Here is a 55,706-nt window from a genome sequence, read left to right as displayed (position 1 = left end):
GGTTTGGCACCTCGATGTCGGCTCATCGCATCCTGGGGCTGAAGTAGGTCCCAAGGGTTGGGCTGTTCGCCCATTAAAGCGGTACGCGAGCTGGGTTCAGAACGTCGTGAGACAGTTCGGTCCCTATCTGTCGTGGGCGTAGGAAATTTGAGAGGAGCTGTCCTTAGTACGAGAGGACCGGGATGGACGTACCGCTGGTGTACCAGTTGTTCCGCCAGGAGCACCGCTGGGTAGCTATGTACGGACGGGATAAACGCTGAAAGCATCTAAGCGTGAAGCCCCCCTCAAGATGAGATTTCCCAGTATGTAAGACCCCTTGAAGACGACGAGGTAGATAGGCTGGGGGTGGAAGTGCAGCAATGCATGGAGCTGACCAGTACTAATCGGTCGAGGGCTTATCCAATAGCAAGTGATAATTCGCGTGTTTCGTTTCGAATCTAGTTTTCAGAGAACAACACTCTGAAATGTAAGCTACGCGTTTGGTGGCGATGGCGGAGGGGTTCCACACGTACCCATCCCGAACACGACCGTTAAGCCCTCTAGCGCCGATGGTACTTGGATCGCAGGGTCCTGGGAGAGTAGGACGCCGCCAAGCGATTTCCCTTTGGGGTATTTTTTTTGCCCCCCTTGCCAAGGAATAAGGGATATATAAGGGCCCTTAGCTCAGTTGGTTAGAGCGCACCTCTGATAAGGGTGAGGCCGGTGGTTCGAGTCCACCAGGGCCCATAGCAAGACCACAACAAAGAAATACACAGTGTATGGGGCCATAGCTCAGCTGGGAGAGCGCCTGCCTTGCAAGCAGGAGGTCAGCGGTTCGATCCCGCTTGGCTCCACCATTCCCTGATAGCTCAGTTGGTAGAGCACTCGACTGTTAATCGAGTTGTCACAGGTTCGAGCCCTGTTCGGGGAGCCATATGGAGAGGTGTCCGAGCTGGCCGAAGGAGCACGATTGGAAATCGTGTAGGCGTCACAAGCGTCTCGAGGGTTCGAATCCCTCTCTCTCCGCCAGATAATTTTTTTAGCAAGGCCCGTTGGTCAAGGGGTTAAGACACCTCCCTTTCACGGAGGTAACAGGGGTTCGAATCCCCTACGGGTCATATTACGGAGGCTTAGCTCAGCTGGGAGAGCATCTGCCTTACAAGCAGAGGGTCGGGGGTTCGATCCCCTCAGCCTCCACCATATAACTTTATAACGACGCGGGGTGGAGCAGCCCGGTAGCTCGTCGGGCTCATAACCCGAAGGCCGCAGGTTCAAATCCTGCCCCCGCAATTAACTTTCCTTGAGAAAGTACTATGGAACCGTGGTGTAGTTGGCCTAACATGCCTGCCTGTCACGCAGGAGATCGCGGGTTCGAATCCCGTCGGTTCCGCCATTTTTAATTAAATATACACCGTGCCGGTGTAGCTCAACTGGTAGAGCAACTGACTTGTAATCAGTAGGTTGGGGGTTCAAGTCCTCTCGCCGGCACCATTTTTAGTATTTACATCTGAATTTGTGATAGAATGTATATTATAGATGCAGTTGCTAATACTAAGATACTCTTAGTGGATGAATGGCTTACTCTATGGCGATCGTGGCGAAGTGGTTAACGCACCGGTTTGTGGATCCGGCATTCGGGGGTTCAATTCCCCTCGATCGCCCCATGATTTTTTAATGGGGATTAGCCAAGCGGTAAGGCAACGGACTTTGACTCCGTCATGCATAGGTTCAAATCCTATATCCCCAGCCATTTCATTACGAGTCATTAGCTCAGTTGGTAGAGCACCTGACTTTTAATCAGGGTGTCGAAGGTTCGAGCCCTTCATGACTCACCATTATATTTTGCGGTCGTGGCGGAATTGGCAGACGCGCACGGTTCAGGTCCGTGTGGGCTAACCCCCCGTGGAGGTTCGAGTCCTCTCGACCGCACCATATGTTTTGCGGAAGTGGCTCAGCGGTAGAGCATCGCCTTGCCAAGGCGAGGGTCGCGGGTTCGATTCCCGTCTTCCGCTCCAATATTTGCGCCCTTAGCTCAGCTGGATAGAGCGTTTGACTACGAATCAAAAGGCCGGGAGTTCGAATCTCTCAGGGCGCGCCATTATTTTCATAAGTATCGGGATGTAGCTCAGCTTGGTAGAGCACCTGGTTTGGGACCAGGGGGTCGCATGTTCAAATCGTGTCATCCCGATTTTTTTTATTTTGCGGGTGTAGTTCAATGGTAGAACTTTAGCCTTCCAAGCTAATAGCGTGGGTTCGATTCCCATCACCCGCTTTATACTGTGCAACACCTAAAACCCTTGGGCCACAAGGGTTTTTTCTTTACCCTAAATTCGACAAATGACAGACTATTTTTGTTTATGGGGCAACTCATGGGGCAAATCGCAATCTTTTAGGATCAAACACCTCTAAACGGTCTGCTGCCTCTCTGGAGATCATGTCAGACGAATGGGTGTAAATATCCGCAGTTGTTCCGATCTTGGTATGCCTCAATCGCTCCTGCATAGTTTTAAGGTCGGCTCCGCTTTCTCTAAGCAGCATAGCTGCTGTGTGACGAAGTCCATGCAGTTTAACATGAGGAATACCTTTCTTCTGCAAAAACTTCCTCCAGGTGCTTGTGGGGGTCGTAGGGAAGTACATGACACCCTTACCGCTATGGAATACATATGACTTGTTCTCTCCAGCCCAATCTTTACATTGGAATTTCTCTTTCTTCCATATCCGTTCGTATTCTTTGAGCTGGGCCATGTACCACTTCGGCATGGCAACCCAGCCTTCGGATTCCTCTGTTTTGACTTCACCTTCAATCTTTTTACCGTCCTTATCGAACGTGATTTGCTTATCAATCCAGATAGCTCCTCGATCATAATCCACATCTGGCCATTCCACGGCCAAGTATTCGCCTCGTCTAAACCCTCCAAGAAGGGAACCGGTAAAATAGAGCCTCCATCTATCTGGAAGGTCGTATAGAGCCAGCAGGATCGTTTCTGTCTCCGAACTATTGAATGCCTTCTTCACACCGCGCATAACTTTCTTTTCCTTCTTGCTGGTTTGTGGTCTCTTAACGCCAGCCATTGGGTTCTTCGCAATCAGCTCCCAATCATGGGCAGCGTCAAAAACAGACTTCGCCGCTTTGTAGATATTCAATTTCGAATTGGTAGCGAACTCTTCTCCGTTCTCGCGCTTCAGTTCTCCAAAGAAGGTGACGAGCTGCAGGGTTGTTATTTTACTTATTTTCAGATGGCCAAACTCCGGAACTACATATTTGTTGAGATTATACAGATTCACGTTCTGCGTGTATTCGCCCATATTCCCGGCAGCGTAGCCTTTCTCCCATTTTTGAATAAAATCCTTGAAAGTGATGTCCTCCTGTTTGACTGCCTTTCCTGCAATTACTTGTTCACTCCATTTAGCTTCTTCAAGCGCAAGCCAGGATTCTCTTTTCTTGTCTGATTTTGAACGTGCGATCTCTTCTGGCATGTAGACAGTAACAGACCTTTTCGGTCTGGATGCCTTTGAGGGATCTCGCTCAACAATTTTATACTTGTTGCCTCCTAGATGTTCATTCCAAGCCATGTCATTCTTCCTTTCTAAGCATTGATAATGGATTTTTATATTTCCAATTACATGAAAAACACCTCCTTTAAAGAACGTATGTTCTGTTTTTGGGTATGAGAAGCCACTAGTAATAAGCGCATCTCGAAAGCTACGCAGTTGATTCAATGACTCCCAGTGGATCAAAAAATATGATATGTCGTTCATCCGCTCGGACAGATAGACCAAACTTCTCCGTGTAGCGGTCAATGGCTGACTGGAGAAATTGTTCTGTTACCCCTAGGTATTCGGCAAGATCATATCGGCCTGAGATTCGGGCATGATGGGCTTGGACGATCTGGTCTAAGGGCAGCATACACTGATATGCCCACTGCCTGGCGCGAAGCTCTTGCTTTCGTTTATGTATGTCGCTTTGGTCAAGAATATCGCCAAAGCTCGTGTGATGGTGCCCTAGTTCTTCAGCAAGTATGCAGGCTTTTTCAATGATAGTAGAGATTCGCTTATCTATAAGAATTAACCCATCTGCATAGAAGCCCTTGCTTCTGCCCCGTAAGGGCTTCTCGACGATATCGACGTCTGACACACAAGCCTCAGCGCATAGTTTTTCGTAGTTGTAGGCTACCATCACGTCACTCCTTGCTCTTTCTAAGCTGCCTTCTTAATTTTACTAACTCTTTGAATTCCTCGATATCCTGAAGTTCTTCTTCTGTCCAATCATCACCGTCATGGTGAGCTGCAATGGTTTGAGGCACATATTGTTGAGATTCACCTTCTATGTTGGCACTTAAGGGTTTTGAGGTCATTGTTTTATACCCTGCCGCTTCCATAAAGTCTTCTCGAAGGACTAAGATCTCATAAGGATTAAAAACAGCTAACCTTTCTACAAACTCAGGCTCCGGTTTTATTAGACAAATACCCATCAAATAATTATCTAGAGTTTCGGAGTCAACCCCGCTTAATTTTGCAACTTCCTCAACGGGTTTATTCCCTACTATAATCCGGAGCATTTGCTCAAATCTTGATAGTTCGAACCCGTAAAGAACTCGCTCAACAGATACATTAAATAAGTCGGCTACCTTTTGTAACTTGTCAATGGAAGGGGAGTTCTTATTCCAGTTGTATATAGCGCCATTCCCAAAACCTAACTCTTTCTCAAGTTTTGGGATAGAAGTGTTAAATTCCTTACAAAGTTCTCGTATATTATCGACAATATTCATATCGACTCTCCTAACAGAAAATATTCTAACTAAAATATTCGGTTATTTGTTGACTTAACTAAAATATTCGGTTATATTGGTTTCAACAGCTTAATTAATAGCGAAAAAGGCAATAAAAAACCAGAGGTCACTTGACCCCGTATCAAAAATCGTTCCCCAACGACGTTTATTTGGTTGTGTCTTCTTCACGATAATAGATTATTTTCGGTTCATTGTCAATAATTAAGCTGTTTATTTTACAAACTCTTACAAAGGAGGGGTGTTAAATGCCACATTATACTGAGTTTGGAGCTGAAGCGAGAAAGATCATGTTCCAACGCAATATTAAATTGAAGGACCTTGCTAGTGAACTTGGTGTCTCAGTTACTTATGTTTCCGAGATTCTTAAAGGAACACGTGAAGGAAAGAAGCAAAAACCTATGATCGCAAGGCTGTTAGGCATGGAGAGCGAGGTTTGCTAAATCCTATCCAAGTGTATCTCTAACACAATTTAAACATTTAATTAATTCATTTAACAATGAAAGAAAGTGGTCTTGTGACATCAACAGCAGGATTTATCGAAGCACTACGTGTGGAAATCAAGCATGAACTAAGAGCCGAGATCCTGGCCGAGCTTAAACCTACCATCGAACAACTTTTATACGCTAATGTGTTTGATTTTGCTGAGGCATGCAGATATCTGAAGGTTTCGGACTCCACGTTACGGCGGATGGTTAAAAACGGCGAGATTCCTTTCATTAGGAATCGGACACTAATTCACTTTCGTCAGATCGCATTAGATAAATGGCTAGAAGGAAAGGAGCAAACAAAGTGAGTAAAATGCCAAGCCTGGTGCTGCCAGAAGTGATGGATTACTGCGCTAATCCAGAATGTGCCTCTGAAATTGTAGAAGGCCAGATAGCTGTACGTCATGGCAAAGATCTGTATTGTAAGTTGAGTTGCATGGCAAAGTCCATCGGCGCTGTGACGATCTCAGCAGGGGATCAGGAAAGGAGGTGAGAATCTTGCCATTGATGACAGAACAGCATTTCAAAGCAGCCTGTGGATTTTACCTAGCTCTTGCAAGCCAGATGCGCCGCAGTGGCCATATCAAAGTCGCTACTCATGCGGACAAGCAGTACCGCACTTATCGTAATCGTCTGCACGCAAAAATGCAGCTGATCGGCTCCTACCCCGAAACAGCTGCACACAGCTAAAACACTCTACCGTCAGTTTACCACTGACAGAAAGGATTATGCAATGAGTATGAAATCCACAGGTATTGTCCGCCGCATTGATGACCTGGGCCGTGTCGTTATTCCGAAAGAGCTTCGACGCACTCACTTTATTGAGGAAGGGGATCCGCTGGAGTACTTCGTAGAAGGTGACAAGATCATCATTCGCAAGTATCAACCTGGCTGCATCCTCTGCGGCAACACTGAAAGTCTGCACTTATTCCATGGTAAACAGATCTGTACACCTTGCATTAATAAAGCTTCAGAGCTTACTAAATCAAACTAAAACCTATTAGGAGGACTCATCCATGCAAAATATCGTTCCGATCCAAATCACATTCCAAGCCGTAAACGCCACTGACATTAAAAACCTGGTGCACGATCTGGCAGGCACGTTGGGGAGTATGCCTTATGCTGATGTGCCGGCAGAAACAACTGTCTCCACTGTTCCTACACAACCTGCACCGACTCAGCCTTCTACCCAGGCACCAGTGCAACCGCCACAGCAGCCCCAGTATGGCCAACAGCCTCAATATGGGCAGCAACCCCACTACGGTCAACAGCCAGTCTATGGTCAGCCATCGCAGTATGGCCAACAACCAGAACAACCGCAATACGGCCAGCAGCTGCCAGTGCAGGGTCAACCAGGTCAACAAGATCAGCAGCAGTATGGGCAACAGCAGCCACCGCAACAAGGAGGCGTCCCAACTTCGACTCCTGGGTATACGCTGGATCAACTTGGCGTAGCAGCTCAGCCAGTTATGGATGCGGGCAAAGGTCCGGAGCTGATCGGATGGTTGCAGCAACAAGGGGTAGGCGGTCTGACGCAGCTTGATCCAAGCAAGTATGGCGAGTTTGCAACGTTCCTCCGTAGCCTTGGGGGCCGCATCTAATGACGGAAATTGCACATGCAGAGCGAGCACACGCGCTGCTGTCAGCCAGTGGGGCATCCCGCTGGTTGCAGTGCACGCCGAGTGCCAGGCTCGAAGCCACGTTACCTGATAGTGAGAGTGAGGCCGCCAAGCGTGGCACACTCGCCCATGAGATCGCTGAGCTGAAGCTGCAGAAACTGTTCTCGGGTCTGACGACTCGCAAGTATAACGCTGCACTGAAGAAGTACAAAGCGGATGAACTGTATGAGCCTATCATGGAGGACCACACCAATGCTTATCTGGATTACATTCAGTCCATTGTTCACCAATTCCCTTCGCCGCCGTTTGTTGCCATCGAACGCCGTGTGGATCTGACCGATTTTGTACCGGAAAGTTTCGGAACCTCGGACTGCATCATCATTGGTAGCGGAAGGCTCCATGTCATCGATTACAAGAACGGCCAAGGTGTACCGGTATCTGCTGAAAACAATTCACAAATGAAGCTGTATGCGCTGGGTGCTTACAAGGCTTTCAGTCTCCTGTTTCCGATTGAGTCTGTTCATGTGGCCATCGTTCAACCAAAAGTGTGGAATGAGCCTTCTGAATGGTCGTTATCCGCAGCCGAGCTGCTGTCCTGGGGTGAGTCAATCAAGCCGATTGCTCAGCAAGCATTCAACGGTGAAGGTGAGTATGTTCCAGGTGATCACTGTAAATTCTGCCGTGCGAGTGCAACCTGCAGGGCAAGGGTGGAACAGATCATGGAAGCTGGGTCACTGGCGCCCTTAAAACCGCCAATGCTCAGTTGGGATGAGGCTGCTGCTGTACTAAAGCAAGCTGAGGGTATTGTCAGCTGGTATAACGAGCTGAAGAAGCTTGCCCTGGCTGAGGTATTGAAAGGGGGGATCGTACCCGGCTGGAAAGCCGTTGAGGGTCGGGGCAGCCGTGAGTATGCGGACTTGGATACCGCATTTGCTTATTTGAAAAGAAAAGGCATTGAAGAGGCCGTCCTATATGATCGTAAACCGTTAACCCCTCCTCAACTCGAGAACGCGCTAACAAAGAAAGTGTACAAAGAGTTGCTTGCCGAATCGGGACACGTCATTACGAAATCAGGAGCACCGACATTAGCTCCTGAAGATGATAAGCGTCCAGGTATCACTAATCAGGTTAATCCTGAAGACGTATTTGGTCCTACACCAGAACAACCACAAAACTAATAATTGATAAGGGGATATGACAATATGACAACTGAAACAGCAATTACCACAGGTGAAGTAAGACTGAGCTTTGTAAACTTGTTCACACCACGTGCCAACAAACCAGGGCAGGAGCCGAAATACAGCACTACGATTCTGATTCCTAAATCCGATTTTGCCACAATGCAACGTATCAATGCAGCCATTGAAGCTGCTTCACAAAAAGGCGTAGCTGGCGTATGGGCAGGGGCTCGTCCGGCGCAACCTAGCAATCCTATACATGATGGGGACGGATTAAGACCAAACGGTGAAGTATTTGGTCCTGAATGCAAAGGGCATTGGGTTCTGACGGCCAGCAGCAAGCAGCAGCAGGCGGTTGTGGGTCCAGACATGGGACCGATCATTGACCAAACCCGTGTGTATTCTGGTGTGTATGGCCGGGTGAACATTAACTTCTTCCCCTATAGCAACAGCGGCAAAAAAGGGGTAGGTGCCGGACTTGGTCCGGTGCAGATCCTTCGTGATGGTGAAGCCTTGGGTGGACGGATCTCCGCAGAACAAGCTTTCGGTGGCAATGGTGGCGGTGTGGGCTTTGTTCCTCAGCCAGCTCCACAGGGCTATGATCAGATCCCGCCGCAGCAATACGGCCAACAACCACCACAGCAGCCGCAGTATGGCCAGCAACCTCCGACTCAACCGGGATATGGCCAAGCACCACAACAACCGCAATACGGCCAACAGCCGCCAGCACAACCAGGCTATGGTCAAGCTCCTCAGCAACCGCAGTACGGACAAGCTCCGCAACAAGGCTATGGACAGCAGCAACCGCCACAACAACAGATCGATCCGATCACCGGCAAACCTCTAGGCGGCGGGATCTACGGGATCTAATTCATAGACATTTCAGTAGAGGGGTTCTTCGGAACCCCTTCACTTTACCAGAAAGGAGGAAACCAACAACATGACATGGCACCTTTCAATCGATATTGAGACCTACAGCAGTATCGACATCAAGAAAGCAGGGTTATATCGATACGTTCAAAGTCCTGATTTTGAAATCCTTTTGTTCGCTTATTCCTGGAATAGCGGCCCGACGCGAATTATTGATCTAGCTCAGGGTGAAGTCATTCCGGAAGAAGTTATCCGCGCTTTAAATGATAAAGAAGTCATCAAACACGCATATAACGCGGCTTTTGAATGGTACTGTCTAAACAAATTCTGGCCATCGCCCATAGAGCATTGGCGTTGCACACAGATTCACGGCTTGTACTGTGGATACCCTGCAGGACTTGGCAAGGTAGGCGAAGCGCTAGGCATTCCCCAGGACAAGAAGAAAATGGGCGTCGGTGGCGCACTGATTCGGACGTTCTGCATTCCAATCAAGAAGCCTGCCAAGTCAACCGGCTTCCGGAAGCGCACCTTGCCCCATCATGAGCCTGAGAAGTGGGAGCTGTTCAAGCAGTACTGTGTGGGTGACGTTGTGGCAGAGGTAGAGATCCTTCGCCGGCTATCGGTCTTCCCGGTTCCGGATATGGAGTGGGAGCTTTGGTTCCTGGATCAACGGATCAATGCCCGAGGAATCGCCTGTGACCTGCAGCTGGTCAAGGGGGCTTTGGCCGTAGATCAGCAGATCACAGCAGAGCTGATGCAGGAAGCCATTCAGCTCAGTGGATTGGACAACCCCAAGTCCGTGCAGCAACTTAAAAAGTGGCTATCTAAGGAGATCGGGGAAGAGGTCGAGGATCTGCGGAAGGATACGGTATCCGGCCTGATCGACAACGTGGAAGATGGCAGAGCCAAGCGCGTCCTGGAGATCCGCAGAGAGCTGTCCAAGACCAGTACCAAGAAGTATGTGGCCATGGAGACGGTAGCTTGTGAAGACGGGCGGGTTCGAGGGCTCTTGCAGTTCTACGGTGCGAACCGGACAGGACGGTGGGCAGGGCGATTGGTCCAGGTCCACAACCTCCCCAGGAACAAGATGGACACGCTCGAATATGCGAGGCAGCTGGTTCACGGCCAGCAAGTCAATCTGTTGAAACTGATGTACGGAAACGTTCCTGATACGCTCAGTCAGTTGATCCGGACGGCCTTTGTGGCTCCGGACGGAAAGAAACTCCACATAGCCGACTTCTCAGCTATTGAGGCCCGGGTTATTGCCTGGCTTGCTGGAGAACAATGGCGGCTAGATGTGTTCGCTACTCACGGCAAAATCTATGAAGCTTCAGCATCGGCCATGTTTGGGATACCACTTGAACAGGTGGACAAGGATCTGCGTCAACGGGGCAAGGTGTCTGAACTAGCTTTGGGATATCAGGGTGCTTCTGGTGCACTTATCGCCATGGGTGCCTTGGATATGGGCCTAGAAGAGGACGAGCTGCCCGAGATCGTAACGCGGTGGCGTAACGCCAATCGGCGCATTGTGGATCTGTGGTTCAGCTTCGAGAAGGCAGCGCTGAGTGTGATGGAGACAGGTCAGCCTGCAGGTGTTCGAGGAATTATCTTTGCTCGGGAGAGCCATCACGGAAACGGCCTGGACTTCTTCACGGTTCAATTGCCTTCCGGAAGAAAGCTTTATTATGTGGAGCCCCGCTTGGCTCAGAACGACTTTGGTAAGCAGGCGCTTCATTACATGGGTCCAGATCAGAAGACAGGCAAGTGGTCGCTGATCAACACCTACGGCGGGAAACTGGTGGAGAACATTGTCCAGGCGATTGCTCGGGACTGTCTGGCAGTATCACTGGTACGAGTGGAGCAAGCTGGTTTTGATACCGTGCTGCACGTACATGATGAAATCGGGATTGAGTCGGATAAGTTGGAGGATTTGGAGAAGGTATTGGATTTGATGGCCGAGCCGGTACCGTGGGCACCTGGGCTGCCGCTCAAGGCAGCCGGGTTCACCACAGACTTTTACATGAAAGACTAGCTTAATTACTAAGGGGTATCAATAAAGTGATCTAATAATATTTTCTTAACATGATTTCCATTTACAGTGTTGAATCCTTTCATTCTTAAATCTGCTGTAACTACATCTGCAAGATTCTCGATTTCCTCTACAGTTAAGTTCTTTTGAAAAAATGTTTCTTGATCTATAAAGAAAGCTGCTGATTTTAACGCTATTGATTTTAAACGCGTGTATCCCTTACCTGTTTCTATTATAGCCATTTCTTGTACAGGATTTCTATTAGACTTCAACAAAGATATCTCATTTTGTATGTCTTGAAGTGAGTTGATGATGTATTGATCTGTAGAAACAATCTCTTCGTTCATTGAAGCTACTTGGATATTACCGAAACTTTTCAAGAAGGAAGATTTATTTCCATCCTGTTGAGTTTCCTCGTATGTAGCTTGTACTTTTTCAGCTAGGAGTTCTTTAAACTTTACAATTGATTTATATCGGAGATCTCTTGGATATTGAAGATGTTCAATTACTCCAGCATCAAATGTGTAGTCGGTTTTGTCATCTTTAATAATGATAGTGGGCTTGTCGAAAGCCAAGCGCATCCCGAGTTCAAACATCACATTGGGGTTCTTGCAACTTACATCACAAATGATGATGTCAGATTTGTATAACCCCTCAACTATACGTTTATGGATAAGACCAGAACTGTTTCCTTCACTGACAATCTTAGGTTCACTACTATAACCCTGCATAGAAGACACAGCTTCAGTAATTATGCGTTTAACATCTAGCCAATGATCAGTTGAACAGCCATCAATAGGCGCAATAGGCATAACTAGTCCAATGTTTAAGAATTTAATTTCTTCTGTCATATGATCCTCCTAGTAATTTTTTACTAGGAACATTATACCAGTTGAGGTTTTTAGTTAACAGTATGAATTGGAAAAGGACGGTGATCAGACATGAGAGCCTTAACTGCTCAGGAGAAGAAGCGAATCGCTCATGTGAAGAAACGTGCAAATACCGCGATATCCAAGAAACGAATCTTGCTCGGCGCACAGATCAGGGCGTGTACTGCTCCTGTGGAATTGAAACGGAAAAAAGAACTGCTCCGTCAGTTTGATGCTCTTTCACCAGTCAAAGGTTACCCAACAGTCATTGAGGACAAAGAGCGTTCTATGATCATTGACTATGAACTGCTCCGCAGGTTAACCCGATCACTGAAGCATCGACGTGTAGATGTTCGAATCGAACCAGGTGGCGTGCTCATGATACATCATGAAGACCCGTCCAATAGCCGCAACCACGGCGAGATTGAGCTTTACGAGATACCACCTTGGCAGCAGTATGCACTTTCGGATTTACCTGTTATAGAGATTGATTAAACCAGGAGGCAGGCGTCATGCATTTTGACAGACAACTAACTATATCAAGCGCCGGGACCAGACACAGCACAAACTGGCAGACGCAAACGGCCTATTGGTCGGAGATCGTCGAGCGTTTACGGACTGCTGTACGGGGTGCGGAAACGCTGGCGGAATACTTGCAGCTGCCTAAGAGCAAACAGGATGACCTGAAGGACGTTGGCGGCTTTGTCGGTGGCAGTCTGTCAGGCGGTCGCCGGAAAGCCAACGCGGTCATTGGCCGTGATCTGGTTACGCTTGACCTTGATAATATCCCAGCAGGCGCGACGGCGGATATCCTTCGCCGCCTGGATGGTCTGAGTTGCGGCTATGCCGTTTACAGTACGCGGAAGCATGAGGAGAACCGTCCACGGCTTCGGGTCGTTGCACCGCTGGACCGGATGGCCACAGCGGATGAGTATGAACCGATTGCCCGTAAGCTCGGGGAGATCATCGGCATTGGGCTATGTGATCCGACCACGTTCGAAGCTTCTCGCCTGATGTACTGGCCAAGCTGCAGCGCAGACAGTCAGTTCGTGTTCACGTTCGGGGATAAGCCGTTTCTTTCAGTAGATGGGCTGCTGGCCATGTATGCCGATTGGCGCAATGTGGCTTCATGGCCACAGGTGCCAGGTACTGGACAGACTCATGTACGTCTGGCGGCCAAGCAGGGAGATCCCACCGAGAAGCAGGGCATGGTGGGTGCTTTCTGTAAGGTCTATGATGTGCCGGCAGCCATTGATGCATTCTTACCAGGTGTCTATCTAAACACAGACGATGGCAGTGGCAGACTTACGTACGTAGGCGGTTCGACTACAGGCGGTGCGATTGTTTACGATGATGGCCAGTTTCTATTCTCTCATCATGCTACGGATCCGACAGGCGGACGGCTGGTAAACAGTTTTGACCTGGTACGGCTTCACAAGTTCGGAGATCAGGACGATGAGGCGAAGCCTGGGACTCCTACAAATAAGCTTCCTTCATACACAGCCATGATGGACTTCGCCATGCGCCAGGAACCTGTGGCCGGACTATTAATGCAGGAACGACACCAGAAGGCCACAGCGGCGTTTGCTGACTCTCCAGTGTTGCCGGCAGAGCCAGAGGATATGGATTGGATGCGGCGGCTGGAATTTAACAGTAACGGCGTGTACCTGAAGACGGTAGATAATGTGCTGATTGTGCTGGAATTCGATCCGGCTTTAAAGGATAAGATTGCGTTTGATGAATTCGCCAATCGGGGTCTGGTGCTTGGGGCGTTGCCTTGGGATGCCAGGGAAGATCGGCGGCCATGGGCCAGTTCAGACGATGCTGGGATCTATCATTACATCGAAAAGGTGTACGGCATCGCGGTGGACGCCAAGATCAACAATGCTTTAACGCTGATCACGCATAAGAAGCGGTTCAACGATGTGCGGAGGTACCTGGAAGGTCTGACGTGGGACGGTGTGCCGAGACTGGACACGCTTTTCACCGATTACCTGGGTGCAGAGGACAGCCTGTATACCCGTGCAGTGTCCAGAAAGTCTTTCACTGCTGCTGTGGCCAGAGCGATGGAGCCCGGCGTCAAATGGGACTATATGCCGATTCTGGCGGGGCCTCAGGGGCTTGGCAAATCGACTTTTCTACGGTACATGGGCAAGGATTGGTATTCCGACAGCTTAACCACCTTTGAGGGTAAGGATGCCATGGAGTTAATCCAGGGTGTTTGGCTCAATGAGGTGGGGGAGCTGACGGGGATGAGCAAGTCCGAGAGCAACGCCGTTAAGCAGTTTTTGAGCCGGACGGAAGACATTTACCGTGAGGCTTACGGCAAGCGGACAATGCCTTATCCACGGCGCTGCGTGTTCTTCGGAACAACGAATGACAGTGAGTTCCTTCGAGATCGTACAGGCAATCGGCGGTTCTGGCCAATCGATGTAGGCATTGTAAAGCCGACAAAGAGTGTGTTTCAGGATCTGAAGGGTGAAGTCGACCAGATTTATGCGGAAGCTTTTGTACGGTGGCAGCTGAGTGAGCCCCTGTATCTATCAGGAGATATCGAAGAGTTGGCCAAAGAGCGCCAGGAGGCCCACAGGGAGAGCAACGCAAAGGAAGGCATTATACAGGCATTCGTGGAGCGGCCAGTTCCGGAAGATTGGTTAAAACGTGATCTGGCCACAAGACGGATGTACTGGTCTGGTGAGTTTGGGAAGCCCCAGGAAGGTATGGGAGGCCCCCGGGACCGAATATGTGCCGCAGAGGTTTGGTGCGAGTGCTTCAATTCGGACATCAAGTTTATGAAGCAAGCGGACACAAGAGAAATTAATGGCATTTTATCCTGCATACCAGGGTGGGAGGAGTATCGCGGACGATTCGGCCCATACGAAACTCAGCGCGGATATCGTCGCAAAGATTGTTGACAATGTTGACAGATGAATTGTTGACACTCGCTTAACTGTCAACAAAGGAATGTGACAGATTTTCAAGTGTCAACATGAGTGTCAACACAACTGTCAACGTCCTAAACCCTTGCTATATATACTTTTATTATACTTTGTTGACACTGTTGACAGTTATCTAGTTAAAGATAAAAAACAAATAGAATATAGAGATTATAGAAAATATATAACGCCTAACACGCCTAATTATTAGAAAGTTACGTACGTACACCCGTGTACGCGTAACACAGCCTGAGGAGGGTTGTCAAGTGAAAGAGAGCCAAATTGAATCATATTTACGAGATAAGATAAGAGCCCTTGGCGGCATTGCCTATAAATTCGTATCGCCAGGTAACTCTGGAGTGCCTGACCGGATGGTCCTGCTTCCTGAAGGCCGAGCCGTATTCGTGGAACTGAAGGCACCCGGTAAGAAACCCACCAAGCTGCAGCAGGTGCAACATAAGCGGATGCAGGCTTTGGGCCATGAGGTACGGGTGATCGATAGCAGAGAGCAGGTGGATGCATGGCTGCAGGAGCTTTGAGCATCGAGCGTAAGAAGTTTGTCCCGCATGATTATCAGCGGTATTGCATTAACCGGCTTTTGACAGATGATGCCCTTGGCCTGTTTCTGGATCTGGGTCTAGGGAAAACCGTGATCACCTTGACCGCCGTTAACGACCTGAAGTACAACCGATTCGCGGTCAGCCGGACCTTGGTCATTGCCCCCAAGAAGGTGGCAGAGGCTACCTGGGGGAACGAGGCAGCCAAGTGGCAGCACCTGAAGCATATGCGGATCATTACCGTTTTGGGTACCGCACAGCAGCGGATCAAGTCTCTTAATTCGCCAGGAGACGTATGGGTCATCAATCGGGATAATGTGGCGTGGCTTGTGGAGTATTACCGAAACGCTTGGCCCTTTGACATGGTGGTGTTGGACGAGCTATCCAGCTTCAAGAATCACCAGGCGAAGCGATTCAAGGTACTGACGTGGGTACGGCCGCACATCAAACGGATCGTGGGTCTGACAGGTACACCAGCACCGAATGGATTGCTTGACCTATGGGCCCAGGTGAATCTTCTTGATCAAGGACACCGTCTGGAGAGGAACATTACGGGGTACCGCACGAAGTATTTTGAGAAGAATTACAATGGCCATGGATACACCGCAAAGCCTGGTGCGGATGAGGTGATTCAGCGGAAGATTGCTGATCTATGTATCAGCATGAAGGCTGAGGATTATATTGAGCTTCCGGATAGTATCATGAACGTCATTCCCGTTGTCCTGGATGCGAAAGCCCAGAAGCAATACAACCAACTGGAGAAGGAATTGCTGCTGGAGATCGATGACGGGACAGAGATCACGGCAACCAGTGCGGCGGTGTTATCAGGCAAACTACTGCAACTGTGTAACGGAGCCTTGTACGATGAGAATCGGCAGGTTTTCGAGATCCACGATAACAAGGTGGAGGCATTCATGGAGCTGGTGGAACAGCTTAATGGTAAATCGGCTTTGGTGTTCTACAGCTTCCAGCATGACCTGACTCGCATCAAGAAGGCACTGGAGAAAACCAGCTTACGGATCCGGGAGCTGAAGACGCCGCAGGACCAACTGGATTGGAATGCCGGTAAGGTGGATATCCTGCTTGCCCATCCGGCCAGCGCGGCTTACGGCCTTAACCTTCAGGACGGGGGAAACCACGTGGTGTGGTTCGGCCTGAACTGGAGCCTTGAGCTTTACCAGCAGGCCAATGGCCGTCTGCACCGGCAGGGTCAGAAACAGAAGGTTATCCTGCATCACCTGGTGGTTCAAGGTGGAGCTGATGAAGACGTGATGAAAGCCCTGGAAGGTAAGGCAGCCACACAGGACAAGCTTCTAGACGCATTGAAAGCAAGAATAGAGAGGGTGAGATAGATGACAACCACAACCAAAGCAACGTGGATTGAGACACTGATCAGTCAATACGCAACGGATTCCCGAGCCTTGGACAATTACCGAAAGAGTCTGGATCTGGACGATCCCCAAGAGAAAGAGGAGGCTGGCACGGTCTCTGAAATGCTGTCCGACATGAGATATGCCCTGACGTGGTTAAAACGTGGGAGACGGCCAGGTAGCCGCCGAGGTGTCGAGATTACCGACGTGTATCGGCAGCGGGAAATCTATATCAAGCTGTCCGGACAGGAGATCACCGATGCTGAAAGGCTGCGTCTAGTGGATTCGCTACTGGCCCTGAGCGATCGGGAGCGAACATGTTTTCTGCTTCATATGGCGCAGGGGTTGACGCTTTTAGAGATTTCGCATAAACTAAATCTATCAAGAGGTGCCATATACGAGTATGTAAAGCGGGCCAAAGCCAAGCTTAAACAAGATTTTATATGAGTCTTGTATTACGTAATGTATTACACCATGTATGCAAGTTACCCACTATAAGTTTGTATATCAACGAGCCCTCCAATACGGAGGGCTTCTTTTGAGAGGATGCAAGTAATTCTTAACGAAATGTCAAAAATCGCCCCATACTTCTTTTTTTCCGCGACCGATAGGATCAGGTGCGCGGTATAATACGACAAGTACAACTTTTCGATCATTCCACCGAATCCAGATTTCAAAGGTCAATCTGACTTGTACGATTGCATCAAACGTTTTTTCGTGCTTCGCATAACTAAAGCCTTCTGCGTTAGCTCCTGTTATTTGAAATACATCGCTAGCAATCTCTTGGCCAGCGAATAACAATGTAGCTTTGACTTGATCTCCATCAACCTCATACTTGACTTCAGGGCTAGGTAAATGCGAAATATCTAAACTGATTCCTGGCATTTTGCTTTCACTCCTTTTCAGTTAGTCACCATTAGGATGCCTTTGGTTGAAAAAAGATTTTTAGAACATTCACAACTTATCTATCATAAGTCTTTCTATAACAGGGCTCTCCATTGCTGAGGGCTCTTTTTGCGTTCTACAAAACTATTCAGGAGGTGATCTCAGATGAAATATCAGGTGATTTCACTAATCTTGAAAAAGAACAAAGATCCCGTTTTGAGACCTTTGTTCTTTTTTGATTAGTGTGGAATCAAGCTACTAAGAAACGATAAATCATCTGTGCTTACACAAGCTCTTTGACCAAATATTGTTGTACAAAATTCTGTTCTTGATGAACCGAACACGTCAAAATCAAGGGTAATACGAAATTTATCCGTTGTAGTAAACACTCCATTATCGTGTTTGTATCTTAATAAAACAGAAGCTGTGATACGAGTAACATCTAAAACAAAATTTTCGACTCGAACATAACCTTTGTTACCAAGAAATTTATCAAACTTTTCATCCAAATATTGTTCCAATCTTACTCTGACCTCTTCAGAGATTGCTGGAGATATAACTGGTGGCATATGCATGTCATCCTTTCATTTATTGTGTCAAGACGAGTGTATTATGGATGCAAACGTATGCTTTTATTAATCCTATATTTTACATACAAAACAAACTCAACTGTGGTGAGGATGATCGATACAAAGGAAGGCAGAGGCTAGAGTTCGATATGCGCATGATAAGTTCGAAAAAAAAGCAGCCTTTCGGCTGCCTCGCGTTACGGTCTGAATGTGGAATTATGGCATTTTGGACACGGTGGAAGCGTGTCTGTTGCGTCATCGAGATACAAGCTATTCCCGCATTTTTTGCAGGTATATGTACCTTTACCTGGTTTTTCGCCGGTAGTTGACATCGTATCACCTCCTGAAATAAAATTTAACGCTACTTACTTCTTGTGCTTCGTAGGATCGACCAGCTTATAGCCGTCACCCGGCTTTTGCGTAGGCGGGAGAGGGTTTCCTTTAGTCGAGGTAACTTCTCGTCCTTTATCACCGCCGCGAGGCCCTACTACAGCATACTGACCCGATTTCGGGGTCGAAGTACCTGGTTTCAAAGGCTTAGACATATCTATCACCTCCTTCTATATACCTATTACGGTAGATTGCTAGAAGTGTTTCATAAATTTAACAGTAAAGTTGAAAGGGGCCTAACCCTGATGAATCAAGTAAAAATTGGGCATCACGAATACGAGATTGAAGAGTCGGAAAGCGTGAATAAGTTTGAGCCCCGTAAAGGGGAAATCGACTTCTACAACCGGAAGATTCGAATCGACAAAGATATGACCGATGCAGATAAACGAGAGACTTTAATCCATGAGATCCTTCACGGTCTTGAGGACTTTATGGGGTTCGAGCTGGAAGAGTCAGAGATTCGTAAATTAGGTTGCGGACTTGCCATGGTATTCGTGGATAATCCGCAACTTTTTAGCTATTTAAACGAGAGGAGCTGATCGCGATGGCAGGAGGACGGAAAAGTAAATATCAGACACACGTAGAACCCAAACTCCTGCTTGTCGAGGCGTGGGCTCGCGATGGGATGATTCAGGAGGATATTGCCCGGAAGTTAGGCGTGGCGATGTCCTCTTTTTCTGATTACAAAAATAAGTTTCCGGAATTATCGGAAGCCCTAAAAAGGGGCCAAGAGGTTGTTGACGTTGAAGTCGAAAATGCCTTGTTTAAACGGGCTCTGGGCTATCGATACGATGAGGTAACCAAAGAGGCAGCCAGGGAGCTGGACGAAGAGACTGGCGAGTATAAGACAGTTATGGTGGAGACTAAGCGTGTCACGAAAGAGGTACAACCAGAGACGGCAGCCGCCATATTCTGGCTTAAGAATCGTCGTCCAGATAAATGGCGAGATAAACAAGAGATCGGCCACAGTGGCAGCGTAGACGTCAATAATCCATATAAGGATCTAACCACCGATGAGCTGAGGAAGTTGATTCGTGATGGTTAATCTTGAAGCGATAAAGCGGGGTGCCCGTGTAGAGCTGGCGAGACGTGAGTTCTTCTATTTCTGCCAAGCTATGGCACCAGACTTCTACCAGGAAAATCGTCAGTTCCTTGTTGATCTGTGTAATGAGATGCAGGACTTCTATGAGTCTGACGACGATATTCTGATCGTTAATGAGCCCCCGCGGCATGGTAAAAGCCGAACGGCATCGATGTTTGCACAGTGGGTATTCGGACAGGATCAGTCGGCCAAAATTATGACCGGCTCCTATAACGAGACACTTTCGACTACGTTCTCCAAAGCGGTGCGCAACGGGATCAGCACGGAGAAGGCAGATGAGAATATCATCGTGTACAGTGACATTTTCCCTCAAGTGCAGATCCGCCGAGGGGATGGAGCCATGAACCTTTGGAGCCTGGAAGGCGGATACAGTAACTATCTGGCTACGTCTCCTACAGGTACAGCAACCGGCTTCGGTGCTTCGATCCTCATGATTGATGACTTGATCAAGAATGCCGAGGAAGCGAGCAATGAGAGTGTTCTGGAGAAGCACTGGGATTGGTTCACGAATACGATGCTGAGCCGTTTAGAAGAGGGCGGCAAGATCATCATTATCATGACCCGATGGGCAACAGGAGACCTTGCAGGCAGGGCTCTGGAGCATTTTGCAGAGGAGAAGAAGAAGAAGGTGCGGCACCTGAGCATGAAGGCCCTGCAGGATGATGGTACGATGCTCTGCGAAGAGATCCTTTCCCGCGAGTCTTATAACATGAAGGTACGGGCCATGGGTGCGGATATTGCCAGCGCCAACTATCAGCAGATCCCGATTGATATCAAGGGTAAGCTGTACAGTAGCTTCAAGACATATGAGCATCTACCGCTGGACACTTCTGGAGAACCGCTGTTCACCGGCATTTACGCATATTGCGATTCAGCAGATGAGGGTGCGGATTATCTGTGCAATATCATATGGGGTGCGTACAACAAAGAAGCGTATGTGCTTGATATCATCTACACCAAAGAGCCTATGGAGATTACAGAGCCGGCAGTTGCTAAGGCTCTTTTTGCGTTTCAGGTGAACAGGGCACGGATTGAAAGTAATAACGGGGGGCGTTCATTCGCTCGGAGTGTCAAACGGATTCTGGAACAGGACCTGAGAAGTAATCGGACAGACGTGAGCTGGTTCCATCAAAGCAAGAACAAAGTAGCTCGTATTGTATCGAATGCAACATGGGTCATGCAGCATGTCTACTTCCCTGTGAACTGGCGGGACCGCTGGCCGGAGTATCACAAGGCTATGAACAATTATCAGCGCGAGGGTAAGAACACCCATGATGATGCGCCAGATGGTACGACAGGCATCGCAGAAACGATGTACATGTTAGGAGGCTGAGAAAGTGGGGTGGTTTCAGAATATGGTCATGAAGATATTGAGGATTCAACCAGCACCGGAGAACAAGTCATTCATCATCCGTGAGCCATTCAGCTATCGGACCAGTGTCCTGCGTAACCGGCTCTGGTATCGCGGAGATCCGTCCGAGCTGGAACAGTTCTACAAGCAGTCGGTCACAGATAACGTGAGCCGTTCCCGATTCTGGGCAGCGGTACCGAGTGAGAACCGACATATCCGGAAGATCCATTCAGGGTTACCGGCTATGATCGTGGAGCGCCTGTCTGATATCGTGGTTTCGGATATGGACCAGATCGAGCTGGAGACACAGGAACAGACGAAGCTGTGGGAGGAAATCGCCAAGGATAACAACTTTGATGAGCTGCTGGGTAGTAGCCTGATTGAAGCACTGGTCGAGGGGGATGGGGCGTTCAAGGTAACGCTGGATACCGACATTACCCCGTACCCGATTATTGAGTTCTACGCAGGTGATAAGGTTCGATATAGACGAGAACGGGGCAGGCTCCAGGAGATCATCTATTACACGGAGTACCGCCATAACGATAAGGATTACCAGCTCGAAGAGACATTTGGCAAAGGGAAGATCAATTACAAGCTGCTGAGTGCGGACGGGAAAGAGGTTCCTCTGGCTATGGTACCTGAATTGGCTGGCTTGGATGAAACGACATTTACGGGTGACTTCATTTGGGGTGTGCCGCTGTCTGTGTTCAAATCATCCAAGTGGCCAGATCGTGGTAAGTCCATTTATGAGAGCAAGGCAGATAGCTTTGACGCTTTGGACGAGGTAATCAGTCAGTGGTGGGATGCCATCCGATCCGGGCGAGTGCAGAAGTATATTCCGGAAGACCTGCTTCCTCGTGATCCGAATAACGGAATGCCCATCAAGCCGAATCCATTTGATATGGACTTTATCGCGGCTGGTAGGACAATGGCCGAGGATACCAAGGATCAGATTTCCCTGGTGCAGCCGGCAATCCTCTATGAGGCGTTTGTATCGTCATATGCGTCTGCATTGGACATGTGCTTGCAGGGGATTGTATCGCCGTCAACGCTTGGCATCGATCTGAAGAAGCTGGACAATGCAGAGGCTCAGCGCGAAAAGGAGAAGGCCACACTGTACACCCGTGGCAAGATCATTGAACGCCTGAACGAAGTCATTCCGGAATTGGTGTCTATCGTTCTGAAGGTGCATGACAACAACCAGCAACGGACTCCAGGGGATTATGAAGCATCCGTCAAGTTTGGGGAGTATGCCAGCCCTTCCTTCGACGCTGTTGTTGAGACGGTGGGCAAGGCCCGGACGTTTGGTGTGATGAGTGTTGAACGTGCGGTTGAAGAGATGTATGGCGATACCTGGACGGATGAGGAGAAGGCAGAAGAGGTTAAACGCCTAAAGGATGAGCAGAGCATCACCTTTGATGAACCGTCTCTGAAACGGGACGACCCGCCTGATCCTAAAGACGATGACGACGAAGATGATGAAGCATGAAGAAGAAATATGACATTCGCCAGATCTTCAGCGACATGGAAATGGATCTGATCAAGTCCATGCAACGTAACCTTCAGCGTCACAAGGATGACGAGGAACAAGAGGGCAAGGAGTGGGAGCAATGGCAGCAACGCAAGCTGGAGGATATCCAGCGCTACCGTAAGGAGACACGCCAGATATCAAAACGCTACGAACCAGAAGTGAAGAAGGCAGCCGAGGAAGAGGTAAAAGGCTCCTGGCGGCGCGGAGCTGATCGTGTGGTGAACACCGTCAAGGGCCTATGGAACAAGATTACGGGCAAAAAGCCGGATATAGAGTCAGAGGATGGTTCAGACCGTAGCTTCTTCAAAATGAACGAGAAGCGGGTTAATGCTCTGGCAGATGCAGCAGAGAACAATCTACAATTAGCCCGTCATGCCATGCTGAGACAAGCGGATGACGTGTATAGACAGACCATCTACAAATCCCAGGTACACCTGAACAGTGGGGCTGCTTCGCTGAATCAAGCTATCGACAGGGCCACTAAGGATTTTCTTGAAAAGGGCTTCGACTCCATCACATATGCCAATGGTCGAAGGGTGAATATTGCAAGTTATGCGGAAATGGCGTTGCGTACATCTTCCCAGCGAGCTGTATTTGCTGGTGAAGGAGCCAAGCGGGATCAACTAGGTATACGAACCGTGGTGATATCGTCACACGCCAACTGTTCGAAGCTGTGCCTGCCATATCAGGGCAAGGTGTTCATTGATGACGTTTATTCTGGGGGGACAGTAGCTGATGGCAAGTATCCGCTTCTGAGTACCGCCATTGCTGCTGGTTTGTTCCATCCGAACTGTCGCCATAACATGACTACGTTCATTCCAGGCACCAGTTCACTGCCTAAGCCTGCCGATGATGCAAAAGCCTTGGCCAACTACCAGGCAGAGCAGAAACAGCGCTACATGGAACGCCAGATACGCAAGTACAAGCGCCTGGAAGCGGGCAGTGTGGATGAAGGAAACCAGGCGAATTACAAGGCCAAGGTTAGACAGTGGCAAGCCCAATTACGGATTCACCTGAAGGAACATGATTACTTACGTAGAGATCCCAAACGGGAGAAGGTAAGAGTTTAAAGGCCCTAGCTGAGACTGCTGGGGCCTATTGCTCGTTGACCGGAGCATCACGGTCCGCTCCCTTAGCTGGAGAGCAGCTATATAAATCTATGGAGGCTGATGACAAATGGATTGGCTTAGAGAACTGTTGAAACAAGCAGGTTGGGAAGATGCGAAGATTGATGCATTTATTGGGGACGTAAATAAGGAGTTACCGAAGCACTTTGTACCTAAATCGCAGTACAACGAGTTATCCGAGACTAGAAAGAAGCTGGAGAAGGACGTGGCAGATCGTGATAAACAGATTGATGACCTGGGCAAAACTGCGGGGCTGTCTGAGGATCTGAAACAACAGATCGAGACGCTGAAAACCGAGAATCAGACAGCCAAGACACAATATGAATCCGATCTGAAGGAAGTCAAGATCAGCAACGCCATTACAGCTGCGTTAACCGGCAAGGTTCATAACGAGAAAGTTGTAACTGGTCTGATCGATAAAACGAAGCTGGTCCTTGGAGATGACGGCAAGATTGTTGGTCTTGAAGAGCAGCTGACAGGCTTGAAGACGTCAGATGCTTATTTGTTCAAGCCTGAAGAAGGGCAAGGCCAGCAACAACAGCAGCAACCAGGCATTAAAGTAGGAGCCGGCAAAACCGAGCCACCTGCAGGCGGACAGCTCTCCCTGGGAGATGCTATTGCCGCACACTTTACAAAATAGAACAGGAGCTGATTTGAATGGCAGTAACATTGGCAGAAGCAAAGAAAAACGTACAGGATGCAATTACACTTGGGGTGATTGACGAATTCCGGAAGAATAACTTCCTGCTGGAAAACCTCACCTTTGACGATGCGGTTTCCCCAACGGGTGGCGGCGCTACACTGACATACGGTTATACACGTTTGATCACACAGCCTACCGCGCAGTTCCGTGAAATTAATAAAGAGTACACTCCACATGAGGTATCCAAACAACGGCACACCGTTGACCTGAAGGTGTTCGGTGGTACGTTCCAGATTGACCGAGTTATCGCTAACATGGGTGGTATCGTAAGCGAGGTTACGTTGCAAATGGCGCAGAAGGTCAAAGCTGCTCAGGCACTGTTTAATGATACCGTGATTAACGGTGATTCTGCAGTAGAGGCATTGGCGTTTGATGGTCTAGATAAAGCACTGGCAGGCTCCAGCACTGAGTATCTACCGTCTACGCCTATTGATCTGTCCACCTCTGCTGCTGTTGATGCCAACTACAAGGTATTTTTGGATCAACTGGACGAATTCCTGATGGGCTTAGATGGACCGCCTTCCGCAATTATGGGCAATCTCAAAATGATTGCTCGGATTAGAGCTGTAGCCCGTCGATCCGGATCATATACGACAACCCGCGATGAATTTGGCCGTCAAGTTGAGAAGTACAATGAGATTCCATTAATCGATCTTGGGGCGAAGTCTGGATCTAACGAGGACGTGGTTGGTACGGATACCAATGGTGAAACCAGCATCTACATCCCGCGTTTAGGTTTGGATGGCTTCCACGGCGTTTCCATGGCAGGCGTAGCACCTGTACAAACGTGGCTGCCTGATTACAGCACGTCAGGTGCAGTTAAGACAGGTGAAGTCGAAATGGTGGCAGCTGTGGCGTTAAAAGCGACCAAAGCGGCTGGCGTTATGCGTAATATTAAAGTTTCCTAGGAGGGATATTTCATGGCTAAAGTAATTGCACCAAATAAGGAATACACAGGGCTGTCCGCAGGTATCCCCTTTGCAAATGGCGTAGGTGAGACGGACAACGAGCATTTGCTGCAGTGGTTTGAGGGGAAGGGATACACGGTGGATCGATCGGAACCGGATACGGATCCGCAGACAGATGAGATTGCAAAGGCCGCTGAGCTTGAGAAGAAAGAGGCAGATAAGCGGCTGAAGGCTCTGCGTAAGAAAGCAACGGATCTCGGGATCGAGGGTGCAGCAGAGAAAGACGCTGAAACACTTGAAGCCGAGATCGAAGCTGCAGGGAAGTGATCCTATGGCTTATGCCACAGCTGATGAATATGAACTGTATGGGGACGGCATGATTCCGGCTGAGGGCTTGGACAAGGCTCTCAGCCGGGCATCTGACCAAATAGACAGCCTGACTTATAATCGCATCGTGCAACGTAGCCTGGACGGCCTGACAGCCTTTCAGCGGCTCCACGTGGTCAAGGCTGTATGCCAACAAGCGGATTTTCATTATCAGTATGGAGATTATCTGGACTTTCCTTTGTCGGGATACTCAGCAGGCAGCGTGAGCGTGTCGTTTAAGGCCGTTGAAGGTGCTGGTGGGGTTAAGACTACCGAAGGTGTTACAAACCTGCTGAGAGCCACAGGGTTGATGAATAGGGGGCTATTTTGATGCGGGGTAAGTTTCCGTTTCCACATTGGATATTGAAGACACCGGTTCAAGTGTTTCACACCAAGCTGTCAGAAGACGGGGAGCCTGTCGAGGAATTAATCTTTGACGGGCTTGCCTGTTATGACGAGAAGATGCGTCAGAAGCTGGATAAGGAGCGCCGATTGGTTACACTGTCCGGCAAAGTGATTATCCGGGGCGACATTTTGTCTGGAGAATTGATTGAGGGCTTTGTCCGGGTTGGCGGTACTGATCGGATTATATTCAGCGCATCACGGCCGCAACATCCAGACGGCAGCGTCTTTTCTACGGAATTGGAGCTGAGCTAATGGTTAAAGTGAAAGTGACGATGGATCCCAGGGCAATGCGTGACATCGCAAATGCTCCATTGAAAGCACTGGAGCAAGTCGCCAACGGGAAAGCAGAGAGTATTCTGACCGAGATTGCCAACGCTCAGGTCGTGCCAAAACAAACAGGTGAGTTGGAACGCAGTGCCTGGGTAGATACTACGGGGCTCAAAAAGGGCAAGGTCAAGATTGTGTATGACACGCCGTATGCACGCCGTCTATACTGGCACCCAGAATACAACTTCCGTAGGGATAAGAACGCCAACGCCCAAGGGTTGTGGCTGGAAGCTTGGCAACAAGAGCAGAAGGGTTGGATACGTAAGACGTTTGAAAAGCTGATCAAGAAGTTCGGGGGTGGATTCATCAAATGATGCTGTCCGAGATTCGGGATTGGCTGAAAACACAGATCGATTCCCCAAATTGGTACATTAGCAAGATTGATGGGAAAAAGGAACAGTCCATTGGGATTTACAACCTGAACACTGGACAACCTTACATTGCCATCGGGGGGCTGGAGAACACCAGCTATGCCTGCAAGTCCATATCCATCCTAGTTCACTGGTCAAAGAATGCAGATACAGCGGAGCGTAAGGCCCATGAGGTCTATGCTGCGCTATTTGGTCGTTCTGATGGTGAGATAGCAGGGCACCGTGTCATTGCCTTTGAGATGCGGACACCATGGCCTATTGATGTGGGCACGGATGATGCTGGGATTTACGAATATGTGATTGAGACAACAATTTATTACGAGAGGTAGGGGAATGGAATGCCGACAACGGGCGTATTTCCGGTTCATAACAATATTTTCAAAGTAGGTATCAAGGGGCGTGCTTCCACAGATTCAGAAATGATGATGATCAAGGATCTGGAGAATTTCGCGCCAGCTATCGACGGTAATACCGAAGAATGGAGTTCGATGGACCAAGCGGGCTGGACAAGACGTGCGGTAACAGGTAAATCCTTGTCGTTCAGTTTCAGCGGTAAGCGGAACTATGGCGATCCAGGTAATGATTACATTGCAGGTTTGATGTTGGGGACGGGTCAACAGGTGGAAACGGTATTTGAATGGACCATGCCTTCCGGTGCGAAGCTGACCATGAATTGCGTTATTAACTTGACCACACCAGCGGGCGGCGACAGTACGAATATTGACGGTCTGGAATTCGAGCTGCTGTCTGATGGTAAGCCTGAATTTGAGACAGCACCAACCACACCATAATTCATAAACCAAGGGGGATTTTAAGATGGCCAACATTATTAATCTTACAGATAAATTTGCAAAAGACGAGGTAGCATCAATCCAGATTGGGAACAAAAAGTATCCAATCAACACTTCCGTTGAAGCTGTATTGGGTTTTGAAGAACTGGCAAATGACGCTTCTGTGAAAGGACTTCTGAACGCAATTCAAGGGTCTTTGGGTGAGAAAGCCGTAACTGAAATTGGTGTGAGAAAAATGAGCGTTGAAAACTTGAAAGTGCTTATGTCAGGTCTGGTTGCAGCCATGCAGGGTCTATCCTACGAGGAAGCCGCTGCCCGATTTCGACAATAGCGCCGCGCCGGAAAACTGGTACGATTTGCGCGAGGACTGGTCTTTAATTGAAGCCAGCCTTGCCAAACAGTACGGTATCCGCATCCGGCAGCATGGTGATATGCCGTGGGAAGAATTTTGTACATTGGTTGGGGGTCTTATGCCAGATACACCGTTGGGAAGCATCGTAACGATCCGAGCGGAGAAGGACCCGAAGACAATCAAGGGCTTTAGCGCGGATCAGCGCCGCATTTACAATGACTGGCGTAAACGACAAGCAGACCAGAAGTTGACTGATCCTGAGAAGTTAGATCAGGAGATGAAGAGTCTGGAAGCGGCAATGGCCCGGATGTTTGGGGGTGGGTAGATGGCTAGCGCAGGACAGGTAGATTTAGACCTAGGGCTTAATTATGGGCCGTTTCAAAGTCAACTTAACGGAATCGCTGGTACAGCTACCAACCTTGTCGGTGGGGCCTTTAGGGGCCTTGGTGGCATCATTGCTGGAGCCTTTGCGGTTCATAGCATAAAAGAGTTTGGTAAAGAAGCCATTAACCTGGCATCGGATCTGGCCGAAGTGCAGAACGTGGTTAACGTCACGTTTGGCGCCATGACTAGCCAGATTAATAACTGGTCGTCGAATCTGATCGATAGCTTTGGTTTGTCGGAACTGGCAGGGAAGAAATATGCATCCACCATGGGTGCCATGCTCAAGTCATCCGGTATCTCTGGTGAAGCCATGAAACAGATGTCTGTCAAGTTGACGGAATTATCTGCTGACATGGCTTCTTTTTATAACATCACGAATGACGAAGCGTATTACAAAGTGTTCTCTGGTATGGTCGGTGAGACTGAGCCGCTGAAGCAATTGGGTGTAAACATGTCCGTGGTCAACATGGAAGCCTACGCCATGTCTCAGGGCATCACGAAATCATGGCTATCCATGACACAATCGGAACAGGCCATGCTTCGGTATGGCTACTTGCTACAGGTAACGGCCGATGCTCAGGGTGACTTTGCCCGTAACGGCCAATCATGGGCGAACCAGATTCGAATCATGGGCGAACAGTGGAACATCTTTAAAGGCACGATGGGTGCGGGCTTTATCAACATATTGGCCCCTATCGTAAAAGGGCTCAACTGGATCATAGCCAAGTTACAGGTTGCCGCAGCCTATTTTAAAGCCTTCACCGAATTGGTTTTTGGCGACGCTGTGAACGCTGGTGGTGCCGGAATGACAGTGGCTACGGATGCCATGGGCGGAATGGGTGATGCAGCCGCTGCCGCAGCTCCTGCCGTAGAAGATACAGGGAAAGCGGCTGAGAAGGCAGGCAAGAAGGCAAAAAAAGCCGGAAAAGACATGAAGGGCAGTCTGGCCGGATTCGATCAGCTCAATACACTGGCACAATCCGCGGCGTCCGCTCTGGATGATGCCGGGTCAAAAGCTGCGGGCGCAGGCGCTGGAATAGGCGGTCTGGGTGCGATGGCCGGATTTGGTGACCTGGACTTGGGCACACCTTCAATTGAGATCGATCCGATCAAGCAGCAAGTGGCCGCATTCTTGGAAGACATCAAATCTCGTTTTGCTCAAGCATGGTCTTTCATATCCGCAGGTTGGGCGGGAATTGCCCCGGCTTTCCAGCCTTTTGTGGACATGATGGGCCCTATCGGCAAGTCCATTGACAACATAGGGCAAACGTTCCTACGGCTCAAAGATGGCGTTCTGGTACCGATGGCAAAATACATTTTAGGGAATTTCATCCCATCTATTGTTGGTGGGTTTGTGAAGTCTTTCGCACCGGTGATTGCGGATCAGATTGTGTGGGCGTTTGATTTGCTTGATCGGACATTCGAGAATTCAACTAATCAATCTATCAAGCTATGGGACACGGTATGGCTGCCGAGCCTGGATAAGGTTAAGAACGCATTTGTAACAAACATGCCACTCATTGCAGCATCTTTACAAAGTTTGCTGGATGGGACACTTAACCCGTTCACGGATTTCATGCTTAATGAATTCGCTATCCCTATTTCGGTCACGTTGACTGAGACACTTGTTCCTATCTTCACGGATACTCTGGTCTGGGCGATTGATACATTTGCTAAGACATTTGATAATGCCGTCAACCACATCAATGATCTGTGGGACGGTACCTTGAATCCAGCACTTGAGAAGTTCAGGGATTTGTTCTTGGACATCATTCCGCAGATCGGTGATGCATTTGATAAGTTGCTGAATGGCACGATTAAGCCGTTTGTGGATTATGCATTAAATGAATTCATCATTCCGATTGCTTCCAAGATTACGGATACACTGGTACCGATCTTTACAGACGTTTTGGTGAAAGCATTTGAAGAAGCTGCCAAGACATTTGAGTGGGCCGTAGACATGATCAATGATATCTATACCACAGTGTTGAAACCCGTCTTTGACCTGATCAAGAAAATTGTCTTGGACACGCTCCAGATCGTTAAGGACCTATGGAATAAGTATGGGAAGGATATCCTTGACAAGATATCTGAGATGATGGAGAACACGCGAAAACTGTTCCAAAAGCTATGGGACGATGTACTGAAACCGATCATAGAGCCTTTCTTGAAGAAGCTGAATGAAATCTGGGACGGTACGTTCAAAGGGATCATTAAGCAAGTGGGCGAGGTTGTCATGAAGCTGGTAGCGGCGGCGCTGGATATTTACAACAAGTTCATTGTGCCATTAATCAGCTACATTATAGACAAGCTGGCTCCGAGCTTTACCAAGGGGTTCAATATCGTATTAAACATTGTGACCACTGTGGTTAAAAGCGTAGGCGACATCATCAAGGGGCTGCTGAAAACGCTTGGCGGGATCATTGATTTTGTGGCAGGCGTATTTACGGGTGACTGGAAAAAGGCCTGGAACGGTGTCAAAGACATCTTCGGTGGCATTTTCGATTCATTGTATGGCTTGGTTAAAGCGCCATTGAATTTGATCATTGACGGGATTAACAAGGTCATTGGAGGGTTTAACAGCCTTAGCGTTAGCATTCCGGAATTCGAGATATTCGGAAATAAAGTAGGCGGAGGAAGTGTCGGCCTTCCTAATCTTCCGAAGATACCGAAACTGGCGAAAGGTGGTTTGGCCTATGGTCCAACGCTTGCCATGGTCGGGGATAACCGGGGAGCATCCGTTGACCCGGAAGTTGTATCGCCGCTTTCCAAGCTTCAAGACATGATCAGCGGAAATAATCAGCCTATGGTGGAAGTGCTCTTGCTGATCTTGGATGCCCTACGGAACAATGACAAACAGACCGTTATACAGCTCAATGGTACGGAGCTGGGGCGTGCTGCTGTAAGTGCTATAAACGACATTACAAGGCGTACAGGCCGTTCGCCATTAACGACATAGGAGGGATTACAGTTGGAAATCAAAATTAATGGTCAGGAAATTGCCGCTTATCCCTCCACGTATCAGGTGACGGTGCTTGACTTGGATGACGCTAATTCATCCGTTCGTACAGCAAATGGTACCTTGAACCGGGACCGGATAGCAGTCAAACGGCAGATCGACATGGCTTGGGGGATGCTGACCTGGGCTGAAATGTCCTCCATCCTACAAGCCATGTCCAATGTGTTTTTTGATTTTACCTACCCGGACCCACAAACTGGCAAGCACGAAACGAAGCGGATGTATGTCGGCAATCGGCCTGCACCGTTTTCCGTAATGAGTGGCGGCGTGATGTACTGGTCCGGGCTCAAATTGACGCTGACAGAGAGGTGATCAAATGTTTCCTATATCGCCGCTCTACACGGATTATTTAAGACGACCGGACAGGGAATTTATCGTTAAAGCCCTGGTACAGTCAGAGGAATATGATAGCAGCAAAATTGTGGACTTTAGTATTGAAAATAGCTTGAGCCTGAACGATGGCTTTGAGATCGGAACGGCCATTCCGAGCAAACTTACGATCAGGTTGCGAACGAATGAAGTCATCCCGGCAAATGCGCGAATCGTGCCGTACCTTTCCTTATCTATGGCGGGTATGACTTGGCTACAAGCGCAGTACCCATGGCAGGATATGCATGTGTCTTGGACGGGTGACGGGACGGACTGGCTGCCGCTGGGAGAGTTCTTTGTTGATGGCCGGGAGAAGATCAATGACGTATGGACCTTTACCTGTTATGACAAGCTGGTTTTTGCGGATGTGGCTTACATATCATCCTTGACTTATCCGACCACGCAACGTGCCGTGTTCAACGAAATTTGCAACCGGTTGGGCTGGACGTATGACAGCAGCGTGGTGATCAATCCAGCGTATCAGATACAGGCAGGGCCAGCGGGGTACAGTATGCGTCAGGTGCTGTCCTATATCGCTTCTGCAAATAGCGCAAGCATTTACATTGATAAGGCTGGCACCGTGAAATTCAAACTGTTCACGGCTGCTGATACTCCTGTGTTCGATATGACCACGGCCGATTATGTACAGGTGAAGCAGACCAATCCAGTGAAGACATATAGCCGGGTGGTGGTCACCTACAACACCGAAGATGAATTGCAGTATGAAGCCGGGACCGGTGATGAAAACCATACGCTGTATGTGGAAAATCCCTTTGCTACTCAGGCGGTCACAAATGGCCTTCTAGCAGCTTTGAACGGCTTTTCCTATCTGCCACTCACAATGGACGCTAGGGGCTTCCCACAGCTTGAACAGGGTGACGTCATCGGCTTTGAACAGCAGGAGGGCACAACCTGGGACGAGACGGTATCGACATGGCAGGATACACACATTCCGTGGGATGGCATCATGCGATACAAGACGGTCATTCTCCATCAAGTATTCAACTTTGCTGGTGGTCTACGGATGACACTGGAAGCACCTTCTGTGTCTGAGCAGCAGAGTGAATTTGTGGTGGATGGTACCTTAACAACCGCTGTCAATAAGCTGAACAAGGAAGCTGTCAAGGAAGGGAAATCCTATTACGGAGCAACCATTACCCGGACTGAGGGCCTGACCATTGAACGTGAGGACCATGCCAGCAAGGTCATTCTGAACAGTGATAAGATGTCGTTCCAGGCTGACGGCCAAGATGCAATCTATTTTGACATCCCAAGCAGGCGTTATAAGTTTAACGGGACGCTAGAAGCCACGGATGGGGTCTTTACTGGAACACTCCAAGGTGTAGACGGGACATTCACGGGCAGGCTACAGGCAGCCAGCGGAACATTTACGGGTAATCTGCAAGCGGCAGGCGGGACCTTTACCGGGACGCTTGTCGGGGTGGATGGTACCTTTAGCGGGACCATTCAGGCAGCAACAATCCTCGGTACAGATATCAGAGGGTCTACTATTATCGGTTCCGTGTTAAAAACTGCAGAGAGTGGCAGACGGATTGAGATTGATTCGGCTGGTTTCCGGTCCTATGATTCCAATGGGCGCAATCGTGTACAGATTTCCACTTCAACTGATTCCTCTGTTGCTGCGGTAGTTTGGAGAGATACCAACGGGTCATCCGTAGGAGAGATCAACTCCTATGAATCTAGTGGGCAGCTGACGGTATTCAGTAATAATCTATGGATTGGATCAAACAGCAATGCAAACCCGATTCGCTTACAGGGCGCAGTCACGTTTGGAGGGACAGCAACATTCAGACCTGGATTTGTATACGGGATTGGAATGGCGGATATTACAGGATTACAAGCAGAGATTCAGTCTATCTGGACGGCACTTGCAGGAAAAGCTTCTAATAACCATACACACACAGTTACTTTACCTACTCACAATCATGGTCTTGCCAATGCTACAAATTGGGGTGGAACCTTCCCAACTTCGACTCCGTAATGTAGAATAATAGGAAAATAGCACCAATACGGAGGTAGAGGTATGAAGAAGTTTGCACATAAAGTTGCATATATTGCGGGCGGGATTATTATTGGCGTAGTTTTTTCGACATCCGCAGGAGCTTTTGCTGACACTATAAAGAGTGTCGTCGGGAAAAAAGTAACAGGTGAGTATACGATTGTAGTAGACGGAAAAACACTGTCTGACAAGGGTGCAGTTATTGATTCGCGGGCAAATGTTCCAGCGAGAGCCTTGTCCGAAGCATTAGGAGCTGATGTAAAAGTGAGTGGTAAGACTATATCGATTACCTCTAATACGGAATCATCTAACTCAGAAGTATCGACGGTAGTAGATTCTAATAACAAATACATGGGGCAATCAAAATCAAGTCTTGAAGAATCAAGAAAAACCATCCAAGAAAAAGTCCTTGCTACAGCAGTTTCAGAACGTGCAAAAGTGGCTGCGGCTCTTGAAGAATTGAAAGCTACTGGAGACAATAACGCAATCGCATTGGCAGAAAAAAGACTTGCTGAGTATGACACTATGGTAAATGACGGTCAAAAAGAACTTGCCTTAATTGACGCAGCCTTGGCTTCAGCTAAATAAAATAATCCAAACGAGAGTCCATATGCTTGGGCTCTTTTTTGTTGCCCAAAAAGGGGATGACTTCTTGGAAGTGGACGGTATTACCTATAAAAGACCATTGGCGTGCTGCGGATACTGTGGCACGTCTGTTTTTGTTCTGCACAAGAATGTCCAGGCAAAGGAACAGATTTGTGAAAGCATTCTGAAATCCAAAGGGATTCCACCGCAGCCTGATCCATTTCCTGAGCAGGAACCACGATGCGCTACTTGCGGCGAGGTTTGGACTCAATCTGATTTTACATTGAGGGAGGGTGAACAGCATGGATGAACAGCGATTACGCGAGATTATCCGCGAGGAATTGATTGCCCATGACGAACGGAACAAAGCTGAGGTTATCACGATCCGGGTCAATGATCAGATGAAAGCAACCATGCTTAGAATCATGAAGAATATGAATTGGGGTGGCACAAGTGAAAATTAGGAAAGTGCTAGAGCTGTCCATCGATGTAGATAACGTGTTTAATGATTTGTCACATATTCTGCGGGCATTGCTTGATACGATGCCCAACAGTGAATCGAAGCTTGCCTTACTCAACACAATCAAGATGGACGTGGATCATTTTTTGAAAGGAGCTGAAACCGATGGCCAACAGGTACACGAACCTAGTCGGATCAAGAAAGATCAGTGAGGATTTTAATAACATCAACATTGGTTTTGACCGTGTTCAGGCTGAGATGGATACCAAAGGAACACCGCAGGATGCACAGACAAAAGCCGATGCCGCCAAACAGGCTGCTATAGATGCGGCTGCTGCTGCTCTGACGGCCCATAAGGCACGCGGTGCAGATGAACACCCAACCGCAAAGGGTAACGCAGCGGGGTTCATGAGTGCGGCCGACAAGCTCAAATCTGATGCCAGTACCAACGCATCAACCCCTGACACGCTCATGCAACGTGACGCAGCAGGCCGCGCCAAGGTGGCGGCTCCAGTAGCGGCAGATGAAATTGCCCGGAAGGCAGAGACAGACGCCGTACAATCCAATCTGGAAAGCCATGCAGCGGATACAAGTATCCATGTGACGGCAGCGGATCACACGAAACTAGATGGAATTGCTGAAGGTGCTGAGGTGAATCAAAACGCCTTTTCTGGTGTGAATGGGGTAGTGGCTACTTCGAAGTCCGATACGCTTCAGATTACGGGTGGCACAGGCATTACGATCACTGAAGATCCTGCTACTAAACGGGTAATTGTGACATCCACAGGAACCGCCACTCCTGGTGCCCATGCATCATCCCACGTTACTGGTGGATCTGACGTTATTCCTGATGTTGTGACAGACGGAGCCAGCGGCCTAATGAGCGGTGCAGATGCGAAGTTTGTCCGAGTGGACGGGGAAACGAAAGCAGGAGCGCAGGCAAAGGCAGATGAGGTTAAAGATTACATTGAGAGCAGATTGGACAACCCTGAGCGATCAGCTATTACGCTCCAGCCAGGTATCCACGTAGTTCAGGCAGATCAGGATGCAGCGTTCAGACTGGCAGGCTTGCAGGGCCGGACAGTGCTTAACTACCAAAGCCAGGTCGGGATATTCGGCGTGCTTAATCCGTATGTCATCCGGTATGGCGTCAATCTTCTGCCACCGTTCTATGAGTGGTCGAAAACTGGACATACAAGCAGCGATACCGATCCCTATGGTTTGATGGGAACTTTGGTTTCTTCCGCAATCGGAAGTGACGCGTTTGCTTCTTACAATATAGATGTGATCGGTAATCAGGATTATACCTTGAGCAATCCCAGCAGCTCCACAGGCTTCATGCGTATTTCAACATACAACAGCGCGGGTACAAGAATTCAGGGGATTTTTGTTAAGCCGGGAGAATCTAAAACAATAAAAATGGCTGCTACTGCTGTGCGTTTGAGTGTGGTTCTGTCGGGGGTAACTGCATACACAGATGAATTCGACTCAACTAAATGGACTTGGCAAGCAGGTACAAGTCGTATTTTCACAAAACCAATGCTCACACTCGGCACGATAGGCAAACCCTTCAAACCGCGCGAAGACGCCATGCTCGCATTACAAACGGAATTACACGCCAATCCAGATACAGGAGATAACCCGGATATGGTATTTGAGCGAGATGGGCAGTATTTTAAGCTAGCAAAGTGGCGTAAAGTTGTGCTGGATGGATCATTTACTTACCGCTGGTTATCTTTTTCTTCATCCACTTTTAAAATAGTTGGGTGCAATCTATTGAGCCCTGCTGTAACTTATAGCAGCTTTTTTGCGACTAAGTATAACGGAAGCCTGTTGACGAAGTCTGGTAATATGACAGGTCCCGATAATGCATACTTTAGGACTTCTGAATTATCGGACTTTAACTTATCAGTTTCCAACGCAGACAGCGGATGGGGAGACGCATACACCCCGACAGCAGACGAAATTAAGGCTTACTTTATGGGATGGGTAATGTTCAACGGATCGGCAGGAACAGGTTCAGGTAATAGTCCCGATGTGCCTGCAAATAACGTATACAACGGTACAGGAACAAAGTGGTGGGTACGGCGATCAGATGGAGTAACACGTAGTTGGGTAGATGCCACTAGTGTATTGCCTACGACTCAAGCGCCAAATTGGACTCCATACCAACTCCTATACCAGCTTGCAACGCCCGTTGTCGAACCGATCACGTCTGAGGGGCAATTGACGTTTGTTGAGGGAGCAAATCAGGTCGAGGTCGGTACAGGTATTGTGTTACGTGAAAGTGCCAAGCCTCAAATAAGTGATTATGGGACGTACATCAACTCAGCTTTTCCGGGTTTCGAACAAACAAAATTAAAGTACCGGACAAGCAAAATTCTCACTCTATTCAAAAACGGAAAATTTGATCCTTCTTGGGTAAGGAATACGTTAGATGCCTATGGAGCGGAACGCGCTGTCCTTTCAGCCTACGATCCGTCAGCAGCATATAGCGTCACATACCTGCTGCTGGACAAGTATCCAACGGTTGATTTTACCGGAACGTATGCCGAAAACGAAAAGGCCCTGCTGCTGGATACTGTTCGTACGCTCCAGGAGAACACGACACGTATATCGGTGCTGGAAAGCAAGAAGGCTGAGAAGGACGCTCCTGCATGGATTGCGCCGACACTGCTTAATGGATGGGTGATTTACAACGATACTCTGCCAGTTGGATACTACAAAGACAGTAACGGGATTGTGCGTTTCAAGGGTATGGTTAAAAGCGGTGCGCTTAACTCTATACTCCTGAAATTGCCACCAGGCTATCGACCAAAGAATATGAGTATGCAGTTTGTAGCCCACTCATCCGATGGTAGCGGACAGGTATTAGGGCGGATCATCGTTAACGCTAACGGTGACGTGCAGCCTTATGGGGGGAGTACAACGTTATACTCTCTCGATTCAATTTCATTTTTGGCAGAACAATAGAGGAGGGATCACATGAAAGCCGTACCTAAAGTAAATATATACGGACTCTATCTGGAGGACGAGTTGGTGGACGATGCCTTTGCGGGTGTCGTCCCTTTTTATGCCGATCCTGAGCCAGTGGTGTTTGATCCTGAAGCGCCTGAACAGCCTGTGGAGCCTGATGTGCCAGAAGATGACGAGGAAGAAGTAGAAAGGGAGATTGCGGGGTATATCGTAGGCGTGCCGGTTCCTGCTGGCCTGTTCCGGCCAAGGTTTGATTTAGCGGCTTGGGAAGCATACCAGGACGCAGATCCCCAGGAAAGTTTTCCTGAGCTATGGATCGAAGGTTTAAGTCAGGAAGAGATTGACGAATTGACCAAACCGCAGCCGGAAGAACCTTCTGATTTGGAAAAGTTGAAACAGGAAAACATTCTGCTGAAAGCTCAGAACGCTGCTTTAACTGAACGAGCTGACTTTATCGAGGATGTCATTGCCGAAATGGCCGCTCAGGTTTACCAGTGATCTGGCGGCTTCTCATATGGTTGTTCTGGAAGGGAGGTGACACAACTATGATGGCTATGTTTTTTGCTCAACGTGTAATCCTGGGTAAAACCGAGTACAAAGCGGTACCCACTACTTTGCAACCTGATGTCAAAGAGATCCTGACCGATAGTGGTTTGGAGTTTCTGATTACTGAGTAACAAGCGTTCCCATGTGGAGCGCTATTTTTATGCCCTCTGGAGTGGTCAGGGGGCTTTTTCATATTGATAACAGGGGGAAACACATTGGAAAACGTGGGGAAATGGGCTTTGGCTGTGGGTAGCTGGTCGGTGTCTTATTTATTTGGGGGTTGGTCTGGAGTGTTGGGAGTATTGTTGGTGTTCGTGGTGTTTGATTATCTAACGGGTGTTGCTGCTGGTTGGATGTCGGGGGAGCTTAGAAGCAAAATCGGGATGTTCGGCATCGCCCGTAAAGTCTTTATTTTTGCCATGGTCGCGGTTGGTCACTTGGTGGATGGCATCTTAGGTGATGGTCATTTGTTTCGTGACACGGTGGCATTCTTCTATATCGCGAACGAGCTGCTATCGATCACTGAAAATGGTGGAAAAATGGGGGCACCTATCCCGGCCGTAATTAAGCAAGCAATTGAGGTCCTAAAAGGCAAAGGCGGCAACGATAACGATAGAGGAGCTGGTACAAATGTATAAAGTATTGATTGATGCAGGTCATGGAGGCAAGGATCCGGGAGCAGTGGCTAACGGTATCCAGGAGAAAGATATTACCCTGAAGGTGTCGTTTGGAATTAAGCAGCGCCTGGAAGCAGATTATGAGAAGGTTCAGGTTCTGTTGTCGAGATCCACAGATGTATTTCTTGAGCTGAAGGAGCGGACAGCAAAGGCTAACGCTTCTGGTGCTGACATCTTGGTATCGATCCACTGCAACGCTGGTGGCGGCAAGGGCGGCTTCGAGACGTTCAGATATACATCTGCTTCCCAAGCCAGTATTAAGCTTCAGGACACGCTGCACAAGGCGATCATGGCCAAAATGGGCGGAACAGATCGTGGCCAGAAGGCACAGAACCTTCACATGGTTCGCGAATCCAACATGCCGGCAGTCCTGACAGAAAACCTATTTGTCGATGTAGCAACTGACGCGGATCGGCTGAAGCAAGCGAGTGTGATCGATGCTATTATCGATGGCCATGTCCAAGGCATTGCTACATACCTGGGGCTGAAGAGTAAGGGGAAGGAGGTCAAGTCAGTAACGCAGGAGCGCAACATTAATGCGCCTAGTGGTTGGGCTAAAGAAACGTGGGAGGAATTGACGAAGAAAGGCTTTTTCGATGGTACAAGACCTGGCGCGCCGATCACCCGCGAAGAAATAGCGATCGTGGTTGGTCGGGTATTGAAATATGTTGAACAAAAAGGATAATTGTGGTAAAGTATATTCAAATCCGAAAGAATCGGTATCAGTCCCTTCTGGCTATCTCGGTCAGTTGGGGCTGTTAGTTGTAGATTGACAGGGTTAAAAGCCCTGTGGGCAGCAGTGGGACTGCCAACCGTCTTGTGTGCAGTAATCATAGCCCTTTTGGTTGTTATACTTCTGAGTATCGTAAGGTACGTAAGTGTAAAATTAGCTGAAAAGGGGGAGATGCCTATGAATACAGGAATCTCTAAAATGAAAATATATTGGTCTACATTGCTCGAAACAACTTGGGCTATGGTAGTCAGTTATACTGCAGGCGTAGTCCCCGCCCTGTGAGTCTGCAACTTAAGAATTGAATTTAATATATCTGAAGCAAACGGTAAAAAGGACTCTACTGGCATAATGCTGGTGGGGTCCTTATTTTTACTAAATTAATAGAATAAAATGGAAATACACTTTACATATATGTTGAAATAGTGTAGATTTACTTTACAATGAAAATGTAAAGTAAGGTGGGATAAACAATGTTTAATGAGAAATCTATTGCTGAAACAGCATTTCATCAAGATTTTAGTCCGATTTTATTGGGTCATACAAAGCTTGCCATACTTCACGGCTACATGCTTGCAGGGAAGTGTGTAGACGATAATGATTTTCTAAAAGCTTTCGTTGGTAAACGGAATAGATCCCAGTTGGAAAACACTGCAGTTGAGTTTGCTATAAAAAATAGGGCTGAACGTTTTGGTTTGGAAATAACTGTGGAGGATTCGGATAACTCCCGTGGCACATTTCCTCATTACAAATTCTCAGTAGGGAAAGCGATATTCACAGTAAGTAGAACTCAAGTTTACGATGCGCTCCCTAGAGAAGCTGGATTTAGAAGTATAAATAGCGGTCTGAATTCACAGATGGAAATGATCAATAAGGATGGGTACTTTGCCTTACCCGAGAATTTTTCTGAGGTTGATCGCTATTATGGAATACTTACCTTTGGGGGTAGGGCGAGTGTAGACTTTATGCATCTTGGCATTCCGAATAGTGACATTGACCGCTGGTTGTATCAATGTAATATTGCTAGTGCTATATCACCAGTAGAAAAACAAGTGGCTGCAAGTGAATTGATTCAAGAAGGTGTGGTTGCTGCAGTAAAAGATGAATTTATAAAAAGACAGGAAGTGTCAGGAAGTGAATAAAAAGATTGGTTTTGGAACTTCATCAAGGCAACCACACATCCAGCAGCAATTTGTTCCAAACCGTCTACGCCAAGTCAGATTAGCATTGGGGCTCTCAACTATAGAATTTTCGGATGCAATTGGTGTGTCAAGACAGGCATTAAATCAATTTGAAACTAACAGAACAACTCCAGGTTATGACACTATGTTAGAGATCGAGTCTGTGACAGGCTTTCCAACGAGTTACTTCTACAAACCCTTACCTGAATCAAATGAAGGGCCTTTTCTGTTTAGATCAAATGTTACTTCATTAAAGAAGGCAAAGGAAATGTCAAAATTCTTGATGCAACAAATGCAAGATACTTATGATTACTTCAGTAACTATATTGATTTTGCAAAAGTAAATATCCCATCTGTGGATTTCGATGTGAATAGTTCCATTGAAGATATAGAAGATGTTGCTGTAGATTTAAGAAAGTATTGGGGGCTAGGTCTTGGTCCTATAAGTCATGTGTATAGGTTGTTGGAGAACAACGGGGTTATGATTGCCCAATTAAATAAAAGAATAGACAAAATTGACGCATTTTCTCAATGGAGGAATGGCAGACCGTTTGTTATTTCCGGTGCTAAAGAATTTTCAAGTAGCAGATTACGACTAAATGCTATGCATGAGTTTGGTCATCTTTTACTACACACAGATGTTGAGCTTGAGGAAAGAGCAAACAAGGATAAGGAATTTTATGATCGAATTGAATCACAAGCATATAGACTCGCAATAGCATTCTTATTGCCAAGAGAGTCTTTCCTGGATGAGATGTATTCCACTTCTCTAACTCATCTTATTGAATTGAAACAAAGATGGAAGGTTTCGATAGCGGCAATGATTCGAAGATGTAAAGACTTGGAGGTCATTACCGAATCCAGATATGAGACATTGATGAGACAAGTGAAGAAATATGGTAAGAATGAGCCCTTAGATGACGTGATGGAGAAAGAAATGCCTGTAGCATTTAGTCAAGCTGCTAAATTAATCATTTCACATGGGGTAAAGTCCAGCCAAGAAATTGCTAACGATCTAAGAATCCCTGAAGAAATGGCGGAAACTCTTACTGGAGTAGAGGAAGGTTTCTTTAGCGAAAAAGTATTAAACAGTAACGTAGTTGAAATGAAGTTTAGAGGTGCAAAACGCTCCAATATTTGATAAGCTGAAAAGCCCAACGGCATAAGTCGATGGGCTTTTCAGCTTACTTACTTACTTAATTTGTACAAGCAATACTGGTTCAACGAAACACTCTCCGCTGCTGCGCGTTCCACCAATTGCCGGTGCAGGCTCTTTGGAACCCTCAAGTTGAATTTACCACTGTACTCATCTTCTCCGATCGGCTCAGGAATGACGTCACCATATTCCAGCTTCACTTCCAGGTATCCTTCCATGGCTTCCCGAACACTCTCGTATGCTTCAGCAAAGGTATCTCCGTTGCTTTGGCACCCATCTAATTCCGCAACAGTTGCGAAGAAATAATCACCGCTCTCGTCTTTAACGGGTCTGATTTGTATCGTATACGGGAGGGCCATGTAGTACGCTAAATCCTTCTTTTGGCTATGATTTGCCATTAATAATCGGCTAGGATATGATGAGAATTAAGGAAAGGGGAGGTGCTACTCCCCGATCCGGTCCAGTACGTCTTTGACGTATGCCGCCTTTAGTGGTTGTTCCTTTTTGATGGTTATCAAGTCTCCTGCTTGATTCCGGAAATGGAAGTGCGAGCCGTTGCTTCTCACTAATCCATAGCCGTGATGCCGGAGTACCTTGGCAACTTCATCATATTGGATTCCACTGGGGCGGTCTTTCATTTTTCGGACCAATTTTTCTATCCTAGCCATGTCTCACCTCCTGTTTATATAGTACCATATATAGTACTAAAAAACAAGAAGGCTATGATTTATATTTGGAGCAATCCAGTTCTATTTTATTTTTTAGCAGATGTGTTCCTTCTATTATAAAGGGGCAGTCATGGGGCAGTTGATTGTGTATTCAACGTTTGTACATGCTGCTCATGACTGCCAATAAGGTTTAAAAGCGAGAGTTTATCTATCTTTTGACTATGTTGGATTAGCTCAGAATAGGGTGAGAATCAGCCTTCCAAGCTAATAGCGTGGGTTCGATTCCCATCACCCGCTTCCGAGTAACATACAGAAAAGCCTTTGCTTATAGCAAGGGCTTTTTTTTGCGTTAAAAAGAATAAGTGGATTCCTTTTAAAATAGAGTCAATTGTCATTTGATTAAGGATAGAATCTTTGTTTTAATAAATAGAACAATTCGTATCTGATTTACCGTGTTTATTTATAAAGGAGGACAAACAGTAATGAAAAGAGCTCTGGTCATTGGTGGAAACGGAACGCTAGGTAAAGCTGTTGTTGCGAAACTGAGAGATTATTCCGTTGAGGTTATTACAGCAGGTAGACAATCCGGGGATGTTCAGGTGGATATGACTTCGACAGAGAGTATTACTACCCTCTTTGAAACGGTGAGAAATATTGATTACGTCATTGTGGCGGCAGGTCAGACCCATTATGCGAAACTCGAAGAACTTACACCTGAGAACAATATGATTAGTGTGCAGGGTAAACTGCTTGGACAGGTTAATATCGTGTTGATTGGTCAGCACTATATTAATGACAAAGGGAGTTTCACGTTGGTCAGTGGCATAATACAAGACCACCCTATTGAGAAAGGCGCATCAAGTGCTATGGTCAATGGGGCCATTGATGCGTTTGCCAAAGCGGCAGCGTTTGAGTTGCCACGAGGCATTCGTTTGAACTCAGTTAGTCCCAACTTATTTGTAGAGTCGGCGGAGAAATATAAGGATTTCTTTATTGGATTTAATCCTGTACCTGTAGAGAAAGTGGCTAATACGTTTATCCAGAGTGCACTTGGGATCGAAACAGCCCAAAACTTTAAAATATATTAAAAGCCTGATGTGAATGAAGAATTACTGGAATGAAGAACTGCTGGATGAGACCATTTGGAATATTAAATATAAAGGAGATCCACCGAAAATCCGGTGAATCTCCTTTTGTTTGTTGTGGAAGAAACAGAGGTATGTTTACTATTGTGAAGCAGGTAGTCCAAGAACTTCGAGCATTTCATTACGTTTGAGCGATTCGGCAATGGGGCCATCAATGAGCCATTTCTTAGCATTGAGGACATAGACATGATCATTTTGAACAGCGGGTAGGCTTTTCCATACTTGGAGTTGCTGGATTTCGTTGAGTTCATCTTTTGTTTTTTGCAAAGCTTCAGCTGATCCATCTGAGCTAATGGACACAATGAACAGATAGTCTGCTTTGATTTCAGGCAAAAGCTCAACCGAGATACTGGCATTCATCCGATCTGGATTCTCAGCCTCGAGTTTGGTAACGAGAGCATCGGGAGTGAATCCAATTTCATAGCCCGCTCCTACATAACTAGAAGCTGGGAATGGCGTAGATGGAATGGACGAGAAGAACAAACGCATATCTTTCTCTTCCAGGCGCAGGAATGCAGCTGTTGGTTTGGTCTTGGTGATATCGGCTGCGAGTTTCTGAGCTTCAGTTACCTGATCTTTATTTTTTTGTAAAAGCTGTTCAGCCCGCTCTTCAATATCCAATGCAGTAGCTACCTGTACGATAGATTCCTGCCAATTACGGCGATCATAAGTGATCGTAGGCGCGATTTTCTCAAGTTGTTCGAGAATTTTGGCATCCAAACTGGCATTGGCAATAATAAGGTCCGGATTTGCGCTGACTACAGCTTCAAAATTGACACTTTCATTAATGGGTTCGACAGCCACGCCTTGGGCTTCAAGTTGCTCATTGAGGTAATCTTGCCGGCCAATAGGTGTAGCAAGTACCAGTGGTACCTCCAAGGAGAGGAGAATGTCCTCCATATTAATGGACACAATCCGTTCGGGATGTGCCGGGATTTCTTTGCTGCCACTGGCGCTCTCCACGGTTTTAGTAGTTGATTCAGTGGATGAGTCCCCATCTGTCCCCGCAGCTGATTTCACGCCATCCGTAGATTGCTGCGAAGTGCTTTCAGGTGTCTGCCCACACGCAACAAGTAACATGGCGAGTATGAACAGGATCCCCGTTATTTTGACATAATGCTGTTTGTACATCATAATCCCCCTGTGTTTCTAATGATATTGATTCTCAGTACACTTTATATTGTAGCGGTCTCATGTTGGGGGAGACATAGCCTTCTGTGCTATCCGGTCATGGATTAATGTGCTGAGTACCACCAAAAAGTTTCAGGGTTTCATCGATGATCTGATCATGGGCATATGGTGAATAATCCAACCAAGGCATTTCATCTAGCAGATATACATGCTGGTTCTGCACGGGTATCAATTGTTGCCATAGCTGAGTATGTTGTAGTTTATGCCAACGTTGCTGGGATTCTAAGTCCTGGTCCACAATCAGTAACATGCGATCTCCAACCATTTGAGGCAACTCCTGTTCATCCAATGCACGATAGACTTGCCCTGGAAGCAGATCGTGTGAAGGGGACACGCCCAGGTCGTTATATAGAACAGCGCCCCCATTGCGTCGCCCGTAGATTAACAGATGACCCATCATGATATGAATGATGGAGACCGTATCCTTTCCGATGAAATAAGTAAGCTGCTCTTTAGCATGGATTACCTTGTCATCATACTGCTCCAACCACTGCTGAGCATCCTGTTGCTGTCCCACAATGGAGGCAACTTGTACGAAGTGTTCCCGCCAGCTCAATCCTTTCCATGGGATAACGATGGTAGGAGCAATTCGCTGCAGCGTTCTTTTTAACGTATGGGCTTCGTACTCATTACAGATTATGAGATCCGGGCTCGCTTGCATCAACAACTCAACGTTGGTTTGCCAGATATGAGGATTCATGCGTTTGCTACGTCCCAGATGATAAGGGATATTGGAGAAAAACAGATTCCTGTGTTGATCCCGTCGGTTATCGATCAATGCCGCATGGGGGATGATCTGTAATGCCAGCAGATGGCCAGTGGTTCCGAAGGAGAGAGCAGCAATTTTACTGCGTTTCTGCCGTTGATAGGTAGAGGGAGACACGCCAACATATTTTTTGAATTTGCGACTAAAGTAAAACTCGTCCTGAAAACCAACCTGTGAGGCGATGTGTTTGATGGTTTGGCCGGGGACGAGCAGCATCTCTTTGGCCCTGTCCATGCGGATGTTATTCACGTACTCCATGGGACTGATGCCAGTACGGTTTTTGAATACCCGTGAATAGTGCCATACACTCATGCCTGCCACACCGGCAAGAACTTCACGAGAAAGATGCTCAGCATATCCAAGCTCAATAAGTTCAAGCGTTTGATCCAAAGCAGAGGTGTGTTCGGAATCTCCTATTGCACTTTCTTTGGGAGGAGCATACACATGGGTCAACAATTCATGCATCAAAGTCTGAATACGAAATGGACGATTTTCTTGAGGTACAGAGATGCATTCATGGAGCTGTGAGGCAATTCTGGTACATTCCTGAAAAAGTTCATGCGGTAATTCATCGGCATAAGACGAACGAAGTAACCCTTTTTGGTAAATCTCCATTACAGTAGATCCAGAAGTGGTTTTGTTCATATCTGAAATGGGCTTTAACAGATCAAAATATATCGCGATGCCCTGTAAAGGATGAACCTCATCCGGTGTATATTCTATTGCTGTTCCTGGCAGGATCAGATACATTTTGCCGATTGTGGCATGATTCAGCCTATGCCCAATACGAATATCGGCCTCACCGCCAGTACAGATGAGCAAAAGATGTGAGTCAGCTAATACGAATGGGGGAAGAAAAGACGTTTGATTGAGAACTTCGGATGTTTTGAATCTTGCATATAGGTCACGGGTATGATCACCGTTAGATATCAGTGGAAAGACTTGCAAAGTCACCAGAATCCCTCCTTAACTTACGATAGTAACATTATATATGATGTATTTGAGAATCATTATCAATTATCGCATATTGTCATACAAATAAGAAGTCCATATGATAATATGAAAATGATATACAGAAGAAAAAGCGAAGGGGGGTATATAGAATGTGGTTTATACTTGGTTTTATTATCTTAGTTTCGATATTTGGTATTCGAACGACGAGTCGATCCAATAAACTAAAACAGCAGTTCGGATCAAGGTTACATGCAGTAGGGATTCATCAGTCAGGGCTTCCACAAGTTGCGGAAGGCAGGCGGGTGGATGTGCTGATAGGTAATGGGAACTTATATATTCAAAGTGGTCAGCAAACGTTTGAACTCTCATTAAGAAAAATCGGGAGTGCAGGATATCCAAAAAGAACAGGTAGCTCAAATTCGAGAAATTATCTCGTAATACACTACGAGATGAATGGTAGGGTACGTCCGATAGTATTAAGATTTATGAAGCCTGCGCACGCTAAAGCATTTCTATGGGAAATCGAGGGTCAGCTATTCGCGCGAAACTCAAGTGATGGAATTATAAGACTTTAGAAACTATGATCATTGAACCGCGTAATTCTCCACTATAAATTGAATTGATATAGGTTACCGAGTTGTAGAATAGCCAATACATAGTGCCCATCATCCAAACTGTTGAGCGAATAACCAGTAAAATCTCAACCGATGTTAATCGTAGAATTACTTAAATAACAGATCATTTAATTCACTACGCAAAAATGACAAGCCCTCTCCTACGATGTCCGCAGGAAGAGGAACTTGTCTTTTTTGTTAGAGCTAGCGATTAGTATCTTTCCAGAATCGTCTGTGTTTTCAAGCCATCAGCCGGAATCAGCCAGTTGTTGTTCTCCAGCAATTGCAGCAGTTGGGTACGCAGTCCGGATACGGCTACAGCATCATCGGTTTTGAAAGAGATCTCTACGATATTCTCAATACCTGTACCTGCAGCATTGCGGATCGGCCATACTTCGAGTGTAAGCTCTTGACCATTCCATGTACCTTCATATCGTTGGAAACTTATCGGACCATATGCACGGGATTGAGTCAGTTGCTGCTTGCCCCAGTTGGAGGAAGTCCAGTTTTTCAATTTGCCCGGAAGCTTATCCAGCAACATGTTTAAGGCTTCTTGCTCTGAAGGAAGTTGAACACCTGTTGCTTTGGTATCGACTTTTTTGGTGTTGGAGAAGCTCAATGTTTGTTTGCCATATCCCCAATCGATTTCAGCCTCGTAGTTATCATCCGATTTATCGAAACCCTCTTGATTAGCCAGAGTCAGCGCTGCGTTGATGTCGCCATTGATTACAGGGTAGCGTTTTTTATAAGTCAATTCGTAGTTATTCTTGTCATCCTTTTTGCGAAAACGAACGTTCCATCCTTGTTGATCCAATCCGAGAGCATTGGTGTCGAAGTACTCTACGTTAATGTTTCTTGGCGTGGAACTCAGGCCGAGTGTCTGAATCACTTCACTGCGTGGTGTCCCATCTGTATTTAATACAAGTTCCGGCTTGGCCAGAAACTTCACTTCATAAGCAGGAACGGCATTGGCAGCAGCTGAAGCCTGGGGTGCTCCCAGAAATGTCATTCCACTTCCCAATGTTACGATGCTCAGCATCAATGAGGCTGTTACCTTTTTCCACTTTTTCAAAACCAATCACTCTCCTAATCTGGATTAACGTACAGATCCCACTTTATCGCCCGAGTATCTGAAAGCGATTAAAGGGAAGCGCACATTGCGTTAACCCTGCATAGATTTGATGAATGGCAAACGATAGTTTATAGCGGATCAAGGCAATCAGCCATGGAAAATGGGGAAGCCGTGACTCACCTCTCGCAGCACTTCTTTGAAGCGGTTTACCTGAACTGAAGGGTGGCGGTCCTTGTTATGTACGGTGTATATATGGCGTGGTGCCTGCTCTCCGGGAATGGGAAGAACTTGAATGAGCCCGTGCTGTTCCTCCCACTGTACCGCCATCCGAGACATGAATGAGACATGCCCCCCGATTAACACGAGCTGTTTGATCGCTTCCAGGGAATCCATCTCCACCGTACTCCGCAAACGAATGTCATGTTGCGCAAGCCATTGATTGGTTAACCGACGAGTACTGGACTCATTGCCGTGTAAGGCAAAAGGAATCTGCGCGATATGATCAGGGGTTAATGCATCCTTCTGGGCCAACCCATGTTGCGGAGAACAGATCAATACCAGGTCGTCTTCACACAACGTCTCAGCTTGTAGTGCGGGTCCAACAAATGGCTCGGAAGAGATCACCCCCAGATCAATCTGATGCCGAATCAGCATCTCGCGAATGACAGGTGAAGGTTTGACGGATAAGACGATACGAATGCCCGGGAATTCTTGAGAAAAGGTATTGAGCATGGCAGGCAGCAGATATGTAGCTGGTACATAGCTTGCCCCAATGTGCAGGGTGCCCCGATAGAGGCTGTCATACTCCTTCACTACCCGCCTTGCCTCTTGGGTCAAAGCATTGATTTTGACAGAATAGTGGAGCAGGGCTTGTCCGGCCTCGGTTAAAAAAGTCTTTCCACTGCGCGATTCGAATAATCGCACACCCATCTCTTCCTCCAATGACTTCATATGAAATGTAACGGTCGGTTGTTTGATTCCCAGTAACTCGGCCACGCTTGTCATGTGATGATGCTTGTCGATCAGCTCAACAATTTGCAATTTGATCAGATTCAATGTCCCGACACTCCTCTCACTTCTACTATATAAATTGAACTAAAGATTTACACAGACACTACGATGACAGAACAACCTTCCAATCGCTGTTATCCCCAGATTTTTTTGATTCCCTTTCTCAAAGGGAAAATCCGGTGATAAAGGCGAACGCTCCGCTTTTTCAGGTTTTTTCTGTCCTCTCCGTTATCGTGCAAATGATTAGTTCACCTACTATAGATTTAATCTATGAACATCAACAGAATTCATCTAAAAAGTTAATTCCAATTTTACATACAAGACATACAACTCGCGAAAGCGGACGTTAGACTGAGAACAGTGCAAGAGATCAAGTAACAGAAGACAGGCAGGGATGCTTATGAAATTAGAGATGACAGGAATTCAAAAATCATTTAATCAAACACCCGCACTGCTGCCGACAGATCTAACGCTTGAACATGGAAAGTTCACGACCCTGCTCGGCCCATCGGGCTGTGGCAAAACAACACTGCTCCGCATGTTGGCCGGGCTGGAACAGCCGGACGCGGGGGAGATTCGTGCAGATGGTCAGTGTATCTACTCTGCGGCGAAGCGGATTGATATACCAACACACAAGCGTAATCTGGGCATGGTGTTTCAGGATTTTGCATTATGGCCGCATATGACCGTATACGAAAATGTAGCATTTGGCCTGAAGGCCGGAAAACAGAAATCTGATCTGCGGCAAAAGGTGAACGAAGCACTTGGCATGGTTCGCCTGCAAGGCATGGAAGATCGATATCCTCATCAGCTGTCTGGTGGACAGCAGCAACGGGTTGCTTTTGCCAGAGCCGTAGCGGTTAGACCTGGTGTGATCCTGTTCGATGAGCCACTGAGTGCACTGGATGCTGTACTCCGGGAAGAGATGCGGATTGAGATGATGTCGCTGGTTCGGGACATGGGGCTGACTGCGCTGTACGTCACACATGATCAGATTGAAGCGATGTCGATGTCGGATGAGATTGTGGTGATGCAGAAGGGTCGGATATTGCAAAAGGGAAGTCCGGAAACGATATATTCGGCGCCGAGTGATCCATATGTCGCTTCGTTTATCGGAAAGTCCAACTGGCTCACGCCTAATCAATCGATGGTGCGTCCAGAGCATGTCACTTGGAACAAAACAGGTCATGATGATCTGTGTTATCCAGGGACGGTACTTAGTGTCAGCTATGTAGGTGAGCGTTATGAAGTACGGGTGCAGATGGAAGGGCTGGGCGTATGGACAGCCTATATGAACCAAAGAGTGCGTGTGGGAGAGCGGGTTCAGCTTCATGTAGCCCCCGAGCGGATATGCCGAATGGACGGTTATGACCACCCGAGTATGAAGCAGAACGAAGCGATCGCAGTGGCATATTAAATTGTTGAACAAGCACGCAGTTGGAAGCAGGAGTACACATTTTATAAGAAACCAGGGGAGATGGACGAATATGTTGAATATGAAAACACGGAAAAAGAGCGCAATGCTGTTATTAACAGCGATCATGAGTATCAGTTTGTTCGGATGTAGTACAGGGAACACAACCACAGGCAATGCGGCACAACCCGCGGGTGAAGGAAACACAGCAGCAGCGGCGGAAACAACGAAACCGGCTGGAGGCAAGCTGGTACTGTACAGTGCTGGCCCACAGAAGCTGGCGGATAACATCGTGAGTGGATTTACGGACAAAACGGGGATTGAAGTCGAGATGTTCCAGGGAACGACAGGCAAAATTCTGGCTCGTATGGAAGCAGAGAAGTCCAATCCGGTTGCAGACGTTGTGATTCTAGCCTCGCTGCCTTCAGCACAGGCTTTGAAAGCAGACGGACTGACCATGCCTTACCCTGAAGCAGCCAATGCAGACAAGCTGAACAAGGATTGGTCGGATGCAGAGGGCAACTATTTCAGCAGCAGTGCTTCCGCACTGGGTATCGTGTATAACACCAAACTGGTATCTACACCACCAACAAGTTGGGCAGAGCTGGCTACGCCTGCGTGGAAAGATGCAGTGAACATTCCCGACCCAACATTATCAGGTTCAGCACTCGACTTCATCACAGGATACCTGAGTGCGAATGGTGAAAAAGGTTGGGATCTGCTGAGTGCCTACAAAGCCAATGGTGTAGCGATGGCAGGTGCCAATCAGGAAGCATTGGATCCGGTCATTACGGGTGCCAAAAGCATCGTAGCGGCAGGTGTGGACTACATGGCGTATTCCTCCAAAGCAAAAGGTGAACCACTGGATATCGTTTATCCTGAGGAAGGCACGGTAATCAGCCCAAGGCCGGCAGCGATTCTGAAATCCAGTCCAAATGTAGAGAATGCCAAAGCGTTCATTGACTATCTATTGTCCGACGAAGCACAGAAGCTTGTTGCAGATGCTTATCTGATCCCAGGCCGCGAAGACATTGAAGCGACTAACCGTGCCAATGTGAAGGATATTCCACAACTTAAAGTGGATTGGAACTGGATGAGCGAACATGGCGAAGAGACAGCGGCGCGTTTTTCCGAGACTTTTAAGTAAGTACTTTTGCATATGCAAAATACCCAAAGAAGAACAAGTATAGAGACACAATTAGGCAAAAGGAATACCTGCTGTCTGTGGAAAGTCATGTGAGGTGAACGTAGTGAAACCTGTTGGAATGGACAACAACCGAATTTTTCGGAGAGTGGGCGTGATTCTGGCCCTCTTTCTGCTGACCATAAGCATTGGTGTACCGCTCTTGCTGATCTTCTGGCAAAGTGTGTATCCGGATGGACAATGGGACTGGATGGCTCCGATTCGCACGATTACCGGTCATCATCTATCGGGTGTATTGCTGAATTCCGTCTGGCTTGGTATCTGCGTTGTAGCAGTAACCACGCTGCTGGCGCTACCGCTGGCTTGGATGATGGCGAAGACTCGGATGGGCGAACATCGCTGGGTGGATGTAATCCTGATGATTCCGTTCATGACCCCGCCGTATATCGGATCGATGGGCTGGATTCTGTTTATGCAAAAAGGGGGATATCTCCAGCAATGGGTGCCCTCATCTGCGGGCTGGAGTGAGCTGTTCTTCAGCTTCTGGGGCATGGTGCTCATCATGAGCTTGCACCTGTTCCCATTCCTGTATCTGCTGCTTCGAGATGCGTTGATCCGCATCGGTGGCAATCTGGAAGAAGCAGGAGCTGTGCACGGTGCACGTGCAGGATACCGTTTCAGACGTATTATTTTACCCCTGTTGTTGTCGTCTTACGGCATGGGGATCATGCTGGTCTTTGTCAAAACGATTGCGGAATTCGGAACACCGGCAACCTTCGGGCGCAAGATTGGCTACTATGTTATGACCTCCGAAATTCATAAGTACATCTCCAGTTGGCCGATTGACTTCGGCAAGGCGACTTCACTGGCATCGGTGCTGCTGTCCGTCTGTCTGGTGATGTGGTATATGCAGTCTGCCATGAGCCGGAAGTTCACGTATCGTCTGGTTGGTGGCAAAGGGCAACGTTCGAAGCGATATTCTCTTCGTGGCGGGGCTGGATGGTTATGCGGGGCGTATCTTGCAATCCTGTTGATCCTGTCGGTAGGTATTCCGTATTTCTCCATCATCGCCGCTTCGACCATGAAGTTACGGGGATCGGGAATTGCTTTTGATAATCTCACCTTGGATCATTACAAGGAGCTGTTATCTTGGGGATCGGTGAGTATGAAGGCCATCGGGAACAGTCTGGGATTATCCCTCGCGGCTTCAACCGTTGCTGTTATTATCGGTACGGGTTTTGCTCTCGCGATTGGCAGATCGTCTTCATTCATGCAGCGTGTGATTGACTTGTTCAGTCTGTTGCCTAATACGGTGCCGGGCATCGTGATGGTCGTGGGTCTGATTCTCTTCTGGAACTCACCCTGGATGCCAGTCACGTTGTATAACACCTACGGCATGGTTGTGCTCACGTACGTTGTTCTCTTCTTGCCTTACACCGTGCAGTATGTAAAATCGAGCTTTACCCAGATTGACGGAACGTTGTTCCAGGCTGGGCAAGTGTTTGGCGGGAAACCGCTGTATATTCTGCGGCGAATCCTGATCCCGCTGATCCTACCCGGCATGCTGGCCGGATGGATGATGACCTTTACGATTGCTACCCGGGAGTTGGTAGGTTCGTTATTGATTCTTCCGCCGTCGATGCAGACGTCCGCTACGTATATTTTTGCCCAGTTTGAACAAGGTCAGGTATCCCTCGGCATGGCGATGGCCGTCGTGACAGTAGGTATGACGGTGTTCATGCTGCTTGGAATCGAAATGCTGAATTCAAAGAGAAAGTGGAATGCATCATGATCAAACTGAACGTATGGGGCGGTGCAGGGGAACATGGACGTTCCGCCTATCTCCTGAGCGGGAGCCGGTTTCGCCTTTTGCTGGATTGTGGTGTGAAAAAAGAAGGCAAAGGCCAGTATCCGCTGATCGATCCGGAGATTGTCCCACAACTGGACGCGGTCCTCTTGTCCCACGCCCATGAGGATCATTCGGTCGCCATCCCTTTGCTGTATAAGATGGGCTACCAGGGTGAAGTGTGGACGACGAGAGAGACGAGGGCGCAGCTGCGTACGTATTTTGCCAACTGGCGTAGGTTTGTAGAGCGTATAGGCGAAGAACTTCCTTATGATGAAGTAGATGAGCAGGCTATTCGTTATCGGTATCTGGAAGATGAGGTTGTATCCCAAACCTGGTTTGAACCTTTTCCAGAAGTAAAAGTGATGTGGGGCCGGAGTGGACATCTGGCTGGATCGGTGTGGTTTGGGGTTGAAATGGAAGGTAAGCGGATTTTCTATTCCGGGGACTACACGTCCGAATCGCTGCTTTTACAGGAGGATTGTCCAGCGGAGGCGTTCTGGCAGACAAACATGCTTCGTGAGAATCCTGTGTTCGATGCTCCGAGCAGCGAACGGTGGGGTACAGAGGAACTAATCGCCATAAACAGTGGGCAAAAGGCTGGAGAATTCATAACGTCACAAGATCATACATCTGTTGCATCAGAGGCATCGTCAAGAACACTTGTATCCATGGAGATACCCATGAAGCAGAGAAATTTCACATCCAACGGAGCAGATGGAGCAGACAGAGCAGACAGAGCAAACGTAGCAGACGCTGCGCCAATATCTTCCGTCGGGCTAGTGGATCTGGCGATCGTTGATGCGGCCTACGGTACGGACCAGGATACACAGGCCGACAAACTGGAACAGCTTGAACGAGCCATTCGCCAGACGATTGCTCAAGGCGGAAAGGTGCTCTTACCCATGCCTGTCGTAGGTCGTGGACAGGAGATCATACTGTGGGCACAGCAACAATTCCCGGCTATCCCAATCGTAGTAGAACACGGGCTGGTAGACGGCATGAAGCAGCTTATGCATGTTCCGTATTGGTTGAGGGAGAAGGGAGAGCATGTCATCGGAAGTTCGTTGAAAGACAAAATTGATGGCTTTCTGACTGGACGAGGATGGGATCTGCCTACAACCACCCAAGAGCGGGAACAGCTGTTGGAACATCATGCTGCTTCGCTATGGTTCATTCCGGACGGCATGATGCAGTCCTCACTTGCTCGTTGGTATTATAGTCAATTATCGGACAGGGAGGAGAATCTGATTCTGCTCACCGGGCATGTTGCTCATGGTACATTTGGTGATAAGCTGCTGCAGGTTCCTGACAAGTATGGAGTGTGTGAGGTGCGGAAAATACGTTATAAAGTGCATCAGGGCTGGAAGGATGTTGAACGGATGCTGCACCTGATTCCAGCAAAGCATACGGTCCTTGTGCATGCTGACCGGGCAGAGACGGACCGATTAAAAGAAGGTTTGCTCAGAAATAGCCCGTTACCGGGAACAGTTGTACATTCACTGTCTGCTGGTGACGAGCTATATGTGTGAATTGTGCATGAATCAAATTGCTGCGACAGATTGGAACGTCCCTGGGGACGTTCTTTTTCCATTGTTGTGTGATCTTTAGGGTTCGCGATGAATAGGGTGTTCCAGTTCGGCATGACCCATCAAACTATCCACGGCTTCACCATCCACCAGTATATCCAGGCTGTTCACTTCATCAAATTGAAACATCGTTGTTGTTAAAGCTTCCAATGCGAGCAATTCTCCACTGGTACCAAGATTGGCTTCAGCGGGGATATGAACATCCAAAGTCACTGTACCCTCAGCATATTGGATAGAGAGCAATTCAACCTGCTCCCAGAGGGAAACAAGCTCCGAATTGGTGTTCGTTTGCAACGCTGCAAATGTTTTTTCATATTTTTCGGAATCAT

60 protein-coding genes, 17 tRNA genes, 2 rRNA genes and 1 pseudogene (2 of these 80 cut by a window edge) are annotated in these 55,706 nt (G+C 47.7%); 66 read left to right on the top strand and 14 right to left on the bottom strand.

Features of this window, described 5'->3' with window-relative positions; all coding sequences use genetic code 11:
- The 19 genes from NSQ38_RS03530 to NSQ38_RS03440 form a co-directional block, all read left to right on the top strand.
- Positions 1 to 403: ribosomal RNA gene (locus NSQ38_RS03530) — 23S ribosomal RNA — on the top strand; it begins 2,523 nt to the left of the window's first position.
- A gap of 75 nt (positions 404 to 478) precedes the next feature.
- Positions 479 to 595, top strand: a 5S ribosomal RNA gene (rrf, locus tag NSQ38_RS03525).
- Between the two features lie 57 nt (positions 596 to 652).
- A tRNA-Ile gene (locus NSQ38_RS03520) sits at positions 653 to 726 on the top strand.
- A gap of 34 nt (positions 727 to 760) precedes the next feature.
- Positions 761 to 836: transfer RNA gene (locus tag NSQ38_RS03515), tRNA-Ala, on the top strand.
- A 1-nt stretch (position 837) separates the two neighbouring features.
- Positions 838 to 913 (top strand) — tRNA-Asn (locus NSQ38_RS03510).
- Between the two features lie 3 nt (positions 914 to 916).
- A tRNA-Ser gene (locus NSQ38_RS03505) sits at positions 917 to 1,008 on the top strand.
- A gap of 17 nt (positions 1,009 to 1,025) precedes the next feature.
- Positions 1,026 to 1,097: transfer RNA gene (locus NSQ38_RS03500), tRNA-Glu, on the top strand.
- A gap of 6 nt (positions 1,098 to 1,103) precedes the next feature.
- A tRNA-Val gene (locus tag NSQ38_RS03495) sits at positions 1,104 to 1,179 on the top strand.
- A 16-nt stretch (positions 1,180 to 1,195) separates the two neighbouring features.
- Positions 1,196 to 1,269: transfer RNA gene (locus NSQ38_RS03490), tRNA-Met, on the top strand.
- Between the two features lie 25 nt (positions 1,270 to 1,294).
- A tRNA-Asp gene (locus NSQ38_RS03485) sits at positions 1,295 to 1,372 on the top strand.
- A 22-nt stretch (positions 1,373 to 1,394) separates the two neighbouring features.
- Positions 1,395 to 1,470 (top strand) — tRNA-Thr (locus tag NSQ38_RS03480).
- A 97-nt stretch (positions 1,471 to 1,567) separates the two neighbouring features.
- Positions 1,568 to 1,643, top strand: a tRNA-His gene (locus NSQ38_RS03475).
- An 11-nt stretch (positions 1,644 to 1,654) separates the two neighbouring features.
- A tRNA-Gln gene (locus NSQ38_RS03470) sits at positions 1,655 to 1,729 on the top strand.
- Positions 1,730 to 1,738: 9 nt separating this feature from the next.
- Positions 1,739 to 1,814 (top strand) — tRNA-Lys (locus NSQ38_RS03465).
- Between the two features lie 9 nt (positions 1,815 to 1,823).
- Positions 1,824 to 1,911 (top strand) — tRNA-Leu (locus tag NSQ38_RS03460).
- Positions 1,912 to 1,919: 8 nt separating this feature from the next.
- Positions 1,920 to 1,994: transfer RNA gene (locus tag NSQ38_RS03455), tRNA-Gly, on the top strand.
- Positions 1,995 to 2,000: 6 nt separating this feature from the next.
- Positions 2,001 to 2,077 (top strand) — tRNA-Arg (locus tag NSQ38_RS03450).
- A gap of 16 nt (positions 2,078 to 2,093) precedes the next feature.
- A tRNA-Pro gene (locus NSQ38_RS03445) sits at positions 2,094 to 2,167 on the top strand.
- A gap of 13 nt (positions 2,168 to 2,180) precedes the next feature.
- Positions 2,181 to 2,251, top strand: a tRNA-Gly gene (locus NSQ38_RS03440).
- 95 nt (positions 2,252 to 2,346) lie between these two features.
- Here the strand turns inward: NSQ38_RS03440 and NSQ38_RS03435 are convergent.
- The 3 genes and pseudogenes from NSQ38_RS03435 to NSQ38_RS03425 all read right to left on the bottom strand — a co-directional run.
- Positions 2,347 to 3,699, bottom strand: a complete 1,353-nt coding sequence (locus tag NSQ38_RS03435) for a site-specific integrase (protein WP_339787134.1) — start codon at positions 3,697 to 3,699, stop codon at positions 2,347 to 2,349.
- Positions 3,683 to 4,114 carry an ImmA/IrrE family metallo-endopeptidase gene (locus NSQ38_RS03430; protein ID WP_339787130.1) on the bottom strand — a complete coding sequence of 144 codons (432 nt, stop codon included), beginning with the start codon at positions 4,112 to 4,114 and terminating at the stop codon, positions 3,683 to 3,685. The genes NSQ38_RS03435 and NSQ38_RS03430 overlap by 17 nt, the downstream gene beginning before the upstream one ends.
- Before the next feature lie 46 nt (positions 4,115 to 4,160).
- Positions 4,161 to 4,277, bottom strand: a pseudogene (locus tag NSQ38_RS03425) (XRE family transcriptional regulator); the annotation flags it as partial.
- Between the two features lie 737 nt (positions 4,278 to 5,014).
- Between NSQ38_RS03425 and NSQ38_RS03420 the strand changes: the two are divergent.
- From NSQ38_RS03420 to NSQ38_RS03380, 9 genes are all read left to right on the top strand, one after another.
- On the top strand, positions 5,015 to 5,209 hold the full coding sequence (locus NSQ38_RS03420; protein ID WP_105597951.1) for a helix-turn-helix transcriptional regulator: 195 nt from the start codon (positions 5,015 to 5,017) through the stop codon (positions 5,207 to 5,209).
- Between the two features lie 56 nt (positions 5,210 to 5,265).
- A complete protein-coding gene (locus NSQ38_RS03415) occupies positions 5,266 to 5,562 on the top strand; it encodes a helix-turn-helix domain-containing protein (RefSeq protein ID WP_258170208.1) in 297 nt (98 codons plus the stop codon).
- Entirely contained in the window at positions 5,532 to 5,747 is a 216-nt protein-coding gene (locus tag NSQ38_RS03410) for a hypothetical protein (RefSeq protein ID WP_339790810.1), read from the top strand. Before NSQ38_RS03415 ends, NSQ38_RS03410 begins: the two co-directional genes overlap by 31 nt.
- Before the next feature lie 5 nt (positions 5,748 to 5,752).
- On the top strand, positions 5,753 to 5,944 hold the full coding sequence (locus NSQ38_RS03405; protein ID WP_105597953.1) for a hypothetical protein: 192 nt from the start codon (positions 5,753 to 5,755) through the stop codon (positions 5,942 to 5,944).
- A gap of 49 nt (positions 5,945 to 5,993) precedes the next feature.
- Positions 5,994 to 6,248 (top strand): AbrB/MazE/SpoVT family DNA-binding domain-containing protein, encoded by a 255-nt coding sequence (locus NSQ38_RS03400; protein WP_301880088.1) that lies wholly within the window; start codon positions 5,994 to 5,996, stop codon positions 6,246 to 6,248.
- A gap of 22 nt (positions 6,249 to 6,270) precedes the next feature.
- Positions 6,271 to 6,855, top strand: a complete 585-nt coding sequence (locus NSQ38_RS03395; RefSeq protein ID WP_339787128.1) for a hypothetical protein — start codon at positions 6,271 to 6,273, stop codon at positions 6,853 to 6,855.
- A complete protein-coding gene (locus NSQ38_RS03390; protein WP_339787125.1) occupies positions 6,855 to 8,051 on the top strand; it encodes a DUF2800 domain-containing protein in 1,197 nt (398 codons plus the stop codon). Before NSQ38_RS03395 ends, NSQ38_RS03390 begins: the two co-directional genes overlap by 1 nt.
- A gap of 24 nt (positions 8,052 to 8,075) precedes the next feature.
- Complete coding sequence (locus NSQ38_RS03385; RefSeq protein ID WP_339787123.1) at positions 8,076 to 8,921, top strand: DUF2815 family protein; 846 nt, start codon at positions 8,076 to 8,078, stop codon at positions 8,919 to 8,921.
- Positions 8,922 to 8,991: 70 nt separating this feature from the next.
- Entirely contained in the window at positions 8,992 to 10,953 is a 1,962-nt protein-coding gene (locus NSQ38_RS03380; protein WP_339787120.1) for a DNA polymerase, read from the top strand.
- 8 nt (positions 10,954 to 10,961) lie between these two features.
- On the opposite strand, the gene NSQ38_RS03375 is transcribed toward NSQ38_RS03380, so the two are convergent.
- On the bottom strand, positions 10,962 to 11,801 hold the full coding sequence (locus tag NSQ38_RS03375; RefSeq protein ID WP_339787117.1) for a hypothetical protein: 840 nt from the start codon (positions 11,799 to 11,801) through the stop codon (positions 10,962 to 10,964).
- 90 nt (positions 11,802 to 11,891) lie between these two features.
- On the opposite strand from NSQ38_RS03375, the gene NSQ38_RS03370 reads away from it, so the two are divergent.
- The 5 genes from NSQ38_RS03370 to NSQ38_RS03350 all read left to right on the top strand — a co-directional run bounded on the left by NSQ38_RS03370 (position 11,892) and on the right by NSQ38_RS03350 (position 17,129).
- On the top strand, positions 11,892 to 12,314 hold the full coding sequence (locus NSQ38_RS03370) for a hypothetical protein (RefSeq protein WP_339787114.1): 423 nt from the start codon (positions 11,892 to 11,894) through the stop codon (positions 12,312 to 12,314).
- Between the two features lie 17 nt (positions 12,315 to 12,331).
- Positions 12,332 to 14,734, top strand: a complete 2,403-nt coding sequence (locus tag NSQ38_RS03365; RefSeq protein WP_339787112.1) for a virulence-associated E family protein — start codon at positions 12,332 to 12,334, stop codon at positions 14,732 to 14,734.
- 287 nt (positions 14,735 to 15,021) lie between these two features.
- Positions 15,022 to 15,294, top strand: coding sequence for a VRR-NUC domain-containing protein (locus NSQ38_RS03360; RefSeq protein ID WP_339787110.1), 273 nt, complete (start codon positions 15,022 to 15,024; stop codon positions 15,292 to 15,294).
- Positions 15,276 to 16,664 carry a DEAD/DEAH box helicase gene (locus NSQ38_RS03355; protein WP_339787107.1) on the top strand — a complete coding sequence of 463 codons (1,389 nt, stop codon included), beginning with the start codon at positions 15,276 to 15,278 and terminating at the stop codon, positions 16,662 to 16,664. Before NSQ38_RS03360 ends, NSQ38_RS03355 begins: the two co-directional genes overlap by 19 nt.
- Positions 16,665 to 17,129 (top strand): sigma-70 family RNA polymerase sigma factor, encoded by a 465-nt coding sequence (locus NSQ38_RS03350; RefSeq protein WP_339787104.1) that lies wholly within the window; start codon positions 16,665 to 16,667, stop codon positions 17,127 to 17,129.
- Between the two features lie 123 nt (positions 17,130 to 17,252).
- Here NSQ38_RS03350 and NSQ38_RS03345 read toward each other — a convergent pair whose 3' ends face one another.
- From NSQ38_RS03345 to NSQ38_RS03335, 3 genes are all read right to left on the bottom strand, one after another.
- On the bottom strand, positions 17,253 to 17,567 hold the full coding sequence (locus NSQ38_RS03345; protein ID WP_339787102.1) for a hypothetical protein: 315 nt from the start codon (positions 17,565 to 17,567) through the stop codon (positions 17,253 to 17,255).
- A gap of 239 nt (positions 17,568 to 17,806) precedes the next feature.
- Entirely contained in the window at positions 17,807 to 18,136 is a 330-nt protein-coding gene (locus tag NSQ38_RS03340; protein ID WP_339787099.1) for a hypothetical protein, read from the bottom strand.
- Between the two features lie 365 nt (positions 18,137 to 18,501).
- Complete coding sequence (locus tag NSQ38_RS03335) at positions 18,502 to 18,681, bottom strand: hypothetical protein (RefSeq protein WP_339787097.1); 180 nt, start codon at positions 18,679 to 18,681, stop codon at positions 18,502 to 18,504.
- 90 nt (positions 18,682 to 18,771) lie between these two features.
- Here NSQ38_RS03335 and NSQ38_RS03330 point away from each other — a divergent pair, with 90 nt between their 5' ends.
- The 28 genes from NSQ38_RS03330 to NSQ38_RS03195 all read left to right on the top strand — a co-directional run bounded on the left by NSQ38_RS03330 (position 18,772) and on the right by NSQ38_RS03195 (position 41,948).
- Entirely contained in the window at positions 18,772 to 19,065 is a 294-nt protein-coding gene (locus NSQ38_RS03330; protein WP_339787094.1) for a hypothetical protein, read from the top strand.
- 5 nt (positions 19,066 to 19,070) lie between these two features.
- On the top strand, positions 19,071 to 19,571 hold the full coding sequence (locus tag NSQ38_RS03325) for a transposase (protein ID WP_339787091.1): 501 nt from the start codon (positions 19,071 to 19,073) through the stop codon (positions 19,569 to 19,571).
- The gene (terL, locus tag NSQ38_RS03320) at positions 19,564 to 20,961 is read left to right on the top strand and encodes a phage terminase large subunit (protein ID WP_339790386.1); all 1,398 of its coding nucleotides are present in this window, start codon (positions 19,564 to 19,566) and stop codon (positions 20,959 to 20,961) included. Before NSQ38_RS03325 ends, terL begins: the two co-directional genes overlap by 8 nt.
- A 28-nt stretch (positions 20,962 to 20,989) precedes the next feature.
- The gene (locus NSQ38_RS03315) at positions 20,990 to 22,468 is read left to right on the top strand and encodes a capsid protein (protein ID WP_339787088.1); all 1,479 of its coding nucleotides are present in this window, start codon (positions 20,990 to 20,992) and stop codon (positions 22,466 to 22,468) included.
- A complete protein-coding gene (locus NSQ38_RS03310) occupies positions 22,465 to 23,580 on the top strand; it encodes a phage minor capsid protein (RefSeq protein WP_339787085.1) in 1,116 nt (371 codons plus the stop codon). The genes NSQ38_RS03315 and NSQ38_RS03310 overlap by 4 nt, the downstream gene beginning before the upstream one ends.
- A 106-nt stretch (positions 23,581 to 23,686) precedes the next feature.
- Positions 23,687 to 24,277, top strand: a complete 591-nt coding sequence (locus tag NSQ38_RS03305) for a phage scaffolding protein (protein WP_339787083.1) — start codon at positions 23,687 to 23,689, stop codon at positions 24,275 to 24,277.
- Between the two features lie 17 nt (positions 24,278 to 24,294).
- Positions 24,295 to 25,248, top strand: a complete 954-nt coding sequence (locus NSQ38_RS03300; RefSeq protein ID WP_339787079.1) for a major capsid protein — start codon at positions 24,295 to 24,297, stop codon at positions 25,246 to 25,248.
- Between the two features lie 12 nt (positions 25,249 to 25,260).
- A complete protein-coding gene (locus NSQ38_RS03295; protein ID WP_339787077.1) occupies positions 25,261 to 25,575 on the top strand; it encodes a hypothetical protein in 315 nt (104 codons plus the stop codon).
- A 4-nt stretch (positions 25,576 to 25,579) separates the two neighbouring features.
- On the top strand, positions 25,580 to 25,945 hold the full coding sequence (locus NSQ38_RS03290) for a hypothetical protein (protein ID WP_339787076.1): 366 nt from the start codon (positions 25,580 to 25,582) through the stop codon (positions 25,943 to 25,945).
- A complete protein-coding gene (locus tag NSQ38_RS03285; protein WP_339787075.1) occupies positions 25,945 to 26,271 on the top strand; it encodes a hypothetical protein in 327 nt (108 codons plus the stop codon). The genes NSQ38_RS03290 and NSQ38_RS03285 overlap by 1 nt, the downstream gene beginning before the upstream one ends.
- Complete coding sequence (locus NSQ38_RS03280; protein ID WP_339787073.1) at positions 26,271 to 26,660, top strand: hypothetical protein; 390 nt, start codon at positions 26,271 to 26,273, stop codon at positions 26,658 to 26,660. Before NSQ38_RS03285 ends, NSQ38_RS03280 begins: the two co-directional genes overlap by 1 nt.
- A complete protein-coding gene (locus NSQ38_RS03275; protein WP_339787071.1) occupies positions 26,657 to 27,046 on the top strand; it encodes a minor capsid protein in 390 nt (129 codons plus the stop codon). The genes NSQ38_RS03280 and NSQ38_RS03275 overlap by 4 nt, the downstream gene beginning before the upstream one ends.
- A gap of 9 nt (positions 27,047 to 27,055) precedes the next feature.
- Positions 27,056 to 27,508, top strand: a complete 453-nt coding sequence (locus tag NSQ38_RS03270; protein WP_339787068.1) for a hypothetical protein — start codon at positions 27,056 to 27,058, stop codon at positions 27,506 to 27,508.
- Positions 27,509 to 27,533: 25 nt separating this feature from the next.
- Positions 27,534 to 27,839, top strand: a complete 306-nt coding sequence (locus NSQ38_RS03265) for a hypothetical protein (RefSeq protein ID WP_339787066.1) — start codon at positions 27,534 to 27,536, stop codon at positions 27,837 to 27,839.
- Complete coding sequence (locus NSQ38_RS03260) at positions 27,784 to 28,185, top strand: Gp15 family bacteriophage protein (RefSeq protein ID WP_339787064.1); 402 nt, start codon at positions 27,784 to 27,786, stop codon at positions 28,183 to 28,185. The genes NSQ38_RS03265 and NSQ38_RS03260 overlap by 56 nt, the downstream gene beginning before the upstream one ends.
- Positions 28,186 to 31,203, top strand: a complete 3,018-nt coding sequence (locus NSQ38_RS03255; RefSeq protein ID WP_339787062.1) for a hypothetical protein — start codon at positions 28,186 to 28,188, stop codon at positions 31,201 to 31,203. It abuts the gene before it with no gap.
- Between the two features lie 12 nt (positions 31,204 to 31,215).
- Positions 31,216 to 31,575 carry a DUF6711 family protein gene (locus NSQ38_RS03250; RefSeq protein ID WP_339787060.1) on the top strand — a complete coding sequence of 120 codons (360 nt, stop codon included), beginning with the start codon at positions 31,216 to 31,218 and terminating at the stop codon, positions 31,573 to 31,575.
- A gap of 4 nt (positions 31,576 to 31,579) precedes the next feature.
- Positions 31,580 to 33,634 carry a hypothetical protein gene (locus NSQ38_RS03245; RefSeq protein WP_339787057.1) on the top strand — a complete coding sequence of 685 codons (2,055 nt, stop codon included), beginning with the start codon at positions 31,580 to 31,582 and terminating at the stop codon, positions 33,632 to 33,634.
- Between the two features lie 42 nt (positions 33,635 to 33,676).
- A complete protein-coding gene (locus NSQ38_RS03240; RefSeq protein ID WP_339787056.1) occupies positions 33,677 to 34,240 on the top strand; it encodes a stalk domain-containing protein in 564 nt (187 codons plus the stop codon).
- 299 nt (positions 34,241 to 34,539) lie between these two features.
- Positions 34,540 to 34,701, top strand: coding sequence for a hypothetical protein (locus NSQ38_RS03235; protein WP_339787055.1), 162 nt, complete (start codon positions 34,540 to 34,542; stop codon positions 34,699 to 34,701).
- Positions 34,691 to 34,909, top strand: a complete 219-nt coding sequence (locus tag NSQ38_RS03230; RefSeq protein WP_339787053.1) for a hypothetical protein — start codon at positions 34,691 to 34,693, stop codon at positions 34,907 to 34,909. The genes NSQ38_RS03235 and NSQ38_RS03230 overlap by 11 nt, the downstream gene beginning before the upstream one ends.
- On the top strand, positions 34,863 to 37,670 hold the full coding sequence (locus NSQ38_RS03225; RefSeq protein ID WP_339787051.1) for a hypothetical protein: 2,808 nt from the start codon (positions 34,863 to 34,865) through the stop codon (positions 37,668 to 37,670). Before NSQ38_RS03230 ends, NSQ38_RS03225 begins: the two co-directional genes overlap by 47 nt.
- A gap of 12 nt (positions 37,671 to 37,682) precedes the next feature.
- The gene (locus NSQ38_RS03220) at positions 37,683 to 38,171 is read left to right on the top strand and encodes a hypothetical protein (RefSeq protein ID WP_339787048.1); all 489 of its coding nucleotides are present in this window, start codon (positions 37,683 to 37,685) and stop codon (positions 38,169 to 38,171) included.
- 47 nt (positions 38,172 to 38,218) lie between these two features.
- Positions 38,219 to 38,350 (top strand): hypothetical protein, encoded by a 132-nt coding sequence (locus NSQ38_RS03215; protein ID WP_336759451.1) that lies wholly within the window; start codon positions 38,219 to 38,221, stop codon positions 38,348 to 38,350.
- Positions 38,351 to 38,434: 84 nt separating this feature from the next.
- Positions 38,435 to 38,857 carry a phage holin family protein gene (locus NSQ38_RS03210; protein WP_339787045.1) on the top strand — a complete coding sequence of 141 codons (423 nt, stop codon included), beginning with the start codon at positions 38,435 to 38,437 and terminating at the stop codon, positions 38,855 to 38,857.
- Positions 38,850 to 39,581, top strand: coding sequence for an N-acetylmuramoyl-L-alanine amidase (locus tag NSQ38_RS03205; protein ID WP_339787041.1), 732 nt, complete (start codon positions 38,850 to 38,852; stop codon positions 39,579 to 39,581). Before NSQ38_RS03210 ends, NSQ38_RS03205 begins: the two co-directional genes overlap by 8 nt.
- 518 nt (positions 39,582 to 40,099) lie before the next feature.
- Complete coding sequence (locus tag NSQ38_RS03200; RefSeq protein WP_339787037.1) at positions 40,100 to 40,768, top strand: hypothetical protein; 669 nt, start codon at positions 40,100 to 40,102, stop codon at positions 40,766 to 40,768.
- Complete coding sequence (locus tag NSQ38_RS03195) at positions 40,761 to 41,948, top strand: XRE family transcriptional regulator (RefSeq protein ID WP_339787035.1); 1,188 nt, start codon at positions 40,761 to 40,763, stop codon at positions 41,946 to 41,948. The genes NSQ38_RS03200 and NSQ38_RS03195 overlap by 8 nt, the downstream gene beginning before the upstream one ends.
- Positions 41,949 to 41,995: 47 nt before the next feature.
- On the opposite strand, the gene NSQ38_RS03190 is transcribed toward NSQ38_RS03195, so the two are convergent.
- Both NSQ38_RS03190 and NSQ38_RS03185 read right to left on the bottom strand, forming a co-directional pair.
- Positions 41,996 to 42,322, bottom strand: a complete 327-nt coding sequence (locus tag NSQ38_RS03190; protein WP_339787032.1) for a toxin-antitoxin system HicB family antitoxin — start codon at positions 42,320 to 42,322, stop codon at positions 41,996 to 41,998.
- 84 nt (positions 42,323 to 42,406) lie between these two features.
- Entirely contained in the window at positions 42,407 to 42,631 is a 225-nt protein-coding gene (locus NSQ38_RS03185; RefSeq protein WP_301880936.1) for a type II toxin-antitoxin system HicA family toxin, read from the bottom strand.
- Between the two features lie 482 nt (positions 42,632 to 43,113).
- On the opposite strand from NSQ38_RS03185, the gene NSQ38_RS03180 reads away from it, so the two are divergent.
- Positions 43,114 to 43,719: a short chain dehydrogenase gene (locus NSQ38_RS03180; protein WP_133387007.1), complete on the top strand. Its 606-nt coding sequence runs from the start codon at positions 43,114 to 43,116 to the stop codon at positions 43,717 to 43,719.
- 138 nt (positions 43,720 to 43,857) lie between these two features.
- On the opposite strand, the gene NSQ38_RS03175 is transcribed toward NSQ38_RS03180, so the two are convergent.
- From NSQ38_RS03175 to NSQ38_RS03160, 4 genes are all read right to left on the bottom strand, one after another.
- Complete coding sequence (locus NSQ38_RS03175) at positions 43,858 to 44,910, bottom strand: ABC transporter substrate-binding protein (protein ID WP_339787030.1); 1,053 nt, start codon at positions 44,908 to 44,910, stop codon at positions 43,858 to 43,860.
- 94 nt (positions 44,911 to 45,004) lie between these two features.
- Positions 45,005 to 46,687, bottom strand: coding sequence for an AraC family transcriptional regulator (locus NSQ38_RS03170; protein WP_339787028.1), 1,683 nt, complete (start codon positions 46,685 to 46,687; stop codon positions 45,005 to 45,007).
- Positions 46,688 to 47,512: 825 nt separating this feature from the next.
- Positions 47,513 to 48,373, bottom strand: coding sequence for a hypothetical protein (locus tag NSQ38_RS03165; RefSeq protein WP_339787026.1), 861 nt, complete (start codon positions 48,371 to 48,373; stop codon positions 47,513 to 47,515).
- A 147-nt stretch (positions 48,374 to 48,520) separates the two neighbouring features.
- A complete protein-coding gene (locus tag NSQ38_RS03160; protein WP_339787024.1) occupies positions 48,521 to 49,429 on the bottom strand; it encodes a LysR family transcriptional regulator in 909 nt (302 codons plus the stop codon).
- A gap of 355 nt (positions 49,430 to 49,784) precedes the next feature.
- On the opposite strand from NSQ38_RS03160, the gene NSQ38_RS03155 reads away from it, so the two are divergent.
- The 4 genes from NSQ38_RS03155 (at position 49,785) to NSQ38_RS03140 (ending at position 55,320) form a co-directional block, all read left to right on the top strand.
- Positions 49,785 to 50,801: an ABC transporter ATP-binding protein gene (locus NSQ38_RS03155; RefSeq protein WP_338590139.1), complete on the top strand. Its 1,017-nt coding sequence runs from the start codon at positions 49,785 to 49,787 to the stop codon at positions 50,799 to 50,801.
- Between the two features lie 70 nt (positions 50,802 to 50,871).
- Entirely contained in the window at positions 50,872 to 51,945 is a 1,074-nt protein-coding gene (locus tag NSQ38_RS03150) for an ABC transporter substrate-binding protein (protein WP_339787022.1), read from the top strand.
- A 118-nt stretch (positions 51,946 to 52,063) separates the two neighbouring features.
- Positions 52,064 to 53,734 carry an iron ABC transporter permease gene (locus NSQ38_RS03145; RefSeq protein ID WP_339790383.1) on the top strand — a complete coding sequence of 557 codons (1,671 nt, stop codon included), beginning with the start codon at positions 52,064 to 52,066 and terminating at the stop codon, positions 53,732 to 53,734.
- Entirely contained in the window at positions 53,731 to 55,320 is a 1,590-nt protein-coding gene (locus NSQ38_RS03140) for an MBL fold metallo-hydrolase (RefSeq protein ID WP_339787020.1), read from the top strand. The genes NSQ38_RS03145 and NSQ38_RS03140 overlap by 4 nt, the downstream gene beginning before the upstream one ends.
- Before the next feature lie 75 nt (positions 55,321 to 55,395).
- Here NSQ38_RS03140 and NSQ38_RS03135 read toward each other — a convergent pair whose 3' ends face one another.
- A protein-coding gene (locus tag NSQ38_RS03135) for a GerMN domain-containing protein (protein WP_339787018.1) crosses the window boundary here: on the bottom strand, positions 55,396 to 55,706 show its 3' portion. The gene runs 250 nt beyond the window's last position; the window shows 311 of its 561 coding nt (coding positions 251-561); the start codon falls outside the window, past its right edge — the gene reads right to left on this strand; it ends in the stop codon at positions 55,396 to 55,398.

It is taken from the genome of Paenibacillus sp. FSL R7-0313 (genome assembly GCF_037969885.1).
In the GTDB taxonomy this organism is placed as follows: Bacteria; Bacillota; Bacilli; order Paenibacillales; family Paenibacillaceae; genus Paenibacillus.
This window is presented reverse-complemented; position numbering and strand designations above follow the sequence as displayed.

Bases quoted from the DNA above. Each gene is read 5' to 3' on its own strand.
- NSQ38_RS03420 (WP_105597951.1), top strand. From the start codon at position 5,015: ATGCCACATTATACTGAGTTTGGAGCTGAAGCGAGAAAGATCATGTTC.
- NSQ38_RS03415 (WP_258170208.1), top strand. From the start codon at position 5,266: ATGAAAGAAAGTGGTCTTGTGACATCAACAGCAGGATTTATCGAAGCA.
- NSQ38_RS03410 (WP_339790810.1), top strand. From the start codon at position 5,532: ATGGCTAGAAGGAAAGGAGCAAACAAAGTGAGTAAAATGCCAAGCCTG.
- NSQ38_RS03400 (WP_301880088.1), top strand. From the start codon at position 5,994: ATGAAATCCACAGGTATTGTCCGCCGCATTGATGACCTGGGCCGTGTC.
- NSQ38_RS03395 (WP_339787128.1), top strand. From the start codon at position 6,271: ATGCAAAATATCGTTCCGATCCAAATCACATTCCAAGCCGTAAACGCC.
- NSQ38_RS03390 (WP_339787125.1), top strand. From the start codon at position 6,855: ATGACGGAAATTGCACATGCAGAGCGAGCACACGCGCTGCTGTCAGCC.
- NSQ38_RS03385 (WP_339787123.1), top strand. From the start codon at position 8,076: ATGACAACTGAAACAGCAATTACCACAGGTGAAGTAAGACTGAGCTTT.
- NSQ38_RS03380 (WP_339787120.1), top strand. From the start codon at position 8,992: ATGACATGGCACCTTTCAATCGATATTGAGACCTACAGCAGTATCGAC.
- NSQ38_RS03375 (WP_339787117.1), bottom strand. From the start codon at position 11,801: ATGACAGAAGAAATTAAATTCTTAAACATTGGACTAGTTATGCCTATT.
- NSQ38_RS03370 (WP_339787114.1), top strand. From the start codon at position 11,892: ATGAGAGCCTTAACTGCTCAGGAGAAGAAGCGAATCGCTCATGTGAAG.
- NSQ38_RS03365 (WP_339787112.1), top strand. From the start codon at position 12,332: ATGCATTTTGACAGACAACTAACTATATCAAGCGCCGGGACCAGACAC.
- NSQ38_RS03355 (WP_339787107.1), top strand. From the start codon at position 15,276: ATGGCTGCAGGAGCTTTGAGCATCGAGCGTAAGAAGTTTGTCCCGCAT.
- NSQ38_RS03350 (WP_339787104.1), top strand. From the start codon at position 16,665: ATGACAACCACAACCAAAGCAACGTGGATTGAGACACTGATCAGTCAA.
- NSQ38_RS03345 (WP_339787102.1), bottom strand. From the start codon at position 17,567: ATGCCAGGAATCAGTTTAGATATTTCGCATTTACCTAGCCCTGAAGTC.
- NSQ38_RS03340 (WP_339787099.1), bottom strand. From the start codon at position 18,136: ATGCCACCAGTTATATCTCCAGCAATCTCTGAAGAGGTCAGAGTAAGA.
- NSQ38_RS03335 (WP_339787097.1), bottom strand. From the start codon at position 18,681: ATGTCTAAGCCTTTGAAACCAGGTACTTCGACCCCGAAATCGGGTCAG.
- NSQ38_RS03330 (WP_339787094.1), top strand. From the start codon at position 18,772: ATGAATCAAGTAAAAATTGGGCATCACGAATACGAGATTGAAGAGTCG.
- NSQ38_RS03325 (WP_339787091.1), top strand. From the start codon at position 19,071: ATGGCAGGAGGACGGAAAAGTAAATATCAGACACACGTAGAACCCAAA.
- terL (WP_339790386.1), top strand. From the start codon at position 19,564: ATGGTTAATCTTGAAGCGATAAAGCGGGGTGCCCGTGTAGAGCTGGCG.
- NSQ38_RS03315 (WP_339787088.1), top strand. From the start codon at position 20,990: ATGAAGATATTGAGGATTCAACCAGCACCGGAGAACAAGTCATTCATC.
- NSQ38_RS03310 (WP_339787085.1), top strand. From the start codon at position 22,465: ATGAAGAAGAAATATGACATTCGCCAGATCTTCAGCGACATGGAAATG.
- NSQ38_RS03305 (WP_339787083.1), top strand. From the start codon at position 23,687: ATGGATTGGCTTAGAGAACTGTTGAAACAAGCAGGTTGGGAAGATGCG.
- NSQ38_RS03300 (WP_339787079.1), top strand. From the start codon at position 24,295: ATGGCAGTAACATTGGCAGAAGCAAAGAAAAACGTACAGGATGCAATT.
- NSQ38_RS03295 (WP_339787077.1), top strand. From the start codon at position 25,261: ATGGCTAAAGTAATTGCACCAAATAAGGAATACACAGGGCTGTCCGCA.
- NSQ38_RS03290 (WP_339787076.1), top strand. From the start codon at position 25,580: ATGGCTTATGCCACAGCTGATGAATATGAACTGTATGGGGACGGCATG.
- NSQ38_RS03285 (WP_339787075.1), top strand. From the start codon at position 25,945: ATGCGGGGTAAGTTTCCGTTTCCACATTGGATATTGAAGACACCGGTT.
- NSQ38_RS03280 (WP_339787073.1), top strand. From the start codon at position 26,271: ATGGTTAAAGTGAAAGTGACGATGGATCCCAGGGCAATGCGTGACATC.
- NSQ38_RS03275 (WP_339787071.1), top strand. From the start codon at position 26,657: ATGATGCTGTCCGAGATTCGGGATTGGCTGAAAACACAGATCGATTCC.
- NSQ38_RS03270 (WP_339787068.1), top strand. From the start codon at position 27,056: ATGCCGACAACGGGCGTATTTCCGGTTCATAACAATATTTTCAAAGTA.
- NSQ38_RS03265 (WP_339787066.1), top strand. From the start codon at position 27,534: ATGGCCAACATTATTAATCTTACAGATAAATTTGCAAAAGACGAGGTA.
- NSQ38_RS03255 (WP_339787062.1), top strand. From the start codon at position 28,186: ATGGCTAGCGCAGGACAGGTAGATTTAGACCTAGGGCTTAATTATGGG.
- NSQ38_RS03245 (WP_339787057.1), top strand. From the start codon at position 31,580: ATGTTTCCTATATCGCCGCTCTACACGGATTATTTAAGACGACCGGAC.
- NSQ38_RS03240 (WP_339787056.1), top strand. From the start codon at position 33,677: ATGAAGAAGTTTGCACATAAAGTTGCATATATTGCGGGCGGGATTATT.
- NSQ38_RS03235 (WP_339787055.1), top strand. From the start codon at position 34,540: ATGGATGAACAGCGATTACGCGAGATTATCCGCGAGGAATTGATTGCC.
- NSQ38_RS03225 (WP_339787051.1), top strand. From the start codon at position 34,863: ATGGCCAACAGGTACACGAACCTAGTCGGATCAAGAAAGATCAGTGAG.
- NSQ38_RS03220 (WP_339787048.1), top strand. From the start codon at position 37,683: ATGAAAGCCGTACCTAAAGTAAATATATACGGACTCTATCTGGAGGAC.
- NSQ38_RS03215 (WP_336759451.1), top strand. From the start codon at position 38,219: ATGATGGCTATGTTTTTTGCTCAACGTGTAATCCTGGGTAAAACCGAG.
- NSQ38_RS03205 (WP_339787041.1), top strand. From the start codon at position 38,850: ATGTATAAAGTATTGATTGATGCAGGTCATGGAGGCAAGGATCCGGGA.
- NSQ38_RS03200 (WP_339787037.1), top strand. From the start codon at position 40,100: ATGTTTAATGAGAAATCTATTGCTGAAACAGCATTTCATCAAGATTTT.
- NSQ38_RS03190 (WP_339787032.1), bottom strand. From the start codon at position 42,322: ATGGCCCTCCCGTATACGATACAAATCAGACCCGTTAAAGACGAGAGC.
- NSQ38_RS03185 (WP_301880936.1), bottom strand. From the start codon at position 42,631: ATGGCTAGGATAGAAAAATTGGTCCGAAAAATGAAAGACCGCCCCAGT.
- NSQ38_RS03180 (WP_133387007.1), top strand. From the start codon at position 43,114: ATGAAAAGAGCTCTGGTCATTGGTGGAAACGGAACGCTAGGTAAAGCT.
- NSQ38_RS03175 (WP_339787030.1), bottom strand. From the start codon at position 44,910: ATGATGTACAAACAGCATTATGTCAAAATAACGGGGATCCTGTTCATA.
- NSQ38_RS03155 (WP_338590139.1), top strand. From the start codon at position 49,785: ATGAAATTAGAGATGACAGGAATTCAAAAATCATTTAATCAAACACCC.
- NSQ38_RS03150 (WP_339787022.1), top strand. From the start codon at position 50,872: ATGTTGAATATGAAAACACGGAAAAAGAGCGCAATGCTGTTATTAACA.
- NSQ38_RS03145 (WP_339790383.1), top strand. From the start codon at position 52,064: ATGGACAACAACCGAATTTTTCGGAGAGTGGGCGTGATTCTGGCCCTC.
- NSQ38_RS03140 (WP_339787020.1), top strand. From the start codon at position 53,731: ATGATCAAACTGAACGTATGGGGCGGTGCAGGGGAACATGGACGTTCC.